Source organism: Mesorhizobium qingshengii (assembly GCF_027563465.1).
GTDB classification, from domain to species: Bacteria; Pseudomonadota; Alphaproteobacteria; order Rhizobiales; family Rhizobiaceae; genus Mesorhizobium; species Mesorhizobium qingshengii_A.
Genome location: NZ_JAPFQA010000001.1, coordinates 394,595 through 452,265 on the forward strand (window position 1 = coordinate 394,595; position 57,671 = coordinate 452,265).

Consider the following 57,671-nt stretch of genomic DNA (forward strand, 5'->3'; position numbering starts at 1 on the left):
ATGTTAAGCTGGCTTGCAACCTGATCCTGCCGCAGGCCATGCGCGTAATATAGCCACGCGGCCTTGTGAATCAGCTGTTCTGCTGGTCGGATCGCCATGCCATCTCCTCCGCTGACATTATTCACGGCCTTCGACAAAAGTCAAACCGAGCGGGAAAGTGCAAGCGTCTTTCTCTTGTTGATCGGGATCAAGGCGAAGCTGGCTGTGGTGTATGACAGGCTTGGCATACAAGGATGGTGACGTGGCTTGGAGCCTGTGATTAGAAGTCTCCAATCAGGAAGCTAAGGGGAGGCGGGATGGGCAAGCCTTATGAGCAGGATCTCGACAAGAACGCGGCCAATTACCAGCCGCTGACACCGCTCACCTACCTGGAGCGCGCGGCAAAGACCTATCCTGACCATATCGCCATCATCCATGGCCGCCAGCGCATGGACTATCGCACGTTCTGGCGCCGGTCGCTGAAACTTGCCTCGGCGCTTCGGAAGCGCGGCATCGGCAAGGGCGATACGGTCACCGTCATGTTGTCCAACACGCCGCCGATGCTGGAGGCGCATTTCGGCGTGCCGATGACCAAGGCGGTGCTCCATTCGCTCAACACCCGCCTCGACGCCGCGGTCATTGCCTTCCAGCTCGACCATGCCGAAACGAAGGTGCTGATCGTCGACCGCGAGTTCGCTGGTATCGTCGGACAAGCGCTGGAGTTGGCTAAGGTCAAGCCGCTGGTCATCGACTATGACGACCCCGAATACGCCACCGATGCGCCCTATCCGAAAGGCCAGCGCATCGGCACATCCGACTATGAGGCGTTTGTCGCTGAAGGCGACGAGGACTTTGCATGGTCGATGCCCGACGACGAATGGGACGCCATTTCGCTCAACTACACCTCCGGTACGACAGGCAATCCGAAGGGCGTCGTCTACCATCATCGCGGCGCTGCCCTGATGGCCTACACCAACACCATCCATGCCGGCATGGCCAAGCATGCGGTCTATCTGTGGACGCTGCCGATGTTCCACTGCAACGGCTGGTGCTTTCCATGGACGCTCGCCATTCAGGCCGGCACCCATGTCTGCCTGCGCTGGGTGCGGCCGAAGCCGATCTACGACGCCATCGCCGATCACGGCGTCACGCATCTGTGCGGTGCACCGGTCGTCATGTCGGTGCTGATCAATGCGAAGGACGAAGACAAGCGCGAGTTTCCGCAGACCGTCACCTTCAACACGGCCGCGGCACCGCCGCCGGAAGTCGTGCTGTCCGGCATGGCCGATGCCGGCTTTGCCGTCACCCATCTCTACGGGCTGACCGAGACCTATGGCCCGGCGGTGGTCAACGAATGGCATGACGCCTGGGACGATCTCGAAAAGGGAGAGCGCAGCGCCAAGAAAGCACGACAGGGCGTGCGCTACGCCGCTCTCGAAGGCCTGACGGTCATGGATCCCGAGACGATGCAGGTAACGCCGGCGGATGGCGAGACCATTGGCGAAGTCATGTTCCGCGGCAACATCGTCATGAAGGGCTACCTGAAGAACCGCAAGGCGAGCGACGAAGCCTTTGCCGGCGGCTGGTTCCACTCCGGCGATCTCGGCGTCATGCATCCCGATGGCTACATCCAGCTCAAGGACCGCTCCAAGGACATCATCATTTCCGGAGGCGAGAACATTTCGTCGATCGAGGTCGAGGATGCGCTCTACAAGCACCCTTCCGTTGCCTCTTGCGGCGTCGTCGCCAGGGCCGATGACAAATGGGGCGAGGTGCCCATAGCCTATGTCGAACTGAAGCCCGGCAAGACCGCGACCGAGGCAGAGATCATCGAGCACTGTCGTGCGCTGCTCGCCCGCTTCAAGGTGCCGAAGGCGGTGATCTTCGCCGAAATCCCGAAGACCTCGACCGGCAAGATCCAGAAGTTCCGGCTGCGCGAGATGGCCAAGGCCGCCTGACGGCTCCGACAGTTTCTTTCAAGAATATTTTCAGCGGCTCGCATCCTCGGGCCGCTTCGTGACGTCTGTTGGATGTCACCAGCTGTCACCAATCGTACAGGTACGGCGAAATCGCATTGACAGGGCGCCTGTTTCGATTTACGAGTGACGAAAATTAAAATTCGTCACTCGTAAATAAGCAGAAGGTCATGTCCGAAGCCGCCACCATAGTAGCCGACGCCGCCCGACAGGAAAATGTCACGCGCATACTCGACTGCGCCGAGCGTCTGTTCCGGCACTATGGCTATGGCAAGACCAATGTCGCCGACATCGCGCGCGAACTCGGCATGTCGCCGGCCAACATCTACCGTTTCTTCGCCTCCAAGGTCGAAATCCACCAGGCCGTCTGCGGCCGGATGCTCGGCGCCAGCTACAAGATGGCCTACGAGATTTCCCGCCTGCCGATCAGCGCCGAGGAGCGGCTGCGCCGCTACGTGCATGCGCAATACAAGATGACGCTGGAGGTCATGCTTGACGACCAGAAGGTTCATGAGATGGTCGTCGTCGCGCTCGAACGGGACTGGGGCGTCATCGACAAGCACGTCAACAGCATTCACGACCTGTTCGCGGAGGTTATCCGCGATGGCATCGAGGCCGGTGAGTTCAGGGAACAGGATCCGGTGATCGCGTCACGCTGCTTCGGCGCCGCCACCGTCATCCTGTGCCATCCGCAGATGGTTGCGCAGTGCCTTGCCAAGACCAACCGGGCGATGCCCGACGACCTCATCGATTACGCGATCAAGGCCTTGAAGAAATAGCCGCCGCACACGGGTGCCGGTGTCGACCGTTCATCTCCAGTCAGGAGTACCAAGATGTCTTTGCCCACTTCCATCCTTCGCAAGCTGCCAGTCGCCGGACTGATCGTCGCGGCGCTCGGGCTTGCCGGCTGCTCGCAGGAAAAAGCCGAAGTCAAGGACATCATCCGCCCGGTGAAGGTCGTCGAGATCGCCCAGGCGCATGACACCCGCACGCTCTCCTATTCCGGCTCGGTGCGGGCTCGCACCGAAAGCGCTCTGGCTTTCCGGGTCAACGGCAAGATCACCGAGCGTCTTGTCGACATCGGTCAGCATGTGGCGCCTGGCGATGTGCTCGCCCGCATCGATCCCGCCGACTATGATCTTTCGGTCAAGAGTGCGGAGGCTGCCCTCGATGCCGCCGAGCGGCAGGTCGAGACCGTCGAGCTTGCCCGCAAGCGCGCCGAGCAGCTTTTTGCCAAGAATTTTGCGCCGAAATCGCAGCTCGAACAGGCGACGCTGACCTACGACCAGGCCGTCGCCACCCGCGATTCCGCCCGCTCCTCGCTCGCCCAGGCAAAGAACCAGGTCGGCTATACCGATCTCAAGGCCGACAGGGACGGCATCGTCACTGCCGTCAACGCCGATGTCGGCCAGGTGGTTGGCTCCGGCACGCCGGTGGTCACCGTCGCCGTCGACGGCGAAAAGGAAGTGCTGATCGCGGTGCCGGAAATGGAGATCGCCGAATTCAAGCCGGGCAAGGTCGTCAAGGCCGGCTTCTGGTCTGATGACGCGCTGGCGCTTGATGGCAAGGTCCGTGAGGTCGCCGGCAGTGCCGACCCGCAGTCGCGCACCTTTGCAGTCCGCGTCAGCCTGCCCAACGACCCACGCGTGCTTCTCGGCATGACCGCCAACATTGAAGCCTCGGCGGCCAATGAGCGGCAACTCGTGTCGATCCCGCTGAGCGCGCTGGCCGAGCAAAACAGCCAGTCGATCGTCTGGACCGTCGATCGTGGCGCCGACACCGTTCATGCCCGCCCGGTCAAGGTCGCCAAGTTCGCCGCCGATGGGGTGCGTGTCGCCGAAGGTCTGAAACCTGGTGATGTCGTGGTCGCGGCCGGCACGCAGTTCATGACCGAGAACCTGAAAGTGAAACTCGCCGGCGATGCGGTGCTGCAGTCCGCCTCCGCGGCAGGCGATGGCGGCGACGTAAAGCAGTTGCGCTGACGACAGACAACCGGCTGCGCGTTCCCGCAGCCGCTGGTTTCCGGGCGGCAGGCGCCCGATCTGAGACGCTCGATTGATGTAACCCCCACATCGATTTTCGCGTCCCACCGCGATGAGCGTTTCTCCGCTCGGAGAGCCTTGCCGCCCGGAAGCCACTACCGAACCTCGATCTTGTTGCCAAACAGATGGACCACCATCATGACCAATTCCACGGACGAGAAGCGGCCCTTCAACCTGTCACGCTGGGCGATTGGCCATCCCGCCATTGCGCGGTTCCTGTTCGGCCTGATCATCATTTCCGGCGCGCTCGGCCTGATGCGCATGGGCCAGAAGGAAGATCCCGATTTCACCTTCCGGGTGATGGTCGTCCAGGCGATCTGGCCGGGCTCCTCGATCCAGGAGATGGAGGATCAGGTCGTCAACAAGATCGAACGCAAATTGCAGGAGACGCCGCATCTCGACTTCGTGCGCTCCTTCACCCGCGCCGGCAGCGCCATCATCACGGTTCAGATCAAGGGCGACACCAACGCCGAAGAGGTGAAGGATGCCTTCTACCAGGTGCGCAAGAAGGTCGGCGATATATCAGGCGATCTGCCACAAGGCCTGCTCGGCCCCTACTTCAACGACGAGTTCGGCGACACCTTCATCACCCTGCATTCCATCAGTGGTGACGGCTTCAGCTATCCCGAGTTGAAGAAATTCGCCATCCAGGCGCGCGACATGCTGCTGACGACGCCAGGCGTCGAGAAGGCAGTGATCATCGGCGACCAGCCGGAAAAGCTCTACATCGACGTTTCGTCCAAGGCGCTCGCCGAACGCGGCCTGACGCTTCCCGATCTGCAGAACGCGATCAAGGGACAGAACAATGTCGACCCGGCCGGGTCCGTCGATACCGGCATCAACTCGGTGCGCATCTCGGTCGAGGGCGATGTCAGCAAGGTCGAGGACATCCGCAATCTGCGCTTGCGCGCCGGCGGTCAGGTCACCCGGCTGGGCGACATCGCCACCGTGACTTCAGGGCTGGAAGATCCCTTCCAGCGCAAATACCGCTTCAACGGTCATGACAGCGTGCAGATCGGCGTCGTCATGGCCAAGGGCTTCAAGGTCACCGATGTCGGCAAGGACGTTGAGACGACCTACAAGCGCTTCGAGGAGGCGTTGCCCTATGGCGTTTCGGTCGACCAGATTTCCGACCAGCCGGGAGTTGTCACGGATGCGGTGGCCGAGTTCATGCATGCGCTCGGCGAGGCGCTGCTGATCGTGCTTGTCGTCTCGTTCCTGTCGATCGGCTGGCGCTCGGGCCTGGTCATCGCCATCGCCATTCCGCTGGTTCTGGCAGCCACGTTTGCCATCATGTACGAGCTCGGCATCGACCTGCAGCGTATCTCGCTCGGCGCATTGATCATCGCGCTCGGCCTGCTTGTCGACGACGCCATGATCGTCGTCGAGATGATGGAGCGCAAACTCGAGGAGGGGCTGGTCAAGATCGAGGCGGCAAGCTTTGCCTATTCCTCGACCGCCTTCCCGATGCTGACCGGCACGCTGATCACCACCGCCGGCTTCATCCCGGTCGGCTTCGCCGCTTCCACGGCCGGCGAATATGTGCGCACCCTGTTCTACGTCGTCGGCATCGCGCTGGTCGTGTCCTGGTTCGTCGCGGTCTATTTCACGCCATGGCTCGGCAACATGATCCTCAAGCAGCGCAAGCATGCCGGCAGCCATCATGACGCCTTCGACACGCGTTTCTACCGCCGGCTTCGCTCGACCGTCGGCTGGGCGGTGCGCCATCGCATCATCGTTCTGGTGATGACGCTGGTGACCTTCGGCACCAGCCTGTGGGCGTTCCAGTTCATTCCGCAGAACTTCTTCCCGCAATCGTCGCGGCCTGAAATCCTCGTCGATCTCTGGCTGCCGGAAGGCACCAGCATCAAGGAGGTCGAGGCGCAGGCCAAGGCGCTTGAGGCCAAGATGATGGACGACAAGGACAAGCGCTTCATCGCCACCTATATCGGCGAAGGCGCGCCGCGCTTCTTCCTGCCGCTCGATCAGCAGCTGCGCAATCCGAACTTTGCCCAGATGCTGGTCATGGCCAATGACGAGCCGGCGCGTGAAAGGCTGATCGTCAAGCTGCGCGCCGTGCTGGCCGAGGATTTCCCCTCCATCCGCGCCAAGGTCGACCGCCTGTTCCTCGGGCCGCCGACCGGCTGGCCGGTGCAGATGCGCGTCATGGGTCCGGATCGCCAGGAGGTACGCCGCATCGCCGATCAGGTGAAGGCGAAGTTCCGCGAGGATCCGCTGCTCGGCGCCGTGCATGACGACTGGCTGGAGCCGGTGCCGGCGATGAAGCTGGTTATCGACCAGGATCGCGCCCGTGCGCTCGGCGTCACCTCGCAGCGCATCCGCCAGATGCTGCAGACAGCAATGTCAGGCGCGCCGCTCGACGACTTCCGTGACGGCGAGGAGACGGTGTCCATCGTTGCCCGCGAGCCGGATGCCAGCCGCAGCCTGCTGTCCTCGGTCGACTCCGTCTACATCCCGACCGATTTCGGCGGCTTCGTGCCGCTGTCACAGGTGGCCAAGGTGGTACCGGTGCTGGAGCAAGGCATCGAATGGCGCCGTGACCGCTTGCCGACCATCAGCGTGCGGGCGACGCTGCCCGACGGCGTGCAGTCGAACGACGTCGTCACCAAGCTGTACAAGGACATGCAGGGCCTGCGCGATGGCCTGGCCCCCGGCTACAAGATCGAGATCCAGGGCGGCGCCGAGGATTCGGCGGAAAGCCAGGCGTCGATCGCAGCCAAGGCGCCGGTCATGCTCGCCATCATTGTGGTTCTGCTGATGATACAGCTGCAGAACTTCGGCAAGGCGATGCTGGTGCTGGCCACCGGTCCGCTCGGCATCATCGGTGCGGCCGCCGCATTGCTGATCAGCGGCGCGCCGTTCGGCTTCGTCGCCATCCTCGGCGTCATCGCGCTGCTCGGCATCATCATGCGCAATTCGATCATCCTGGTCGACCAGATCGACCAGGACATCGCGAGAGGCATGGAACGATCCGAAGCGATCATCGGCTCGGCCGTCCGCCGTTTCCGGCCGATCGTGCTGACGGCGATGACGGCGGTGCTGGCGCTGATCCCGATCTCGCGCGCTGTCTTTTGGGGTCCGCTCGCCTACGCCATGATGGGCGGCATCCTCGTTGCCACCGTGCTGACCATCCTGGTGCTGCCGGCCGGCTATGCCCTGTTCTTCGGCAGGGAGCCCAGGAAGGCGGCGGATACCGAAAACACGCCTGAACCAGAGTTGCCTGCCGAAAGGCCGCAACTGGCGCTGGCCGCCGAATAAATAGCGCGGGTCGGATGGTACTGTCCGGCCCGCAAATTTGCGGTCTCTCCACTGCTTCATAACCCGGCCTCTCACCGGTCGGACCGACCGGCGCCGGCCGGGAACGGTATTCGGCGTCAAAAAGCGCGAAGCGGGATTGCGCGTTGAATCGCCTTGTTGTACGAACGTTCAACAAGGCGATTTAACGGGTACCTGCCGTGGTACGAACCGAGTTCCCCTTTGCTGTCGAAACCGTCGATCCGCTCTGGATCACGCTGGCCGACGGCACCCGCATCGCCGCCACTTTGTGGCGCCCGCGCACCGACGCCAAGGTGCCTGTCGTCGTCGAAATGGTGCCCTATCGCCGCCGCGACGGCACCGTGGCGCGTGACATCGACATCCATCCCTGGCTCGCCGGGCACGGCATTGCCTGCGCCCGCATCGATATCAGGGGCTCGGGCGATTCCGATGGCGATCTGGCCGACGAGTACTTGCCCCGCGAGCAGCAAGACGCCTGCGAGATCATCGCCCATCTGGCCGCGCAATCCTGGTGCAATGGCAATGTCGGCATGACCGGCATTTCCTGGGGTGGCTTCAACGCGCTGCAGGTTGCGGCGCGCCGGCCGCCGGCCTTGAAGGCCATCATCACCAACTGTGCTACCGACGACCGCTACGCCGACGACATCCACTATATGGGCGGCGCGCTGCTCACCGAGCAGGAGATGTGGTCGAACTTCATGCTGGTGAAGAAGGCGATGGCCCCTGATCCGCAGATCGTCGGCGACGCCTGGCGCGCCATGTGGGTCAGCCGTCTTGAGGCGACAAGCTCGCTGTCGGAAATCTGGCTTTCGCACCAGCGCCGCGACGACTACTGGCGGCAGGGTTCTGTTTGCGAAGACCATGCGGCGATCGAATGCGCGGTCATGGCTGTCTGCGGCTGGGAGGACAGCTATTCGAACTTCGTGCCGCGCCTGCTCGAGCATCTGCCCGGACCCAAGCTTGGCATCGTTGGTCCGTGGTCGCATGCCTATCCCTGCCGCGGTGCCCCGGGGCCGCTGATCGGCTATCTGCAGGAGGCGCTGCGCTGGTGGCGCCATTGGCTGTGCGGCGAAGACACCGGCATCATGGATGAGCCGCTCTACCGCGTCTGGATCACCGGCGAGGAGAGGCCGCGGCCATTCTATCTCCCCGATCATGCCGGCCGCTGGGCCGCCGAGGACCAATGGCCGTCGCCGCGCATCGAGCGCCGCACTCTGCACCTGAACGCCGCCGGGCTGGGTGGCGAGCCGGCACCGGGCGCCACGCTTTCGGTATGCTCGCCGGCCAGCGCCGGACGCGACTGCGGCCGTTGGGGCGGCTATGGCGGCCCCTGTCCGGACATGGCCATCGACCAGCGCCGCGAGGACGGGCTGGCGCTGTGCTTCGACACTTTGCCGCTCGACAGCGACCTGACCCTGCTCGGCGCGCCGGAACTGGATCTGCTCGTTACCGTCGACCAATCCCATGTCAATCTTGCCGCCCGCCTCTGCGACGTCTATCCCGACGGCACTTCGGCGCTGATGACCTATGGCGTGCTCAACCTCAGCCACCGCGACAGTCACGAGCATCCGACGCCCTGTCCGGTCGGAACGCCATTCCGCGTCCGGCTGAAGCTCAACGATTTCGCCCGTACCGTGCCGAAGGGCCATCGTATCCGGCTGGCGCTGGCCAACCAGCACTGGCCGATCCTGTGGCCGCAGCCGAAACTGTCGACGCTGTCGGTTGCCAGCGGCGACAGCACGGTGATGCTTCCCGTGCGCCCACCGTCGCCGCGCGATCGCGACGTCCGCTTCGAGCCTGCCGAAACCGCGCCGCCGGTGCCGACAACGACCCTGGATGACGGTTTCGATCGCCGCATCGTCACCGACGATGTCGGCAGCGGCGTGCAGACCATCGCGCTGAGTTCCGACCATGGCCGCAGGCGCTACGACGATCGCGCCATCACCGTTTCCTCGGCCAACAGCGACACGATGAGCATCCGCGCCGACGATCCGCTGTCGGCCAGGCTCGTCACCGAATACCGCTGGGCCATTGCCAGCGGCGATGCCGACACCGAGGCCATGGCGGTAACCGAGCTGACATCCGATGAAACCCATTTCAACCTGAGTTGGCGGCTCGAGGCCCGAGAACGGGGCAAGCTCGTCCACAGCGCCTCGGCGACGCGGCGCATCAGGCGCGATTACGCCTGAGGAGAGGGAGACCATGCTTGCATATGCAGTGAAGCGCATCGGTCTCGGCCTCCTGATCCTCGTCCTCGTCATGGTCGCCATGTATGCGGCTGTCTTCCTCGTGCCCGGCGATCCGGCAACCGTGGCGCTCGGTCCGCGCGCCACGCCGGAGCTGAAGCGGCTGCTGATCGAGCGCATGGGTCTCGACCAGCCGGTCTGGTGGCAGATCGTCGAATTCTTCCGCAACGCGCTGACTGGCAATCTCGGCTACGATGTCTGGTCGAACCGGCCCGTCTCCGCTCTGGTCATGGAGGCGCTGCCGAACACGCTGATCCTCGGGCTGACCGCGCTCGCGGTCGCGCTTCTCATCGGCGTTCCGCTCGGCTGCCTGTCGGTGATGCGGCGCGGCACGCTTGCCGATGCCGTCATCGGCGTGCTCTCGGTCGGCGTCATCGCCGTGCCGTCCTTCGTCGTCGCCATTTATTCGCTGCTCGTCTTTGCCGTCACGCTGCGCTGGCTGCCGGCCATCGGCGCCGGCGAGGCCGGCGACATCGTCAGCCAGGCCAAGGCGCTGGTCATGCCGGCAGCCGCCATCGCGCTCGGCTGGATCGGCTACATCGCCCGCATGGTGCGCGCCTCGATGATGGAGGTGATGGGCGAACCGCACATCCGCACCGCGCGCTCCTTCGGGCTGCCGGAGTGGAAGATCGTTTCGAAATATGCGTTGCGCATCGCCATCATCCCGACCATCTCGCTGGTCGCCGTCGGTCTCGGCAGCATCCTGTCCAGCGCCGTCTTCGTCGAGGCGGTGTTCGCCCGGCCCGGCATCGGCAAGCTGATCACCGACGCCGTCAACACCCGCAACTATCCGGTCGTCATGGGCACGGTGCTGATCATGACCGCCATCTACGTCTCCATCACCATAGCCGCCGATCTCTTGATCGCGCGTCTCGATCCGAGGGTGCGCGATGTCTTCCGTGGCTGACGCCTCGCTGTCCGTTCCGGACCGACAACGGTTTTCGCTGCTGCGCGCGCTGCTTGCCGATCCGTTCACCGGCGTGGCGCTGATCCTCGTCGCCGGCTTCCTCATCACCGCCGTCTTCGCGCCATGGCTGGCGCCCTATTCGCCGGTCAAGATCGATGTCCTGCACAAGCTGCAGCCACCATCGGTCGGGCACTGGTTCGGTACCGATCATCTCGGCCGCGATCTCCTGTCACGCGTCATCTACGGCGCGCGCACGGCGTTGACGATCGCCATGGTCTCCGTCGCCATAGCCGGCGCGATCGGCCTGATGCTCGGGCTGATCGCCGGCTACGGCCCGCGCTGGCTCGACGCCATTCTGGTGCTGAGCTTCGACAGCCTGAATTCGCTGCCGATGATCATGTTCGCGCTCGCCATCATCACCGTGCTCGGGGCCGGCACCGGCACGCTGATCATCGTCATCGCCGCGACTTCCTTTCCGAGCTACGCCAGGCTGATCCGTGCGCAGACGCTGGCGCTGAAGAACAGCGACTACATCCTCGCCGAGCGCCTGCTCGACGCCAGCCCGGCGCGCATCATCTTCATCCATCTGCTGCCCAATGTCGTCGGCCCGCTGATCATCCTGCTGTCGATGGACATTCCCGTCGTCATCATGGTCGAGGCGGGCTTGAGCTTCCTCGGCCTTGGTGTCAGGCCGCCGACGCCATCCTGGGGCTCTATCCTCTATGACGGCTACACCAGCATCCGCTCCGCACCGTTCATGGTCATCTTCGGTGGGCTGCCGCTGGTGCTGGCAACGCTCGGCTTCACCTTCCTCGGCGAGGGCCTGCGCGACTATCTCGACCCGCGCCTGCAGCTGCGGAGGCCGGGATGAGCGGTTCGCTCGCCGCCAGCGATCTCAGCGTCCGCTACGAGACGCCGCATGGCGCGGTGCACGCGTTGCGCCATGTCGACATCGAAGCGCATCCCGGCGAGGTGATCGGCATTGTCGGCGAGAGCGGCTGCGGCAAGTCCACGCTGGTCACCGCCTTGGCAAACCTGTTGCCGGCCAATGCCAGGATCGAAGGCTCCATTTGCTACAATGGCGTCGACCTGGCGAAGCTCGACGCCGATCGCCAGCGCCTGCTGCGCGGCGACGAGATCGCGCTGGTCAGCCAGGATCCGATGACGGCGTTCAACCCGGTGCTGACCATCGGCGACCAGCTCGTCGACTTCCAGCACCACCGCAAGGATCTCGGTCGCGCGCAGAAGCGGTCCCGCATCGCCGCCATGCTTGACCGCGTCGGCATCGCGGATGCGGAACGGCGGATGGACTGCTATCCGCACGAGCTCTCCGGCGGCATGCGCCAGCGCGTTGCCATTGCCGCCGCCTTGCTGACCGATCCCGGCCTGCTCATTGCCGACGAGCCGACGACCGCGCTCGATGTCACCATGGAGGCGCAGATCATCCATCTGCTGCGCGAACTCCGGCGCGAATACAACGGCATCATCATCGTCGTCTCGCACCATCTTGGCGTCATCGCCGAGCTCTGCGACCGGGTCTATGTCATGTATGCCGGCGAGGTGGTCGAGGGCGGCGAGGTCGACGCGATCTTCCACGATGCAAGGCATCCCTACACGCAAGCGCTGCTCGCCTGCGATCCGGCCCGCTTTCACGAAAGGCTTGAGAGGCTGCCGACCATCCCCGGCACGCCGCCCAACCTCACCCTGCCGCCATCCGGGTGCGTCTACGCACCACGCTGCGATCGTGCTTTCGCGCCATGCGTCTCCGTCGCGCCGCCGCTGGTGAAGCTCTCCACCTCCCATGTCGCGCGCTGCCATGCGGTGACACCATGACCCCGCTGCTCGCTGTCGAGGACCTGTCGGTGACTTTCGCCCGCAACGGGTTGCTCAGCCGCCTGATCAACCCGTTCCCGTTGCCGAGCTTCAATGTCATCGACGGCGTGACGCTGTCGCTGATGCCCGGCGAGACGCTGGGCCTGGTCGGCGAGTCCGGGTCCGGCAAGACCACGCTTGCCCGCACCATCCTCGGGCTGGTGCGCGCGGCGGCCGGCCGCATCGTCTTCGAGGGCAGGGAGGTGCGGACGCCAGCCGATTTCCGCGCCATGCGCCGGCGCTCGGCGATGATGTTCCAGGATCCGGTGGCGTCGCTCAGTCCACGCCTGCGTATCGGCACACTGCTGACTGAGCCGCGGATCATTCAGGGCGTGCCGATGCCGGACCGCCGCGCCGCCGCCAGGGCGCTGCTGGCGCTGGTCGGTCTGCCGGCCTCCTTCGTCGACCGCTTTCCGCATGAGCTGTCCGGCGGGCAGGCGCGCCGTGTCGGCGTCGCCCGGGCGCTGGCGATGAAACCGCATCTGCTGCTCGCCGACGAACCGACCGCCGGCCTCGATGTCTCGGTACAGGGCGACGTGCTCAACCTGATCGGCGAGCTGCAGCGCGAGCTCGGTTTCGCCGCCATGATCGTCACCCACAATCTGGCAATGATCCGCCATGTCAGCGACCGGCTGGCCATCATGTATCTCGGCCGGCTGGTCGAGACCGGACCGACGCGGGACGTGTTCGCCGCGCCCATGCATCCCTACACCGCGACGCTGATCCAGTCCGAACCAGTGCCCGACCCGCGCCGGCGCAGCCGGAATCCTGCCGTCACCGGCGAAATCCCGAGTGTTTTCCGGCGACCCTCGGGCTGCGAGTTCCACACGCGCTGCCCGATCGCGCGCGATCGTTGCAAGACCGAGGCACCGGCCTGTCGACCGATGGGCGCCGACCGGATGGTGCGCTGCCATTTCCCGCTGGAGACCGGCGGGCAAGAACGGGAAGCCTTCTCACGCGCTTCCGCAAACCAAAGGGGAAACTGACATGACACGATGGAACATGGACAGACGTGCATTCCTGAAAGTGGCCGGCGCGCTCGGCGCCGGGCTGGCGATGAAGCCGGGTTTCGCCTGGTCGGCCGATGGCGACACGCTGCGCATCCGCATGGATGGCGATTTGCAGACGCTTGACCCCGCCTTCATGATCGGCGGCATCGAGGACGTCATCATGCGCGGCATCTATGTGTCGCTGAACCGTCTCGGTGATCTCCGGGAAGGTTCGCCATGGTCGCTGTGGGGGGCGCAGACGCTTGAGCTGAAGGATCCGAAGACGATTGCCTTCACGCTGATCGACGGGTTGAAATGGTCGAAGGGCCTTGGTCCCGTCACCGCCGAGGACGTGAAATTCTCCTACGAGCGCATCGCCGATCCGAAGCTGTCGTCGCCCTGGGCCTATCAGTTCGAAAAGCTTGACCGCGTCGAAGTCGTCGATGCCAGATCCGGCATCATCCATCTCAAGGACCCGTACCAGCCGATCTTCGTCACCAGCCTGCCCTACTATGGTGGTCACATCATCAGCCGCGCCGGCACCGAAAAGGCCGGCGGAAAGTTCACCACCGAGCCACCGGCAACCTGCGGCCCCTATCTCTTCTCCGACTGGCAGCAAAAGCAGAAGGTGACGCTTACCGCCAATCCTGACTGGCCGGGTCCGAAGCCGGATTTCGGCAAGGTCGAAATCTACATCGTCGCCGACGATCAGGCGGCGCAGCTTGCCTATGAGGCCGATGCCTTCGATTACACGAAGATCGCCATTTCGGCGACCAAGGCGGTCAAGGCCAGCCCACCGGCCAACACCAAGGTGATCGAGGCGCAGTCGACCCGTTATGTCTGGCTGACCATCAACATGCTGAGCCCGCGCCTCAAGGACCTCAAGGTGCGGCAGGCCGTGCAATACGGTGTCGATGTCGGGCAGATACTCACCGGTGTCTATGACGACCTCACCAAGCGCTCCACCGGCGTCGTGCAGCCTGGCACCAAATTCGCGCGCGCCAGCAACCTGATCGCGGCACCGGACTATGGAAAGTCCGCCGCGCTGCTTACCGAAGCCGGTGTCAGCGGTCTGTCGCTGACCCTGACGGTGATGAACGATTCCATCCGCACAGCGACGGCGCAGATCATCCAGGCCAGTCTCGAACAGGCCGGCATCAAGGTCGAGATCCAGCCTTACGACGAAGCCGCATTCTGGGGCGTCGGCGACAAGACGCAAGGCGATGGCTACAAGAACATCGATCTGGCGCTGATGGACTTCGCCGGTGGCGTCGACCCGTCCGAAAACCTGGTCTGGTTCCGCCCCGACCAGATCGGCGCCTACAACTGGTCCGGCTTCGACAGCGCTGAATTCGAGACCAGCTATCAGCAATTGGTGGCGGAGAGCGATCCGGCGAAGCGTGTCGCGCTGTCCAACCGGATGGAGGATCTGATGGAGCAGTCCGGCGGGTTCGTCTTCATCTGCCACCAGCCGCTGGTCGTCATCCACAAGACCGATTTCGAGCCGGTCATCTATCCCGACGGCCACCCCAATCCGGTGCTGTTCAAGAAGAAGGTGTGACCAGCGGCAAGTGGACAGTCTGGCCGCAATCGATTAGCTGGAGTCCATGACGGAAGCCCAACCAGCAACTGCCAAAAAGAAGCGCGGCGCCAAGAAGTCGCCGCCGCGCTTCAGCCGCGAACAGGCTGATGTGCGCCGCTCCATGCTGATCGAGGCGGCGACGCGATGCCTGTCGGTCGGCGGCATCGGCGCCTTCACTGTCGATCGCATCTGCAAGGAGGCTGGTGTTTCGCGGGGCCTCATCAACCACCATTTCGAAGGCCGCGACGGGCTGCTGGTCGAGGTCTACAAATCCTCGCTCTATGCCAGCGTCAACAACCAGATCGCCGAAGCCAAGCGCCGCCGCGCCGAGACTTCGGACTGGCCGCCGCAGGCAGCCCTCGCTGCCCTGGTGCACTCCAATTTCTCGCCCGATTATTTCAGCCGCGACAACCTGCTGATCTGGCTGTCGCTGTGGGGCGAAATTGCCGTCAACCCGCGTCTCAAGGCGGCGCATCGCGAACTCTACGACGCCTATCGGGCGGAACTCGCCGAGGATATCGCGGCGGTCGCAAGGCCGCGCGGCAGGGATGTCGATGCGCCGGCACTGGCGCGCAATTTCATCGCCCTGGTCGACGGGCTCTGGCTCGAATGGTGTCTCGACGAAAGCGTGGTGACGCCGCAGGCGGCGGAGGCTGCGGGGTTCGAGATGCTCGAAGCGCAGGTGGGGCCTTTGCGGGGCGCCTAGTTCAGCGGTGAGCCGCCCTCGCGCTTGCGGCGTTCCATATAGTCGCGCAACGCCTCGTCGATGCCGGGATCGATCGGCGGCTGTTCGTATTCGGCGACCATGCGCTTCCAGATGACGTTGGCGCGCTCGCGCGCCGTGACCTGGCCGCGCTCCATCCAGGTGTCGTAATTGTCCCAGTTGGACACCAGCGGCGAATAGAAGGCGCGTTCGTAGCGCTGCATCGTGTGCGCCGCGCCGAAGAAGTGTCCGGCCGGACCGACCTCGCGCACGGCTTCCAGTGCCAGCGTATCGATATCGACCACCGGCGGCTCGAAATAGGCCGACATCATCTGCAGCATCTCGGCATCGATGACCAGTTTCTCGAACGACGCCGTCAGCCCGCCGCCGAGCCAGCCGGCGGCGTGCAGCACCAGATTGGCGCCGCCCATCAGGCAACCCCACAGCGACATGGCGCTCTCATAGGCGGCCTGCGCGTCGACCGAATTGGCGGCGGTGACATTGCTCGATCGGAACGGCACGCCGATCAGCCGGCACAGCTGACCGGTGATCTGCGCGGCTTGCGTGTATTCGGGCGTGCCGAAGGCCGGCGCGCCGGTCTTCATGTCGACATTGGAGGTGAAGCCGCCATACATCACCGGCACGCCGGGTCGCACGATCTGGGTCAGCACGATGCCGGCCAGCGCCTCGGCATGCTGCTGCGACAGGGCGCCGGCCAGCGTCACCGGGCTCATCGCACCGGCCAGCGTGAACGGGGTGATGACATTGACCTGGCCATGCTCGGCCAGTGCGATCAGGCCCTCGGCCATCGGCTCGTCGAGCTGCAGCGGCGAATTGGTGTTGATGATGCCGGTGAACACCGGCATCTCTTTGGCCAGGTTTTCGCGCGTCGTGCCGAGCGAAATCGCCACCATTTCCAGCGCGTCGATGGCGCGTCCGCGGCCGAGCGTCTGCGGCTGCCAGTTCTTGTCGAGCAAGGTGATCTCGGCATAGTAGAGGTCGAGATGGCGCGTGTTCTGATGCAGGTCGAGCGGCTCGAACGGCCCGCCGCCTTCCTGGTGCAGCACGTTGAACGACTGGATGAGCTTCAGGTAGTCGCACATCTCGGCATAGGTGCCGGGGCGGCGGCCGCGATCATTGTCCATGACATAGGCCGGCCCGCCCACCGACGACAGGATGCAGTGCCGTCCGCCGACCTTGACGTTCTTCTGCGGATTGCGGGCGCGCAGTTCGAAGGATGACGGCGCCATGGCGACACGCTCCATCACCATGGCGCGGTCGAAGCGCACCCGCATCTCGCCTTCGTCGACATCACAGCCGGCCGCCCGATAGAACTGGCGCGCCTGCGGCTGCAGCACCCGCATGCCGATCTCTTCGAGGATGGTGAGGCCCATTTCGTGGATTGTTTGCACCTGGTCGGCCGACAGGATCTCGATTGGCGCATAGGGCCGTGTCAGCTGTTTCCATGGCCGCTGCTCGATGCCGCCGATCTCGCGCTGCGGGCGGCCGGGTCTGCGACGTGCGGCGGTGCGTTCCATGCGTCCTCCTATTCGGCTGCCGTGCGCATATCGAAATCCGCCACCGCGTCGACGATCGGCGTGTCGCGGCGGTAGGGCTGCCAGCGGACATTTGTTCCGATCTCGCGAGCGAGCTTGTGGCCGCTGTGCACCGCGTGCGCAATGGCGCCCGGGGCCAGCGCGTCGCCGATGCGATCGACGCTGCGGATGCCGGTGGCCGCAAGCTCGTCCGCCCGTTCGGTCAGCGCCTCAAAAAGCTCGCCGCGCGGCAGTCTCAGCCCGACGATCACCACCGAGCGGCAGGCCACACGGGTTTCCTCACTGGTGAACAGATGCACCAGTGTCGCCGTCTCGCCGTCAAAGGACTTTAGGATATGCAGCGTGGTCACCGCCACCTTGCGCCGCGCCAGCGCGCGATGCACCAATGGCAATTCGTTGGTCATGATCGTCCATGCTGAAGCCTGGCCCGCTGGTGTCACGTAGCTGACCGGGATGCCCTGCGCGGCCAGATGCTCGGTGAGAACGCCGCCCATGTAATAGTTGTCGAAATCGAAAACCAGGGTGGGCCCCTGAGGAAGCCGGCCGCCGGCAATGTCGTCCGGGGTCAGCACATCGGGACGGTCGAGCCGGCCAACCGGAATCTCCAGCGAGGAGTAGAGCATATCAGTCCAGCGCGCACCGGTCGCCAGCACCACGCGGTCCGGTGCCAGGGCGATGATCTCGTCGGCGCTCAAGCGACTCTCGGGATAGAGCGAGACGTTGCTCATCTCCTCGAGGCGCCCGAGCCGGTAGTCGACGACGCGGTTCCAGGCGGAGAGGCCGGGCAGCGTCTTCTCGAAGGTCAGCCGACCGCCGAAGGACCGGCTGCTGTCGGCGAGCATCACCTCATGGCCGCGACGGCCGAGCGTGAGCGCGCATTCGAGCCCGGCCGGCCCACCGCCGACAATCAGGATTCGCTCAGCCGCGTCGGCGCGCTCGACGCGTTCGGGGTGCCAGCCGCGCCGCCATTCTTCGCCGGCGGTCGGGTTCTGGGTGCAGCGCACCGGCACGCCATCATGCCAGCTCGAAATGCAGATGTTACAGCCAATGCATTCGCGAATCTCAGCCTCGCGGCCTTCACGGATCTTGGCCGGCAGGAAGGGGTCGGCGATCGAGGGGCGCGCGCCGCCGATGAAGTCGAGCACGCCGCGCCTGATCTGCGAGACCATGGTGTCGGGCGAGGTGAAGCGCCCGACACCGACCACCGGCTTCTTGGTCAGCGACTTGACGAAATCGATCACCGGCTCATGGCTGCCTTCGCCGGTGAAGCGCGACGCAGAACAGTCGGTCGGGCTGGAATCCATCTTGACGTCGAACAGGTCGGGCAGGTCGGCGATCAGCTCGATCAGCTCGTGCGCTTCCGAGGGTTGGTTGCGGCCGGGCCGACCGCGCAATTCCTCGAGGCTGACGCGCAGCGCGACGCCACAATCCTTGCCGACGGCATCCTTGGTGACCTCGATCATCTCGCGCACGAAGCGCACCCGGTTCTCGATCGGTCCGCCATATTCGTCGGTGCGATGGTTGTATTCCGGCAGCAGGAACTCGTAGCCGAGATAGCCCATGCCGGCATAGACATAGACGACGTCGAAACCGGCGGTGCGCGCCTTGCGCGCCGCTTCGGCCTGGCATCGCAGCACTTCCTTGATATCGGCCTTGTCCATCGTCTTCGGCCGCAGATTGCCCATGAAGCCGACATGCGTGGCCATCCAGGGAATTCCCGACGGCGACAGCGGCGGCAGGCGGCTTGTCCTGTTCATGACCGACGCGCCGCCGTGCCACAGTTCCACGCCGGCAAGCGCGCCGTGGCGGTGCACTGCCTCTGTCATCAGTGCATGCGCGCGAATATCGTTGTCGTCCCACATCGTGGCGAAAGGCAGGGGTGCGTCGTCCGAACTGGGGTCGATCGAACAGGCCCCGGTGCAGATCACGCCCCATCCGCCCTCGGCCTTGGCCTCGCGAAAGGCGGCGCGCACGCGCGGCAGCGCGTTGGTCATGCCGCTGGCGTGCGGCACTTGATAGAAGCGGTTCGGCGCGGTGACGGGCCCGATCCGCATCGGCTCGAACAGGATTTCGTAGCGGGGATTGCACGGCATCGAGGCTTCTCGAATATGCTTGTTGAACGATCGTACAACAAGCATATTCGCACGCCGGGCGCTGCGCAATGGGCAGGGAGGCAAACAACAAAAAATCCATCCTGGCTTTCGCCGGGATGGATTGGGATCACAGGGAGGATGCGGAACGGGCGCGGATCGGCGCCCGGTCAAAGGCCCTCGTCAGATGACGAAAAACCAGTTGGCGAGCAGCATCACCACGACACCGGCGACCAGCGTCAGATAGGGCAGCATTCCCGCCTTTTTGACCGAGAGGTCGGCTCCCGTCATGCCGAGGTCCGCCATCATATGGTCGGGGAACTTGCCGCCATCCTGGATGTAGTGCCGGAAGCAGAACACCGGGATGATCAGCGCAGCCGTGATCAGCCCGGCCCACAGCGCCATCGGGTTCCACACCTTGGCGCCGGCGCCCATGAAGATCGCATTGACATAGGCGAAGATGGCACCGACGCCGAGCAGCCAGCTCGGCGCCTTCCACGGCCGCGCGATATGGCCGTTGTCGATGCGATGGATCCAGCCGGCGTTGAGGTTGAGGAAGTTGAAGATGATGTAGCCGCAGTTCGACACCGCGAGGATGAAGAAGAAGCTCGTCGCATCGGCCGAGGCGATGGCCAGCACGATCAGGTTGAAAACGAGATCGGTCCACATGGCACGGGTCGGCGCGCCATGCTCGTTGACATGGCTGAGATAGCGCGGCAGCCAGCCGTCGACGGAGCCCTGGTAGAGCGTGCGCGAAGAACCCGCCATCGCGGTCATGATGCACAGCACCAGCGCCAGGATCATCAGCATCACCAGCAGGCTGTGGATCAGCGCGCCGCCACCGACCATGCCGGCCAGCGCGTCGGCAACGCCGGAGCCATCGACGATCGGGGTCGCCAGCATGCCGTTCAGCCCCAGCACGCCCTGGAAGGTGAAGGGCACCAGGATGAACAGCAGCATGCACAACAGGCCGGAATAGAAGATGGCCTTGAACGTGTCGGTGCCGGGGTTCTTGAACTCCGAGGTGTAGCAGACGGCGGTCTCGAAGCCGTAGGTCGACCATGCGGCGATGAACATGCCGCCAAGCACGAGGGTCCAGCCGGCGATATTCCAAGCGCCGGGCTCGGGCGCATAGGCGGCTGCCAGCGGCACCAGCGGCGAAAAATTCGCCCAGTTGATCTGGCCGGTGACGATCGGCACGACGCCGACGATCAGCATCGGGATGATGACCAGCAGCCCGATGTATTTCTGCACGTTGGCCGTGCCCAGGATGCCGCGATGCTGGATCGAGAAGATGATCAGCATCAGCACCGCGCCGATGAAGAAGGTCGCGTTGAGCGTAAAGGAAACCGGACCCAGCGTGTGGCTGTACAGCGTCCAGTTGCGGATTGCCGGCGTGGCGGCCGCGGTCACCGCCGTGACGGCGTCGGCTGCACTCGTTCCGGCATGCGCCGCGATATAGGCCACGACATCCGGCGAGGCATCGGTGAACAGCGGCACCGGCGCCAGCGCGTTGAGGATATAGGCGGCGGCGATCGAGCAGCCGAGCGACAGCACCGGTGACCAGGCGAACCAGTTGCACCACACCGATAGCGGCGCGATGAACTTCGAATAACGCAGCCAGGCGGTGGCGCCGTAGATCGAGGCACCGCCGGACTTGTTCGGGAACAGGCCGGCGATTTCGGCATAGGTGAAGGATTGCAGGAAGCCCATGATCATGGACGCCGTCCAGATCAGGAATGCCAATGTTCCGGTCGTGCCGGCAATGCCGCCGATCGAGAACAGGACGAGGGCGGGAACGCCGCTTGCCACCCAGAAAGCGCCGCGCCAGTCGATATGCCTCAGCAGCTTGCTTTCGGCAGGCTGCTCCAGGGCCGTGCTTATCGTGCTCATATGTGTGAATTCCCCTTTTTTTGCTGTTCCCCGCCGGCGATGCCTCGACTTCGCGAAGCTTGTTCCCCGGCATGTATCGCACGACTGCCGTGTTTCCACTCAGTCGCATTTTTTTCTTAAGAGTGAAGATTGATCCGGCACGCTTTCACGTCAAGCGTTTTGTGACGCCGTGCACATCACGCTTGCGAGCGTGCGGGTTCACGCGCCCGGCGACATCACCGACCGGCTGGTCTGGACGTCGCGAAAGCGGTCGTCAGGAGCGCGGTCTGGTCTTCTGCGGGTTGTAGTGCGCGAAAGCGACGACGCGGGCCGGCAGCCGTTTGCTGTGGCCGTCGAGTTTGCCGATCTCGACCTCGGTGCCAACAGCGGCATGGGTGACATCGAGCCTCGCCAGCGCGATGTTCTTGTTCAACAGGGGAGAGCGCATGCTGGAGGTGACCACGCCTATCTGCGCGCGGCCGACATGCACGCAGTCGCCATGGCCCACGGTGACGTTGGCGTCGATGTCGAGGCCGACCAGCTTTGCTTGCGGATTCTCCTTGCGCCGGATCAGCGCCTCGCGGCCGATGAAGTCATCGGTCTTGGTCTTCAGCGGCACGGTGAAGCCGATGCCGGCCTCGAAGGGATCGGTCTGGTCGGAAAACTCGTAACCGGCGAAGATCAGCCCGGCCTCGATGCGCACCATGTCGAGCGCCTGCAGCCCCATCGGCTTCAGCCCATGCGGCTGGCCAGCCTCCCAGATCGCGTCGAACACTTTCTCGGCGTCACGCGGATGGCACCAGATCTCATAGCCGAGCTCGCCGGTATAGCCGGTGCGCGAGACGACGACCGGAATGCCGTTGCCGCCGCCGATGCGCGCGACGGCGAAACGAAACCACTCGAGTTCGTCGATCGACGGCTGCAGCGGCGAGGTCCAGATCACCTGTCTGAGAATGTCGCGGCTCTTCGGCCCTTGCACGGCGACATTGTGCATCTGGTCGGTCGAGGAACGCACCAGCACGTTGAGGCCGAGCTTCGCCGCCGTCTCGCGCAGCCATTCGCCGGACAGATCGTCGCCGCCGACCCAGCGGAAATTGTCCTTGCCGAGGCGCAGCAGCGTGCCGTCGTCGATCATGCCGCCGTGCTCGTAGCACATCGCCGAGTAGACGACCTGGCCGACGCCGAGCTTCTTGACGTCGCGGGTCAGCGTGTATTGCAGCAAGGCTTCGGAATCCGGGCCGGTGACCTCGAACTTGCGCAGCGGCGACAGGTCCATGATCACCGCGTCCTGCCGGCAGGCCCAGTACTCGGCTATCGGCCCATCCTTGGCGAAGGAGTTGGCCAGCCAATAGCCCCTGTACTCGACGAAGTTGCGGGTGTGCCTGGCAAAGCTCGAATGAAATGATGTCTCGCGGGTCATTTTGGGTTCCGAATCGGGCGTCACGCGTCTGGCGATCGCTCGCGAGAATTTATGCTGGCCGGAATAGGTCCGCACATGGATGTCAGTCGGGTTCCAGCCATTGGCCGGCGTCGTGTCGTCGGGGCAGGCGGAGGAGACGCAGACGATGTCGGTCAAGGCGCGCAGCAGCACATAGTCGCCGGCGCGCGACCAGGGTTCGTCGGAGACCATGACGCCGTGCGCGTCGATCGCCGTGTTGAAGAAGAAGTTGATCGCCATCCAGCCGGCGCGGGGATTGACGCCCTTGCCAGCCAGCGCACGATTGAAGTTCTCCGAGCAGTTGGTGTGGCCGGGATAGCCGATGTCGTCGTAATATTTGGCCGCGCAGGCGAGCGCGAAGGCGTCATGCCGGCCACACGTGTCCTGCACCACCTCGACCAGCGGCTCCATGTCCTGGTCGTAGTATTTCGAATGCAGGCCGGGCATCGGATAGCTCGATCCCATCAGCGTGCGCGTCGTCGTCACGTCGAGCGGATGGTCAAGGCCCTTGTCCAGCTTGCGCGCCGAAAAGCACTGGAAGTCGGTGCACTGACGCCCGTCGACATCGATGATCTGCAGATAGTCCCCGGCTTTGACGAAATAGGATTCCGCCGTCGCCGAATGGACGCGCAAATCGAGCACCGGATCGGCGAGCGGGTCGGCCAGCTGCGATTTCGCCGCCGGACGGATGGTGGCCCGCCGGACGATAACGGTAAGTGGCGTCGCCGTGTCGTGGCCATCGACCATCATCGGCCCGCCAGGGGCGGCGATGACCATCGAGCCGTCGCGCAGGGCGATGAAACCCTGCTCGGTGCCGGCGGGTGTGGCGGCGCCAAACACACGCAGCGCCTTGGCCTGGTCGATCTGCACCTGACGGCGCGCGAGCCCGCGCCGAAGTGCGGCGAGACTGTCATCGCCCCCGGCGAGCAGCGCCTTGACGCCGGCGGCATTGCTGTTCGATGTCTCACCGAAAATGCCGGTATCGGTCGCGCCGGTCTTGTCCCAGGCCAGCAGTTCGCAGGCCTGGCCACCCTCGACATTGCGCACGGTGACTGTGTCGCCGGCTTCGACCTCGATGAGCACCGCGCCATTGCCCTGGATCGTATGACGCTCCATGCCCGGCGGCAGGGCGATCTGGCCGGGCCGCAGGATCAGGCTGGGCTTGGGCGGTCCGGCTGCGATTGCAGGGTAGGGCGACTGGCTCATCTCAGCCTTGCGGTTCGAGAAACAAGTTTGCCTGTACGTAAAATTATTTTAGCAGCAAGAATAGCAATGCGGTCGCGTTTGGCAAGGCGAAGGTGGCACAAGTGCTACGCCAACTCCTCGGAATGGCTGATCTCGACGCCGTATTCGGCAGCGGCATCAAGCATCGTGTGCCATAGGCTTTCGGCGAAGGTCGCAAACACCAGAAGGCTGAACACAGCCTGTCCGTCAGGCCGGTCGTCACCGCGCCAGAGCGTGACGCTGGTGTGATCCATCGAGGTCGCGGCAGCCGAGCCGATGGGGAATACTTCCGGGTGCAGGTCGATCGACGACAGCTTGGCCAGCATGATGCGCGCCTTCGATCCGGCAATGTTGATCAGAGCGCGGGCATGCGACTGGTCCGACAGCGAGGCGGGGCCGGACAATGCCGGCGCCAGCGTTTGCATTGTGTGCTTGCCGCCCTTCGACAGCACGAAAAACTGATCCGGCCCGGACCAGATCAGTATGGCGTCCGAGGTCTGCACCGCCTTTGGCGCATTCGGAGCCGCCACACCGAAACGGGCCTTTGCCGCCTTTGCCAGTTCAGCCGCTTGACCGCGCCGCGCCATCACCTGGATCAGATCGAAATCGCGGATCTCGGTCAGGGAGACGCCGGCCTCGGTGCCGCGTGCTCCATGCGCACCGGCGACCAGCGCGTGTTCGAGCGGACTGCGGGAACCCCAGGAAAAATCAGCCACGCTGGCGTCCTCCATCCGGATCGTAGAAGACGGGATTGCACAGTTCGACATCGTAGTCTTCGCCGCGCAGCGGATCATGCGCATGAACGATTTCACCGATGCGCTCGCGCCCGCGCTCGACGAGGCCGAGCCCGATCCACTGGTCTGATGTCGGCGAGAAACACACCGAGGTGACGTAGCCCTGGTCGTTGCCCGGGCCGGGTGTCTGGCCCTTCGGGATGATGTGCGCGCCGGACCGCAGCCGGCGTGCCTTGTCGGTCGGTTTGATGCCGACGACGACCTGCCGGTCCGGCGCGACCAGCGCCTCGCGCCCGGCCATGACGCGGCCGATATAGTCCTTCTTGGCCGACATCATCTTGCCCAGGCCAAGATCGGCCGCCGTTGTCGTTCCGCTCAGCTCTGGTCCGGCGACGTGACCCTTTTCGACCCGCATGACGCCAAGCGCCTCGGTGCCGTAAGGCGTCACGCCGAACGGCGCGCCCGCCAGCATCAGGTTGCGTGCCATGGCATCGCCGAGGCGTGCCGGCACGGAAATCTCGAACGCCATCTCACCTGAGAACGAGATGCGGAACAGCCGCGCCTTGATACCGCCGCGCAACGCCACTTCGCGGGCGCCCATGAACGGAAAGCCCTCGTTCGACAGGTCCTCGGCCGGATCGACGATTTCCTTCAGCAGCTCACGGGTCTTCGGTCCAGCGATCGAGAATTGCGCCCACTGGTCGGATACCGAGGTCAACTGCACGTCGAGTTCCGGAAACAGCACCTGCCGGCAGAACTCAAGATGCTGCATCACCAGTCCGGCCTTGGCCGTGGTGGTGGTCAGGAAATAGTGGTCCTCGGCCAGCCGCGAGGTCGTGCCGTCGTCATAGACGATGCCGTCCTCGCGCAGCATCAGCCCGTAGCGGGCCTTGCCCACGGCAAGATTGGAGAAGGTGTTGATGTAGACGCGATCGAGGAAGGCGCCGGCATCCGGGCCGTGCACGTCGATCTTGCCGAGCGTCGAGACATCGCAGAAGCCGACACCGCCGCGCACTGCCTTGACCTCGCGGGTCACCGATTCCAGCCAGTCCTTCTCGCCGGCGCGTGGATACCATTGCGCGCGCTTCCACAGGCCGGTGTCGACGAAGACAGCGCCTTGTTCCATGGCCCAGTGGTGCGACGGCGTCAGCCGCGTCGCATGGAAAGTCTCGTCGCGATGATGGCCGGCGAAGGCGCCAATGGCGACCGGCACATAGGGCGGCCGGTAGATCGTCGTGCCGGTCTCGGGGATGGACCGGCCGCTCACCGCCGCCATGATCGCAAGGCCGGCGACGTTCGAGGTCTTGCCCTGGTCGGTGGCCATGCCGAGCGTCGTATAGCGCTTCAGGTGCTCGACCGATTCAAAGCCTTCGCGCTGCGCCAGTTCGATGTCGGACGCGGTGACGTCGTGCTGGTAGTCGACAAAGGCCTTGCCCTTGCCGGTGACATGCCAGAGCGGGGTGAGCGAGAACGCTTCGTCGTCGGCGACCGGCGCGGTACCCGCCTTGCCGCTGTGTCCTGCGTCACGCGCCGCTGCTACACCCGCGGCAAACCCCTGGCTGAGGCACGCGCCGAGTCCGAAATCGCCGTTGGCAGCACCCGCTGCCACCATGCCGGGAGGTGCGCCATCCGGCACGAAGGCAGCGATGTCGTCGCGCCATTTCGGCCGGCCGCGATGATAGGAGGTCAGCCCGACTGCAGGGTTCCAGCCGCCGGAGACGGCAAGGCCGTCGGCCTCGACTTCGGCGCGTGCGCCGCCGGCGAGCGAGACGGCAATTTTCCTGACGCCATCCTTGCCGCCGTCGACGCCGCTGACGGAGCCGTGCAGCACAGGGAAGCCGCCCTTGGAGGCCAGCGAGCGATACGCTGCCGATACATCAGGCCGCGCGTCGATCACCGCCGCGATCTGCAGTCCAGCACCGAGCGCTGTCTCGACCGTGCGCCAGCCATCCTCATTGTTGGTGAACAGCGCGATGCGTTTTGCAGGCGCGGCGGCGTATCGCGCGACATAGGTCCGCATCGCCGAAGCCATCATCACGCCGGGCGTGTCATTGCCGGCAAAGACGATCGGTCGCTCAAGCGCGCCAGCGGCGACCACGCAGCGTTTGGCCACGATCCGCCACAGGCGCTGGCGCACCTGGTGCTCGGGCGGTGATGGCAAATGGTCGTTGACCCGTTCGATCGCGCCATAGGTGCCGCCATCATAGACGCCGAACAGCGTCGTGCGGGTCATGATGCGGACGTCGGGCATCGCCGCGAGTTCGGTCAGCGTCCGCGACAGCCACTCGGCTGCCGGAACGCCGTCGATCGTGCCGCCGTCCGAGAGCAGGCGGCCGCCGAGCGCAAAGTCCTCTTCGCACAGGATGACGCGGGCGCCGCTGCGTCCGGCGGCGAGTGCCGCCACCAGACCGGCCGGGCCGGAGCCGGCGATCAGCACATCGCAATGAGCCCAGGCCTTGTCGTAGTGGTCGGGATCGGCAACGCCGGCGGCGCGGCCAAGGCCGGCGGCGCGGCGGATCGCCGGCTCGTAGATCGCCTCCCAGAATTTCGCCGGCCACATGAAGGTCTTGTAGTAGAAGCCGGCGACGAAGATCGGCGCGAACAGCTGGTTGACCGACATCACGTCGTGGCGCAGCGACGGCCAGCGGTTCTGGCTTGCGGCCTCGAGCCCCTCATAGAGTTCGGCGGTCGTTGCCTTGGTGTTCGGCTCGCGCCTGGCGCCCGTGCGCAATTCGACCAGCGCGTTGGGCTCTTCCGAGCCTGCGGTCAGGATACCGCGCGGGCGATGGTATTTGAACGAACGGCCGACCAGCTTGACGCCATTGGCGATCAGTGCGGAGGCGAGCGTGTCGCCCTGGAATCCGGAAAATGTCCTGCCGTCGAAGCGGAAGTTCAGCGACGCCGAGCGGTCGATGAGACCACCGGAAGCGAGACGATGGGACTGGCTGGATGTCACGATTGCCGGCCTCTCATCGATTCGATGTCATGCATGAGCGTCGCGCTGCCCCTTACCCTCCCCCTTGTGGGGAGGGTCGCTGCGAAGCAGCGGGGTGGGGGGGCGGCGCCGACCCCCACCCGGACCTGCGGTCCTAGCTCCCCACAAGGGGGAGGGAGGGGGCTGGCGCTCTTCACGACGGCGCTGACTTGGACAGGAAGATTCATTTCACTGCCTGCCTCGCCCCGGCGCCCGCTGCCGGCTCGACAGCGGAAATCTCGTGCGTCAGCGTGTTGCGGGCGACCTTCAGCCAGGCCCGGCAGCCGCCGCCGTGGTACCAGTGTTCGCTCGTTTCACCGGCGACATTGTCGCGCAGATAGACATAATCGAACACCTCGTCTTCCGAAGCGCCGGCCACTGGCCGCACCGGCTTGGCGTCGCCGAGATAGGTGAACTCGCCGAGTTCGCGTTCGCCGCAGAAGGGACAGACAATGCGCATGACTTCTTGACCGTCCTCAGTGCAGGTTCGGTTGGGCACCCTGGCCCTTTTCATCGATCATCGCACCGCGCCGGAAGCGGTCGAGGCGGAACCTTGCGGCCTCCTCGTGCGGCGTGTCGCGGGCCAGAAGATGGGCAAACACAAAGCCTGAGCCCGGCGTCGCCTTGAAGCCGCCATAGCACCAGCCGGCATTGAGGTAGAGGCCGTCCACCGGGCTCTTGTCGATGATCGGCGAGCCGTCCATCGACATGTCCATGATGCCGCCCCACTGGCGCAGCAGCCGCACGCGGCCGATCATCGGCATCAGCGCCATGCCGCCTTCGCAGACGTCCTCCATCACAGGCATGTTGCCGCGCTGGGCGTAGGAATTGTAGCCATCGATGTCGCCGCCGAAGACCAGCCCGCCCTTGTCCGACTGGCTGACGTAGAAATGGCCGGCGCCGAAGGTCATGACGTTGGGCAGCAGCGGCTTGATGGCCTCGGAGACGAAGGCCTGCAGCACGTGGCTTTCGATCGGCAGGCGCAGGCCCGCCATCGCCGCGACGCGCGAGGAACTGCCGGCAACCGCCATGCCGACCTTGCCGGCGCCGATCTTGCCGCGCGAGGTCTCGACGCCGGTCACCTTGCCGTTGGCGTCGCGCACGAAGCCGGTGACCTCGCAGTTCTGGATGATGTCGACGCCGAGCGTGCTCGCAGCGTGCGCATAGCCCCAGACCACGGCGTCGTGCCGTGCCGTGCCGCCGCGCCGCTGCAGCAATCCACCTTGCACGGGAAAACGCGCATTGTCGAAATTCAGGAACGGCATCATCTTCTTGACCGCGGCGAGGTCGAGCAGTTCGGCGTCGATGCCGTTGATGCGCATCGTGTTGCCCCGCCGCGCATAGGCGTCGCGCTGCGCGTCCGAGTGATAGAGGTTGACGACGCCGCGCTGGCTGACCATCGCGTTGTAGTTGAGGTCCTGCTCCATCCGCTCCCACAGCTTCATCGACAATTCGTAGAAGCCGGTGTTGCCGGGCAGGCCGTAATTGGAGCGGATGATGGTGGTGTTGCGGCCGGCATTGCCGGAACCAATCCAGCCTTTTTCCAGCACGGCGACGTTTCTGATGCCGTATTCGCTGGCCAGGAACCAGGCGGTGGCCAAGCCATGGCCGCCACCGCCAATGATCACCACGTCGTAGCGGTCCTTCGGCGTGGCATCGCGCCAGGTGCGCTGCCAGTTCTTGTGGCCGGAAAGGGCGGCGCGTGCGAGCGAGAAGATCGAGTATTTCATGCGTTCATTCCGAGGTCGCTCGCACCGGCAGGACGGTTATATATCCAGCGTGTGGTCGCGCTCCCATTGCGTGAAGTGCGAAGCATAGGAATTCCATTCCTGGTGCTTCAGCTTTAGATAGGCCGACGAGAATTCCTCACCCAGCGCCGCCTTGAGCGATTTGTCCTTGTCGAACTCGCGCAAGGCGTCGAGCAGGTTGAGCGGCAGCTTCGGCGCGCCCTTCACCGTGTGACCGTGCTGGTACATGTCGATGTCGTAACGCTTGCCGGGGTCGGCCTTCGAGCGGATGCCGTCGAGGCCGGCGGCGATGATGACCGCCTGCAAGAGATAGGGATTGGCCGCGCCGTCGGGCAGGCGCAGTTCGAAACGGCCGGGGCCGGGCACGCGCACCATATGGGTGCGGTTGTTGCCAGTCCAGGTCACCGTGTTCGGCGCCCAGGTCGCGCCCGAAATCGTGCGCGGCGCGTTGATGCGCTTGTAGGAGTTGACCGTCGGGTTGGTGATCGCGGCCAAGGCCGAGGCATGCTTCATGATGCCGCCGAGGAAGTTCTTGCCCTTGGCGGAAAGGCCGAGTTCCATCGCATTGTCGGCGAAGACATTGGTCTTGCCGGCCTTGTCCCACACCGAGATATGGGCATGGCAGCCATTGCCGGTCAGGCCCTGGAAGGGTTTTGGCATGAAGGTCGCGCGCAGGCCATGCTTCTCCGCGATCGACTTGACCATGAACTTGAAGAAGGAGTGCTTGTCGGCGGTGGCGAGCGCATCGTCGAAGGCCCAGTTCATCTCGAACTGGCCGTTGGCATCCTCGTGGTCGTTCTGGTAGGCGCCCCAGCCGAGCGCCAGCATGTGGTCGCAGATTTCGGCGATGACGTCGTAACGGCGCATCACCGCTTGCTGGTCGTAGCAAGGCTTCGACGCGGTGTCGTATTCGTCGGAGATCGTCTTGCCGTCGGGCGAGATCAGGAAGAATTCGGCCTCGACGCCGGTCTTCACATGCATGCCGTCGCTGGCGGCTTCCGCAATCAGCCGTTTCAGCGTGTTGCGCGGCGCCTGGTCGACCTCCTTGTCGTCCATGATGCAGTTGGCGGCGACCCAGGCGACATCGGGCTTCCATGGCAGCTGGATGACCGAAGCCGGGTCCGGCACCGCCAGCATGTCAGGATGCGCCGGCGTGAGATCCAGCCAGGTGGCGAACCCGGCGAAGCCGGCGCCGTCCTTCTGCATGTCGGCGATCGCCTGCGCCGGCACCAGCTTGGCACGCTGGCCACCGAACAGGTCGGTGTAGGAAATCATGAAATACTTGACGCCGTTCTCTTTGGCGAATGCGGCGAGATCGTTCCCCATTATAGTTCCTCGCTTATGGTATTTTTGGTGGTCTGATGTCTTAGAAGCCGTTCTTCCCCGGTATCCAGTTGGTGCCGGCCAGTGGCACGCCGGCCATGGCGGCGGCCTCGATCGTCAGGGCGACGAGGTCCTCGGGTTCGAGATTGTGCAGGCTGTTCTTGCCGCAGGCGCGCGCGATGGTCTGCGCCTCGAGCGTCATCACCTTGAGGTAGTTCGCCAGCCGGCGTCCGGCGGCCACCGGGTCGACCCGCTTCATCAGTTCGGGGTCCTGCGTGGTGATACCCGCGGGGTCGCGTCCCTCGTGCCAGTCGTCATAGGCGCCGGCCGTGGTGCCGAGCTCGTTGTACTCCGCCTCCCAGCGCGGATCGTTATCACCAAGCGCGACAAGGGCGGCTGTGCCGATCGACACGGCGTCGACGCCCAGCGCCAGCGCCTTGGCGACATCGGCGCCGTTGCGGATGCCGCCGGAGACGATCAGCTGCACCTTGCGGTGCATGCCGAGATCCTGCAGCGCCTGCACCGCCGGCCTGATACAGGCGAGCGTCGGCTGGCCGACATTCTCGATGAACACTTCCTGCGTGGCGGCCGTGCCGCCCTGCATGCCGTCGACGACGACGACATCGGCGCCGGCCTTCACCGCAAGGGCTGTATCGTAATAGGGGCGCGCGCCGCCGACCTTGACGTAGATTGGCTTTTCCCAGTCGGTAATTTCGCGCAGTTCGAGGATCTTGATCTCGAGATCGTCGGGGCCGGTCCAGTCCGGATGGCGTGAGGCCGAGCGCTGGTCGATGCCTTTCGGCAGCGTGCGCATTTCGGCGACGCGGTCGGAGATCTTCTGGCCGAGCAGCATGCCGCCGCCACCGGGCTTGGCGCCCTGGCCGACAACGACCTCGATGGCATCGGCCCGGCGCAGGTCGCGCGGGTTCATGCCATAGCGGGATGGCAGGTATTGATAGACCAGCGTCTTGGAATGGCCGCGCTCTTCCTCGGTCATGCCGCCATCGCCCGTGGTGGTCGAGGTGCCGGCCAGCGTCGCGCCGCGGCCGAGGGCTTCTTTCGCCGGGCCGGACAACGAGCCGAAGCTCATCCCGGCGATGGTGATCGGGATCTTCAGTTCGATCGGCTTCTTGGCATGACGGGAGCCCAGCACGACACTGGTGTCGCAGCGCTCGCGATAGCCTTCGAGCGGATAGCGCGAGATCGAGGCGCCGAGGAACAAAAGGTCGTCGAAATGCGGCAGCTTGCGTTTGGCGCCACCGCCACGGATGTCATAGATGCCGGTTGCCGCGGCGCGGCGGATTTCGGAAAGCGTGTAGTCGTCGAAGGTCGCGGATTTACGCGGCGTCGTCGGCGGATTCTTGTAGGTCATGCTGCCTCAATACGCGTCGGCGTTGTCGATATTGAAATTGTAGAGCGTGCGCGCCGAGCCGTAACGCTTGAATTCCGTCGGCTTGACGCCGGTGATGCCGGCGCGGTCGAGCAGGCCCTGCAGCAATTCCAGATGTTCGGGCCGCATCTCCTTGGCGATGCAGTCGGCGCCGAGGCTGCCGACCTTGCCGCGCACGAAAAGCCGCGCCTCGTAGATGGAATCGCCCAGCGCATCGCCGGCGTCGCCCAGCACCACCAGATTGCCGGACTGCGCCATGAAGGCCGACATATGGCCGATATTGCCGCGCACGACGATGTCGATGCCTTTCATCGAGATGCCGCAGCGCGACGACGCGTTGCCTTCGATGACCAGCAGTCCACCCCGGCCGGTGGCGCCGGCATACTGGCTCGCGTCGCCCTTGATGATGATCGAGCCCGACATCATGTTCTCGCCGACGCCGGGTCCCGCCGAGCCATGAACGGTGATAGTGCTGCCGGAATTCATGCCGCCACAATAATAGCCGACGCTGCCGCGCACATCGATGGTGACCGGCTGATCGACGCCGACGGCGACCGAATGATTGCCCTTCGGGTTCAGCACTTCCCATGCCGTTTCATTCGAGCCGGGCGTCAGGTTGTGCAGCGCCTGGTTGAGTTCGCGCAGCGACATGACGTCGAGGTCGAAGACGCGCGCGTGGCTTTGGTCGCGCGTTGCCTTGGAGGTTGCCGGCATGAACTCAATGCTCCCAGAAATAGACGGTTGCGGGCTCCGGTTCCCAGACCCTCGCATTGTCTATGCCGGGCAGTTTGGTCAGCGCGCGATACTCCGAGCCGAAGGCGACATACTGGTCGGTCTCGGCCATGACGGCGGGCTTGCAGGCGATCGGATCGCGCACGACGCCAAAACCGTTCTTGGTGCCGACGACGAAGGTGAAGAAGCCGTCGAGGTCGGAGAGCGTGCCTTTCAGCGCTTCGCCCAGGTTCTTGCCATGCGCCATCTGCGAGGAGAGATAGGCGGCGGCGACTTCGGTGTCGTTCTCGGTCTCGAATTTCATGCCTTCGCGCACCAGCTCGCGGCGGACATTGTTGTGGTTCGACAGCGAGCCATTGTGCACCAGGCACTGGTCGGCGCCGGTCGAGAACGGATGCGCGCCCATCGTCGTCACCGCTGATTCCGTCGCCATGCGGGTATGGCCGATGCCATGCGTGCCAGTCATGCTGCGGACATCGAAGCGATTGACCACCGCTTCCGGCATGCCGACCTCCTTGTAGATTTCGACGACATCGCCGGCGCCCATGACGCGGATGTCGGGGCGCAGTGCCTGGATGGCCTCTCGCGCTTCGTCGATCTTGGCGGGCGTGGTCCTGACCACGGCATGGGTCGATTTCACCACGATGCTCACCGGCGTTCCGATGGCCTTGGCGAGTTCGGTGTCGAGGCCGCGGAAATCGCGCTCCGGCCTGGCCGACTGGATGGTGATCTTGGCCTCATTCTTGGAAGGCGCACCGTAGATGGCGATGCCGGCGCTATCCGGGCCGCGATCGCTGAGCGAGATCAGCATTTCGGACAGCATCGAGCCGAGCTGGGGCTCAAGCGACTTGTCCTTCAAAAACAGTCCGACGATTCCACACATGTCAGCCTCCCGGCGTTTGTAGCTAGAAGATGATGTATCGAATGAGTCCCACAAATTCAATCATATGAAAAAAATATTCCTCTAGTTACGTATGCGGCTCAATGCCGCCATGCGCACTATCGCTGCCCTGCCGGGCATTGTGAACCCATTGGGCATGGCGGATGCGGGCCAACTTGTAGGCATCGAGGACCGACAAGGCATAGATCAGGAAGCCACCCGCATGGCGGCCGACGAAGCTGGCATCAGGCGGGGCGATCTTGGCTGTCACCCATGCCAGGATCACCATGAAGAAAAGAAACTGCAAGCCTCGCACCGGCACGCCGAGAATGACGTGTCCGCTAGCCGGCAAGACAATCGCGGCGCCGAGAACGGCATACGGATTTGCCGGGGCGGGCGGGGCGGTGGAGCTGGTCATACGGCTTGCCGTTCGTTTCTGTTGATGGCGTCACGAAGCGTCGACGCTGATTCCAGCAGTTCCTCGATCAGCGCCGGGTCCAGCGTGGCGTCGCCAAATTCGGCCTGCCGGAAGACGCCGTAGCGTGCGCGTTCGGCCTCCGCCAGCAGCCAGACGATGCGCACTCCGTTCGGAGTGATCAGCAGTTCCTTGGCGCGCCCTTCGCCAAAAATCCCCAGGTGATCGGCGATGATCTCCTGCGGGAAGCGAACGCCTTTGCGATCCGTCCGCACCACGGCCTCGGCCGGCAATGCCGAACTCTTCGGCAGCGTGTGATCGAGATGATCGAAATTGGAGAAGGTCGTTGGCGAACCCGGCCGCATCATCATGTCGAACGTAGCTGGCACCGCCACCTTTTCGGTGATCGAGACGCTCAGCCAGCGCGCCGGAAGTTTTCTCGTCGCCAGCGTGTCGATGATGGTGCGTACCTGGACGCGCCGTCCATTCCATGATCCTTCCCAGGTGATGACACCGGCGGTGCCGTCCGAAACATCGGCTGCGTCGGCAATGACGGTGCGGATGTTGGCTTGCTCGGCGGCGAGCGCCGCTGCCGCCTTGTTGCGGCTGGCACGCGCCAGCCAGGCAAGGTGAAGGACGAGAGCCAGGACAATTGCCCCGGCAAGCAGTGCTGACGTCACCTCGGACACCTTGTCATGCCATGCCCGCCCGGATTCTGGACGGGCCTTCTCCCATCAATAGCCCTGCGGCCTCGGCCACGGCATGGTGAACTGGTCGCCGCGCCGCACGAATTTGTAGCGGTAGAAATGGAACCACAGCGAGATCAGGAAATAGAAGGCGACCATGGCGATCAGCTGCGAACCGAAGCCGAGGAAGATGGCGAAGTAGGTGACTACGCACAGGCAGAACAGCACGATCGCCGGCAGCGGATGGAAGGGGTGCGTGTAGCCGCGGCGGATCGAGGCGAGCGGCCACTTCTTCCTGAACATGACGATGTTGATGCTCATGAAGGTGTATTGCAGCACGCCCGACAGGATCGAGAAGGTGATCGCCTGGTTGAGGTCGGCGATGAAGGCGAAGGCAAGCGCGATCGGCAAAAGGAAGAGGATCGAGCGATAGGGGGTGCGATATCTCGGGTGCACCGCCGAGAACCAGCTCGGCAGATAACGGTCGCGGCCGAGCGAGAACCAGGCGCGCGCCGCGTCGTTGATGCAGCCATTGGCCGACGCGAGCGCCGCCAGCAGCGTGGCGACGAACAAGAGGTTCTCGAGCAGCGGGCTGCCGGTCAGCTTGCCGGCGTCCCACAGCGGATAATAGGTGATGCCGAGATATTCCCACGGCATCAGCGAGGCGCAGACATACCATGTCATGGCGGCGGCGATCAAAAGCGTGATCATGCCGGCCATGGTGCCGTAGGGCAGGGAGCGGGCCGGCGAGCGCACTTCCTCGGCCGCCTGCGTTGTGCCTTCGATGCCGAGATAAAACCAGATGCCGAACTGGAAGGCGGCGATGACGCCGATCCAGCCATAGGGCAGGGCGTTTTCGGGAGTGACCAGCTCGTTGAGTTTCAGCACGGCGCCTTGCGTCCATGGGCTGACCGAGAAGAACAGGATGACGATCGAGATATAGGCGATCGCGGTGATGACGAAGTTGACGTTGAGCGTCATCAGGACGCCGCGATAGTTGAGCCACGCCAGCACGACGATGGTCGCGGCGATGAAGGCATTGTGGTTGAGCCCTTCGACGCCGGCCTTGGCGACGATGGTGTCGCCGAGCAGGATGGCATCGGACACTTCCAGCATGGTGTAGGCGAAGACCAGGAACAGCGCGACGTTGAACGCCATCAGCGGTCCGACGATGTGCTTGGCCTGCGCGTATTGGCCTCCGGCGGCGGCGACGGTCGATGTCACCTCGGAATCGATCATGGCGACCGAGGTGTAGAGCAGCCCGACGATCCAGCACACGATCAGCGCCGCCAGCGCGCCGCCCTTGTCGGCGGCAAAATTCCAGCCGGTGAACTCGCCGACCAGCACGATGCCGACGCCGAGCGCCCAGACATGGGCTGGGCCAAGCACGCGCAGCAGTGAAACCCTGTCTCCGTGGATTACCGGTTCAAGCGTGATCGTCATTGTTCAATCCCCACTCAGATCCGGTGTTTTTCGGAAACGGCTTCAAGCTCGCCTTCGCGTGAGGAAGTCAGGACATCCTCGGTGTAGGTGGTATCCACCTTGAACCAGTCGTAGAGCATCCACAGCGCGAGCACGATCGATATGCCCCAAGATGCGTAAGAGAGTGCCACCCACATGATGCGTCCCCCGGATTACTTGTCGTCGAACTTTTCGTTGATGACGTCGCGATATTCGCGGTCGGATGCGCGGAACAGGAACACGAAATAGCCGATCAGCACCGCTGCCATGATGATCAGCGTCGGCCAGTCGATCACATAATGGAAACGGTTCTGGATGATGTCGTGCGCCGTCTCCGGCGTGTAGCCGAGCCTTTCCCAGATCGAGGCCATCGTCGGGTTCTGGCCAAGCGCTTCCCAGGTCTTTGCGTCGAGTACATCGATGGACTTCGCCGCTCCGGCGAGCCCCAGCTTCAGCGGCAACCACAGCGCCACGAATATGGCGACGACCACGACGACGATATCGAAGATCTGCCCGGCCTTGCTCTGCTCCGGCGGCGTGTAGCGGGACATGCTTTCTACCCCTCAGGACTTGCGGTTGCGGAATGCGTCGGCGTTCTTGATGTCGAGCCCGTAGATGAAGTCCTTGTCTTCCTTGTAGTGCTTGACCATCGCCAGGATGGCGGCCGTGTTGAAGATCAGCACCGCGGCGGCGGCGATCGCCACCACGAGCTTGATCCCGGCGTCGGGTATGTGTGGCCAGGTCATCAGCAGGACGAAGAGGATCGTCGCCCACAGGCAGATGATCAGCAGCGCGGATCCGCGCAGGTCGGAACGGTACAGCGCTTCGACGCGCTGCTGCAGGTCTGACATCGGTTTTCCCCTTTTTGCCGACGCCCGGTTCCGAATCCACCGCCCGCCGCTCTCTTTCAAGAGAGTGAAATTTTTTTCATAAGTTCAGGCCGAATTCTCCAATTGTCAAGATGAATTTACGTTGAGTTAACCGTTCGGTTCGGCGGTCGATTTTGCCTGACAATGAAATTATTTGCTTGCAGGGGATTGCAGGCCTCCTGCGTTTACGATCAATATTCGACCAAAGCTCCGGCCTGTGCGCAAAGGAGCAGGGAACAGCAGGATTTTCGGACGGAGGACGAGCGGATGACGGCATCCTGGAGATTTTCGACCCTGGCGGATCGCCATCGCGCGCTGGGCTCGAAGCTCGAAGACTGGAGCGGCATGGGCACCGCCTGGACCTACGACAAGGATGCCGACGAGGAGTACATCGCCATCCGCACCAAGGCCGGGTTGATGGATGTGTCGGGCCTGAAGAAGGTCCACATCACCGGGCCGCACGCCTCGCATCTGATCGACCTTGCCACCACGCGCGACGTGGAGAAGATCTATCCTGGCAAGTCGGCCTATGCCTGCATGCTGAACGAGGCGGGAAAATTCACCGACGACTGCATCCTCTACCGCACCGGCCCGAACGCGTGGATGGTCGTGCATGGCTCGGGCACCGGCCATGAGGAATTGCAGCGTGCTTCCGTGGGACGTGACGTCTCATTGCGCTTCGACGACAATCTGCACGACCTGTCGCTGCAGGGGCCGACATCAGTCGACTATCTGGCCAGGCATGTACCGGGCATCCGCGACCTCAACTATTTCCATCACATGCAGACGCAACTGTTCGGCTTGCCCGTGATGATCTCGCGCACCGGCTACACCGGCGAACGCGGCTACGAGATATTCTGCCGTGGCCAGGATGCCGGCACCATCTGGGACCGGATTCTCGACGAGGGCAAGAGCGCCGGCATCATTCCGTGCCGCTTCACCACGCTCGATATGCTGCGCGTCGAAAGCTACCTCTTGTTCTACCCCTACGACAATTCGCAGAAGTACCCGTTCGCCAATGAAGGCCCCGGCGACACGCTGTGGGAACTCGGCCTCGACTTCACCGTCAGCCCGGGCAAGACCGGCTTCCGCGGCGCCGAGGAGCACTATCGCCTCAAAGGCAAGGAGCGCTTCAAGATCTACGGCGTCCTGCTCGACGGCAAGCAACCGGCCGACGAGGGCGCGCCGGTCTATCGCGACGGCAGACAAGTCGGCGTGGTGACCTGCGCCATGTATTCGCCGCTGGTCAAGAAATCGATGGGCATCGCCCGCCTCGACGTCGACTGCGCGGTCAAGGACACCAGCCTGGAAATCCGCAACAAGAGCGGCGCCGTCAAGGCGACGGCGCAGCCGCTTCCCTTCGATGATCCCAAGAAGACCAAGCGCACGGCGAAAGGTTGAGGCATAGTCGACAGCGAGGGGTTCGAGGCACGAAGACTTAAATGGCAGCCAAAAGCATCATCAGCCGGCCCGTTTACGGAACCTTGTCTCCGCAACCCGGCAAGCACCATCTTTTCATCGCCGATGCCGAGGGTGCGCTCGCCATATCGGATATGGCCGGGAGAGCCCCCGCCGGATTTTTCGACGGCGCCGAAATCGACTTCATTCCAGGGCCTGGCGGCAAGCACATCGCCGCCCTCGAAGCGCTGAAGCCGGCACAGTTTCATCAGGCGCCGTCCTTCGCCAGCCTGTTGCCCCGGTTGAAGCAGACGCTGGCCAACGCGCACATGGGGTTGCGTCTCTACCTTGCCGGCACCGAAGGCCTGATCGGCCAGGCCATGCAGGTGGCACTCGAGGCCGGCATCGACCACACCTCGATCCAGACCGAGCATCGCGGCTCGCTGGCGCGCCGCATGCAGTGCGTCCACTGCAAGGGCATCACCGAGAATGTGACGACACAGCCGGCGACCTGCGCGCATTGCGGCCTGCTGCTTCTGGTGCGCGATCACTATTCCAGGCGCGTCGCCGCCTTCCAGGGTGTGTGCATCAACGCCGAGGATCGCAGCGAAATCCCTCCGATGGAGGAGATATTCCGATGAGCACCGGCACCACCAAGCTCGATGTCGTGGTCAGCGACGTCGTCCCGGTCAACGAGTTGGTCACCCGCTTTCATTTCCGCCGGCGCGACGGGCAACTGTTGCCGACTTTTTCCGGCGGCGCCCATGTCGTGGTCGAGATGCGCGACGGCGGGCGCACCCGGCTCAATCCCTATTCGCTGATGGGCTCGCCGCTCGACACGCGCGAATACACGATCAGCGTGCGCCGCGACGATGTCGGCCGCGGCGGTTCGCTGTTCATGCACAGGAGCGTCAGACCCGGGCTGGAGATGGTCATCAGCTATCCGGTCAACCTGTTCTCGCTCGACCTGCGCGCCAGGAAGCACCTGATGCTGGCGGGCGGCATCGGCATCACACCGTTCATGGCGCAGACCGCGCAACTGGCAGCGGAAGGCGGCAATTTCGAACTGCACTACACTTGCCGCACCGCTTCGCTCGGCACCTATGCCGATGTGCTGCGGGAGCGCTACGACCGCCGCATCAGGCTCTATCACGATGACCTCGATGAACGCATCGAACTCGACCGGCTGCTGTCGACGCAACCGCTCGGCACGCATCTTTACGTCTGCGGCCCGGCCGGCATGATCAACTGGGTGCGCGACCGGGCAGCCGCGCTGGGCTGGCCGGCGGAGACCGTGCATTTCGAGCATTTCGCGGCACCCCAGCCCGGGCTGCCCTTCGACGTGACGCTTGCCGTCAGCGGCAAGACGACCAGGGTCGATGAACAGCAGAGCCTCCTGGAAGCGATCGAGGCGGCCGGCGTCGATCCGCCCTATCTCTGCCGTGGCGGCGTCTGCGGCCAGTGCGAAACCAATGTCATCTCGTATGACGGCAAGTTCATCCACAACGACCACTGGCTGAGCGAGGAAGACCACCGGTCGGGCTGCAAGATCATGCCGTGCGTGTCGCGCTTCGAGGGCCGGTCGCTGGTGCTGGAAAGATAGGAGGCGAGCTTGGGCATTACCTTTCGCAAGGAAACGTTCCGCGACGACTTCACCTTCAAGAACAGCCCGGAGCACATAAGGCGGTTTCCGTTCCCCTTCCACGAAGACGCCTACATGTATGCGGTCAACATCGAGCCGCATGTCGTTGGCCCGAAGGGCAGCGTGCTGGAGAACCTGATCGACGTCGACGAGCACTATGTCGCCGAGATGCAGGACCGTGCCTTGGTGCTGGCCGAGGACCCGTTGCGCTGCCAGTCGCTGCCGCACATGACGCTGGCCGGCTGGGACCTGCTGGAGCTTCTGATGGAGCAGCAGGCGCTGGGCTATCCCGAGCATTTCACGCTGACCCGCGACGGCGACCGCTGGCGCTGGATCAACCGGCCGCTCGGTATCGATGATACCTTCACCTTCGGCGACACCTCGACGCTGCCCTATGGACCGATGGAATATATCACCCGGCAAAGCCAGGGCGACTTCTGCATCCTCGACCAGCGCGACGGCAATCTGTGGATGGATGCCGGCATGGTCACGACGCAGGCCGACTGGTCGCTCGATTTCGACATCGGCATGAACTTCTTCGAGTGGCACGCGCCGGTGCCGCTGGCGCACGAAAAGGGGATCTTCACCCGGGCGCTGAAATTCCTCACCAACATCCAGCAAGGCAAGCCGGCGCGGCGCCTGAACTGGACGATGACCGTCAATCCTCGCCTCGATACAAGCCCGGAAAACTATCACAAATGGGGACCGGACCGGGCGACGGTGACGCCGGAGAATGTCGGCGACAAGGTGCATCTGCGCGTCGAGTTGCAGAGCTTCTGGCGGCTGCCGCGCTCGAACGGCATCGTCTTTCCGATCCGCTGCTATCTGATCAAGATGGATGAACTGGTGACGCAGCCGAAATGGGCAAGGCGCCTGCACCGCGTCATCCGCGACCTGCCCGACGAGCTTGCCAACTACAAGGGCCTGACCCGCTACCGGCCGACGCTGGTCGAGTGGCTGTCGAAGCTCGACGATGGCAGCCCGACGTCGCCGGGGTTCGGGCCGGACTGATCAAGACTTGGGTTCCTCGCCCCCGCAAAGGGGGGAGAGGTGGCCTCGAAGCGGCCGGAGAGGGGGCCTTCGTAGAGCGCGGTTCCCCCTCTCCGTCTCGGCTTCGCCGAGACACCTCCCCCCCATTTTCGTGGGGGCGAGGAACCCAAGCAACTCAACCAGCGCTGTTCTGCGGATAGCAGATGATCGAGAGGTAGCGCATCGGCAAAACGGTCAGCACTTCCGGTCCGTGCGGGGCGTCCGCATCGAAGAACAGGCTGTCACCGGGCTTCATCGGGTAGAGGTTGCTGCCGTGGCGGTAAACGACCTCGCCTTCGAGCATGTAGAGGAACTCCATGCCCTCGTGCTGGAAGGTCGGGAACACATCGGAATCCTCGGTCAGCGTGATCAGATACGGCTCGACGACGACGCCGCTGGTGTTGGAGCCGATATGGCCGAGCAAGTTGTACTGGTGGCCGGCGCGCGTGCCGCGGCGCTCGACATCGAGGCCTTCGCCGGCCTTGACGAAAACGGCGCTGCGCTCCTCCTCGAAGCGGCGGAAGAAGGCGGTGACGGGAACGCCAAGCGCCCTCGACAGCGCCTGCAAGGTGGTCAGCGACGGCGAGGTGATGCCGTTCTCGATCTTCGACAGCATGCCGAGCGAAATGTCGGTAGCAACCGCCAGGTCGGCAACGGTGATGCCGAGCTTCTTGCGGAACGCTCGCACCTCGCGACCGATCGCCACCTCCAGCACTTTCTCGCGGGTGTCGCGGATGGCGTGCGGGTTCTGGGTCAGCGGCGCCCGGATGGTTTTGCCCTCCACCGAGACCTTTGGCAGCGGCTTTGCCTTTGCACCGGCAGGGTTGGCGCCAGCCTTGGGATCAGAAGTTTTTTTCGCCATGTCGCCACCCCGGGCTCTGAAGATTTATTTCACCAGAGGTGAACATATTCGGTGCCGATACAGGAGCGCAACTGCGACGGCAAGCCGCTTGGGAGCGCATGCTCGCGATCCAGCGTTTGGCCGCGTTCGATTTCCGCGGGAAATCCGCCTTGGCGGAACGCTGTTTCAGCACGGAGGCTGTTGACAGCACGCAAGGGCCAATTACTGTCCTGTGAGTGAAATTTGTTTCGTTAGGGAAATCAGACCGGGAGGCCTGCAATGAAAAGTCGCGTTGCCGTCATCGGAGCCGGACCGTCCGGCCTGGCCCAGCTTCGAGCCTTCAAGTCGGCGGCGGACAAGGGTGCCGAGATTCCCGAGATCGTCTGCTTCGAAAAGCAGTCCGACTGGGGCGGGCTGTGGAACTACACCTGGCGCACCGGCCTCGACGAGCATGGCGACCCGGTGCACGGCTCGATGTACCGCTACCTGTGGTCGAACGGGCCGAAGGAATGCCTGGAATTCGCCGACTACACTTTCGAGGAGCATTTCGGCAGGCCGATCGGTTCCTATCCGCCGCGCGCCGTGCTTTGGGATTACATCAAGGGCCGCGTCGAAAAGTCCGGCGTGCGCAAATGGGTTCGCTTCAACAGCCCGGTGCGCATGGTGACGTTTTCGGGCGAGACGAAGAAATTCACCGTCACCGCGCATGACCGCACCAACGACGTCACCTATTCGGAAGAGTTCGACAATGTCGTCGTCGCTTCCGGGCATTTCTCGGTGCCCAACGTTCCCTATTTCGAAGGGTTTTCCACCTTCAACGGCCGCATCCTGCACAGCCATGATTTTCGCGATGCGATGGAGTTCAAGGGCAAGGACATATTGATCATCGGCCGCTCCTATTCGGCCGAGGACATCGGTTCGCAATGCTACAAATACGGCGCCAAGTCGATCACCTCCAGCTACCGCTCGAAGCCGATGGGCTTCAAATGGCCGGAGAATTGGAAGGAAGTGCCGCTGCTGCAGAAGGTCGTCGGCAAGACGGCCCACTTCAAGGACGGTACCACCAAGGATGTCGACGCCATCATCCTGTGCACCGGCTACCTGCATTCCTTCCCCTTCCTCACCGACGATCTGAAACTCAAGACCGCCAACCGCATGTGGCCGCTGGACCTCTATGAGGGCGTCGTCTGGGAGAAGAATCCGAAGCTGTTCTATATCGGCATGCAGGACCAGTTCTACACCTTCAACATGTTCGACGCGCAGGCCTGGTTCGCGCGCGATGTCATCATGGGCCGCATCAAGCTGCCCTCCGCCAAGGCGATGGCCGAGCACGGCGCCAAGTGGCGCGCGCGCGAGGAAACGCTGGAGGACGCCGAACAGATGATCTGGTTCCAGGGCGACTACACCAAGGAACTGATGGACCAGACCGACTACCCTGGTTTCGATGTCGAAGCGGTCAACCGGACCTTCATGGAGTGGGAGCACCACAAGGCGGAAAACATCATGGGCTTCCGCGACAATGCTTACCGCTCGCTGATGACCGGCACCATGGCGCCGCTGCACCATACGCCGTGGCTGCAGGCGCTGGACGATTCGATGGAGAGCTATCTCGAGGTCAAAGGGGTGGCGGCGGAATAGCCGTCGCGCCTCGGACTACCCCAATCTTGCCCGTGCTTTCGCCGTCCAGGCGTTGAACAGCCGGTCGGCGACGATGCCGATGAAGGCGATGGCGAGGCCCGCGACGATGCCACGGCCGGAATCGGCCTTGGACAGCGCGATGAACACCTCCTGGCCGAGATCGCGCGTGCCAACCATGGCGCAGATGATGATCATCGCCAGCGCCATCAGGATCGTCTGGTTGACGCCCAGCATGATCTCCGGCAGCGCCAGCGGCAATTGCACCCGGAAGAAGGTTTGACGCGGCGTGCAGCCCGAAACCTTGGCCGCCTCGATCAGCGCCGGCGGCACCTGCCTGATGCCGTGATTGGTATAGCGGATGGCCGGCACCACGGCGAAGGCGACGGTGGCGATCATCGCGGTGACGTCGCCGACGCGGAACAGCATCACCACCGGAATGATGAAGCAGAACGACGGCAGCACCTGCAGCGTGTCGATAACAGGGGTGACGATCTTCTCGAAGCGGTCGCTGCGCGAGGCCATCAGCCCGATCGGAATGCCGATCAGGCACGCGATGAAGGCCGAGATGCCGCAGAGATAGACCGTCGCCATGGTCTTTTCCCACAGACCGGTCACCGCGCAGAAGGCGGTCAGGACGGCGACCAGGGCGGCAAGGCGCAGGCCGCTGAGCTGATAACCGGCAAGGCCGAGCAGGAACACCGCGCCCAGCCATGGGAACCCTTCGCAGAAGGCACGCACCGGATTGAGCACATTGAGAATCAGCGCCACGCGGAAGGCCTCGATCATGTCGAAGAAATTGATCGTCACCCAGTTCACCGCCGCTTTCCACAGCGGCGCGGTGGTGAAGGTGATCGCCTTCGGCACCGCCGCGAAGGCTGGCAAGAACAAGCCGAGCAGTGTCGTCACGACAAGGATCGCGATAGCCAGAGCCAGATTGGGGTAACGCCGCCAGAACACCGGGTTGGTTTCTTGATGGACATGGCCCTTGGCGTTGTTGTGTGCGATGGCCTGGCTCAGCCGGTCGAGCGCGATGGCCAGCGCCACAATGGCGAGCCCGGCTTCCATCGCCTCGCCGACCTTCAGCGCCCGCAGCGCCAGAAGCACATCGTAGCCAAGGCCGCCGGCGCCGATCATCGAGGCGATGATCACCATGTTTAGCGCCAGCATGATCACCTGGTTGACGCCGACCATCAGCGTCGGCCGCGCCGAGGGCAAAAGCACCCGCCACAGTTTCTGCCGCGCCGTGCAGCCGGCCATCTCGCTGAAGTCGTCGATTTCGGAAGGGACGCGCGACAGGCCCAACATCGTCGCCCGCACCATCGGCGGCGTGGCGAAGATGGCGGTCGCGATCATCGCCGAGACCGGACTGTTACCGAACAGCAGCAGCATCGGGATGAGGTAGGCGAAGGTCGGGATCGTCTGCATCAGGTCAAGCGCTGGGGAGACGATGAGCCTTTCCGCCCATGGCTTGCGCCAGGCCCAGATACCGGCGAACAGCCCGGTGACGATGCAGAACGGCACGGCGATGGAAATCAGCGCCAGCGTCAGCATGGCGCTGGTCCACTGGCCGAACAGGGCGATGTAGAGGAAGCAGCCGCCGACCAGTATGCCGAGCTTCCGGCCGCCAACGGCATGCCCGGCCAGGTATGCGGCCGCGCAGACGCCGACCCAGGACAGGCGTGGCAGGATGACGGTATCGGCGCCATGGCCGAACTTGAAATTCTTGGCCAGGAGATTGAGCGCGAAGTCGAGTGGCACGCCGAGCACCGCGGTGATCGAGCGCGTCAGCCAGGACAGGTTCGACTTGATCCAGCCCATCAGCGCGCTGACCCAGTCGGCGACCGGCACGACGGCGCTGCTGGGATAATTGACGGCCCAGGGGAGACTGTCCTGCAGCAGGAACGTGACTAGTACGATGGCAAGCGCCGAGGCCCAGACCAGAAGCCAGACCTGAACCGGACGCGTCCTTGCCTCGCTGGCGCTTGCCGTCACCGTCATGCGCTGGTTCCCGAACGGTCGATGCCGGCCAGCAGATCGATCACCGCTTGCGGCGTCACCTCGCCGATCGGCTTGCCGGTGCCGTTGACCACCGCGAACGGCTTGCCGGCGGCAACGATGCTGGCCGAAAAACTTGATATCTTGGCGTCAGACGCCACCGTGCCGCCATGCTCGCTGCCGTCGCAGGCGCGCATCAGGCCGCGCGCCGAGATCACCTTGGCGCGGTCGACGTCGCGGGTGAATTCGGCGACATAGTCGGTCGCCGGATTGACCACCAACTCCTCGGGCGTGCCGATCTGGATGACCTCGCCATCCTTCATGATGGCGATGCGGTCGGCCAGCCGGATCGCCTCGTCGAAATCATGGGTGATGAAGACGATGGTCTTGTGCAGCATCGTCTGCAACCGCATCAGTTCGTCCTGCATCTCGCGGCGGATCAGCGGATCGAGCGCCGAGAACGGTTCGTCGAGGAACCATATTTCCGGCTTGGTGGCGAGGCTGCGGGCGATGCCGACACGTTGTTGCTGGCCGCCGGAAAGCTCGCGCGGATAGAACTGCTCGCGGCCGCGCAGGCCGACGAGCTCGATGACCTCGCGCGCCCGCGCCTCGCGTGTCGGCCTGTCCTGCCCCTGGATGCTCAGCGGGAAGGCGATGTTCTCCAGCACGTTGAGATGCGGCAGCAGGGCAAAATTCTGGAACACCATGCCCATGCGATGGCGCCGCAATTCGATGAGGGCCGCGTCGGAAATCTTGAGCAGGTCCTTGCCTTCGAACTCGACCTTGCCATGGGTCGGCTCGACCAGCCTGGACATGCAGCGCACCAGTGTCGACTTGCCGGAGCCGGACAGGCCCATGATGATAAAGATCTCGCCCTGGCGGATTTCGAGATCGACGGCACGCACCGCACCGACCAGTCCGGCGGCGGCGATCTCAGCCATGCTGGCCTTGCCGTCGCGCTCGCGGATGAAATTGGCCGCGTTCGATCCGAACAGCTTCCAGACATTGCGGCAGGCGAGCTTTACCGGGCGGTCGTCCTTGCCCGATTGCGATGGTACCTGTTCAGTCCTATCCGTCATCCAATCGTCCTTCTGGAGCATCAACAATCGAGACCCGGCTGATCGGCAGCCGGGTCTCATTTTCCAGTCGGGTCGATTACTGCGCCCAGGCTTTCCAGTCGGCTTCGTGAGCGGCGATCCATGCGGCGGCGACATCTTCCGGTGTCTTGCCGTCGAGATCGATTTCGCCGCTCATTTTGTTGAGCTCGTCGGTGTCGATTGTGAAGGCTTTTGCCACCTTGTAGGCGACCGGCCATTTTTCCTTCATGCCGGACCAGGAGTATTTCCAGATCTCGCCATGCGGCTTGCCGCAGTCATATTTGGCGTCCGGGTTCGTGCCCCATTTCGGGTCGTTGTAGCACTCGGGCGTGTATTCGGGGAATTGCACCCATTCGCCCTTGTACTTGGCCGGCGCCCAGTGCGGCGAATAGATCCACAGCATGATCGGCGCCTTGCGCTGATAGGCGGAATCCAGTTCGGCGAACATCGCCGCGTCGGTGCCGGCATGGATGACGGTGAACGGCAGTTTGAGCGCAGCGACGCGCTCGTCGTCGAAGCCTTCCCATGTCACCGGGCCGCCGAGATAGCGCCCCTTCGGCGCGGTCTCCGCCGTCGAGAACGACGCCGCGCAGGTGGCGTCGAGAAGCGCATGCCAGTCCGGCAAGGTCGGGCACTTTTCCTTCATGTATTCGGGAAACCACCACTCTTCCTTGGCCTTCGGGCCGAGCTTGCCGAGCCGTTCGGTCTGGCCGGTGGCGTCGGACGCCTTCATGGCTTCGCCGGCGGTCGTGTCCCAAAATTCCAGCCCGACATCGAGGTCGCCATTGGTGAGGCCCGTGGTCAGGCTGGAGAGGTAGTCGGCGGTCGGATATTCCACCGTGTAGCCGAGCTTTTCGAGGATGCCGCCGAGGATCTTGGCGTTCAGGTTGACGCTGGTCCAGTCGAACAGCGCGATCTTGATCGGGTCGTTGGATTCGGGTGCGGCGGCTTGGGCCGATGGCGTCAGCAGGCTTACCCCCGCGAGCGCGAAAGCGCCCATCGACAGTTTCGAAAATTGACTGCGAAATGACATGCTTGTTCTCCTTCAAGCTGTGACAGTTATCGTTCGTTCCCTTCTTGCGTCTTTTTCTGATTGTGTTGGAAATATCTGTCGTTGCGCAAGGCCGTTGTCGCCTTGTCGCGGCCAGGGCCGGCGCAGGCGAGATAATGCTCAATTTCAGTGATGACGGATGGTGCCGAGAGGGTCAGCGTCATGGCTGCCAGCGGACCGCTGCGGGAGCGATCACCTGCGGATCAATTGCCGGTCTTGCGGCGCCCTGCAAGGTGCAAGCCATCAAGGTCCCATGATCTAGGCTGTTGGCCTGGTAAGCCCCGTCTCGCCAAGCCGTTTCATAGGATGAAATTATATATACCAACGTTCATCTCGCGCAACGACTAACGCCTCGCGGGATGCACAATTTCAGACTGCAGGCGAAGTCTCGCCCGGCTGGGCGTTCCGTCCTACCAGCAGACGTAGCCGCCATCGACGATCAGGTCGAGGCCGGTGACGAAGCTCGATGCGCGGCTGGCCAGGAACACCGTCGGCCCAACCATCTCCTCCGGCGCCGCCATGCGCCCCATTGGCGTGTCGCGCTTGAATATCTTCACCTCTTCCGCCACCTCCGGCCGCTTGTTCATAGGCGTCAGCGTGTAGCCAGGGCTGACGACATTGACGCGCAGCCCGCGGTCCGCCCACTCCATGGCGAGGCTCTTCGACATGTGGATGACGGCGGCTTTCGAGGAGTTGTAGTGCGCCTGCGTCAGCCCGCGATTGACGATGGTTCCCGACATCGAGGCGATGTTGATGATCGAGCCCTTGCGTCGCGCCAGCATCTTGCGGGCTTCGGCCTGGCAGGACAGGAACACGCCGGCGACATTGACCTCGTGCACCTTCTGCCATTTCTCCAGCGACAGCGTCTCGGCGGGTTCCGAACCGGCAATGCCGGCATTGTTGACGGCGACGGTCAGCGCGCCGAGCTCGGTCTCGACGCGCTCGATCGCCGCCGCGAGATCGCTCTGCGACGTCACCGTGCCGGTCAGCACCAGCGCCTTGCGGCCGAGTGCTGTGATCCGGTGAGCGGTTTCGTCCAGCCCACCCTTCGACGCATGGCCGAAGCAAGCGACGTCAGCGCCGGCCTCTGCCAGTCCGATCGCGATTGCCTGGCCGATGCCGCTGCCGGCGCCGGTGACCAGCGCGATATCGCGGTCCAGCTTGAAAAGATCCATCGATAGCCCTCCCTGGCTCAGGCAGGGTATGCGCTGAACTGTGCTTGGATCAAGCGCGCTCCGCGCAAGCGGACAGACAGGCCGTTGATGCTCGGAAATAGCCTTCGATAGCGATCCTCGCTATGCCGGTTCGGTCACGACCGCCTTCTGCAGCCTCGCCAGCTCCCCATAGGGGATGTGGCAGCGGATCGAATGGCCAGGCTGCGCCTCGCTGAGCGGCGGCTCCTGCTGCTCGCAGATCGCGCCGATCTTTCGCGGGCAGCGTGTGTGGAACACGCAGCCGGACGGCGGATTGGTGGCGCTCGGGATTTCACCGTCGAGACGAATGCGCGCCGTCTCGGTCTGATCGAGCTTGGGCACGGCCGACAGCAGCGCTTCCGTATAGGGATGGTGCGGACCAGCAAAGACGTCTTCCGATGGCCCGAGCTCCATGATGCGGCCGAGATAGAGCACGGCGATCTTGTCCGAGAGGTAACGGACCACGGCAAGATCGTGCGAGATGAAGATGTAGCTCACATCTTCCTTCGACTGCAGGTCGGCGAGCAGATTGAGGATCGCCGCCTGCACCGACACGTCGAGCGCCGACGTCGGTTCATCGCAGACGACGATGCGCGGGTCGCCGGCGAATGCGCGCGCGATGGCGACGCGTTGCTTCAATCCGCCCGAAAGCTGGCGTGGCTTGACGGCGAGATGCCGGTCGGTCAGCCGGACCGAGCGGACGAGGTCGTTGAGGCGAGCCTCCAGCGCCTTGCCGCTCAAGCCCGCCAGCCGCTTCAGCGCGCGGCTGATCAGGTGCCGGATCGAGTGCGAGCGGTTCAGCGCCGAGTCCGGATTCTGGAAGACGATCTGCATCGCCTTGATCTGGTCGTCGCTGCGGTTTGCCAGCCGCGGCGCCAGCGCCTTGCCTTCCAGCTCGATGGTGCCGCCTTCGTCCGGCGGCACCAGGCCGAGCAGAAGCCTGGCGAAGGTCGTCTTGCCGCTGCCGGATTCGCCGACCAGCCCGAGCGTTTCGCCAGGCCTCAGATCGAGTGACACGTCCTTGACGGCGCGCAGTGCGTGGCCATGGCTTGCATAGGTCTTGTTCAACCCCGCGACGCGCAGCACGGGCGCCGCTGCTGCCTTTGGTGCAGGCGCGACATTGCTCGGTGTCGCGCGCGGCAGCGCCTGCGCCTTCTCGTGATAGTGACAGCGCGACAGCCTGCCGCCGAGATCGTAGAGCGGCGGCAGTTCGGTGCGGCAGCGGTCATCGGCGAGCGCGCAGCGGTCGGCAAAAGCGCAGCCCGTGATGGCGGCGCCGATGCCGGGCAGAAAGCCCGGGATGGTGTCGAGGCGGCCCTGGTCCTTGCGCTGTCCGCCGCGCGGCAGGCAACGCAGCAGCGCCACCGTGTAAGGGTGGCGCGGATCGTTGAACACGACCTCCGTCGGCCCTTCCTCCACCAGCATGCCGGCATAGAGAACGCCGACGCGGTCGCACATGTTCGACACGACCGCGAGGTTGTGGCTGATGAACAGGATCGAGGCCGACAGTTCCTGCCTGAGCTGCGCGATCAGGTCGAGCACCTCGGCCTCGACCGTCGCATCGAGGCCGGTGGTCGGCTCGTCGAGGATCAGCATCGACGGATCGTTGGCGAGCGCCATCGCAATCGCCACGCGCTGCTGCATGCCGCCGGAAAGCTGGTGCGGGTAGCGTTGCATGACGCTTGTGGGGTCGGAGATGCGCACGCGGTTCAGCATGGCGATCGCGCGGTCCTGCGCCGCCTGTCCCGTAATGCCACCGAGCTCGAAGATCTCGGTCAGTTGGCGCCCGACGCGGATCGACGGGTTCAGCGCCTTGCCCGGATCCTGGTAGACCATGGAGACGCTTTCGGCCCGCGCCCGCCTCAGCGCCTCGGCGTCCAGCTTCATGACGTCCTGGCCGTCGAGCGAGATCGCGCCGCCTGTGATCAAGCCGTTCCTCGGCAGATAGCGCACCACGGTGAGCGCCACGGTGGATTTGCCGCAGCCGGATTCGCCGACCAGCCCGTAGGCCTCGCCTTGGCCGATGTTGAGGCTGAGATTGCGCAGCACCGCGCGGTTGCGCCCGGCGACACGGTAGGCAACCGACAGATCGGTGAGTTCGAGCGCGTTTTCGGCCTTGGCGGGTCTAGTCATTGAGCGCTCCGTGAACGCCGTCGGCCGCCAGATTGACACCGATCACCAGCGAGGCGATGGCCAGCGCGTCGAACAGCACCGTCCACCAGAAGCCGCCGCCGATCATGCCGTAATTGCTGGAAATGCTCAGCCCCCAGTCGGGCGAGGGCGGCTGGATGCCGAAGCCCATGAAGGACAGCGTGGCGACCGCGAAAATGGCATAGCCGAGCCGCACGGTGGTTTCGACCAGGATCGGCGGGATGACGTTGGGCAGGATCTCGACGAACATCGTATGCAGGGCACTCTCATGCCTGAGCTGTGCGGCGGCAACATAGTCGAGTTCGCGCTCGGCGAGCACGGCAGAGCGCACGGTGCGGGCAATGATCGGCGCGAAGCTCAGACCGATCACGACGATGACGGTCGTCTTGGAGGTGCCGAGCGCGACGATGGCGAGCAGCGCGACGATAACGACGGGAATCGCCATGAAGGCCTCGAGGATGCGGCTGACGACATCGTCGACGATGCCGCGAAAATAGCCGGTGATGAGGCCGAGCGCCGTGCCGGCCACTGTCGCCAGCAAGGTCGCCAGCGGCGCGACGGTCAGGATATCGCGCGAGCCGACGATGACGCGCGAGAAGACGTCGCGGCCGATCTGGTCGGTGCCGAACCAGTGTTCGGCCGAAGGCGGCGCCAGCGCGTTGATGATGTCGTCGGCAAGCGGGTCATAGGGCGCGAAATGTTCGCCGAAAATCGCGCAGCCAACCCAGAACAGCACGATGACGAGACCGGTGAGGAACGTGCCGGAGCGCAGCAGCGAAAACAGCACCTCCGCCAACGGGCCGCGCTGGCGCGTATCGTCGGGTGTCGGGGAGCTGGTTTGGACGGCGCTCATTGATCTGACCCCAGCCGGATGCGCGGATTGAGCACGGAATAGAGAAAGTCGGCGGCAAGCGTCGCCACGGCATAGACGATGCCGATGGTGAGAATTCCCGATTCCAGCATCGGGAAATCCTTGCCGCGCGCCGCGGTGAAGATCAGCGAGCCGATGCCCTGGTAACGGAACAGCGTTTCGATGACCACGAGGCCACCAATGAGATAGCCGGTCTGCGTCGCGATGACGGTGATGGTCGGCAACAGCGCATTGCGCAGCACATGCCGCCAGATCACCGTGCGCCACGGCAGTCCCTTGAGCACGGCGGTCCGCGTGTAGTCGGAATCGAGCGCCTCGATCATGCCGGAGCGTGCCATGCGGGCGATGTAGCCGAACAGCACCAGGAACAGCGGCAGCGAAGGCAGGATCAGATAATAGAGCTGGGTGAAGAAGCCGGCATCACGTGGCCATGCGGCTGATATCGGCAGCCAGCGTAGCCAGACGCCGAAAATCAGGATCAGGATGATGCCGGTGACGAACTCCGGCAGCACCGTCACCGACAGGCCGCCGAGGCTGATGATGCGGTCGAGCGGCCGGTTGAGATTGAGCGCGGCAACGACGCCACCGAGGATGCCGATCGGCACCACCAGCACGAAGGCGACCGCCGCCAGCTTCATCGAATTGCCCAGCGCATCGATGACGAAGGGCGCCACCGGCGAGCGGAAGATATAGGACGTGCCCATGTCGCCCCGGACGAAGTTCCAGATCCAGGTCGCATATTGGGTGAGCAGCGGTCGATCGACACCGAGCGTATGATTGAGCGCGTCGACCGCGCGCTGGTCGGCGAACGGCCCCAATATGGCGCGACCGACATTGCCGGGCAGCACCTGGCCGCCCAGGAACACCATGATGCTGAGCAGGAACAGCGTGACGAGCGATAGAGAGACACGCCGGACAAAGAAGGAGAGAATGGCGAATACTCCTTGTGAAGCCAGCCCCCATGAGGGAGCTGGCTGTTAGAGGATTGGCTTTCCCTTCTGGCTCAGGCCTTCGATGCCTTGTCGAGGAACAGCTGCGACATCGCGGTTGGCTGCACGCCGGTGACACCTTTCGCCGTCGCTGTCAGATAGTCGTAGAAATAGCCGAAGATGACGGGCGTTTCCTCGAGCAGCAGGTTCTGGATCTTGCCTGCCGTCGCCTTCTGCGCCTCGAGGTCGAGCGCCGCGATGTAGCTGGTCGCGAGCGTGTCGTAGTCCTTGTTCTTGAAGTGCGCCGCGTTCCAGGTGCCGTCGCTTTTCAGCGGCGCGGCAAGGAACACGTTCGGCACACCGCGGTGACCATAGTCGGTGATGCCCATCACCGAATCCAGCCAATTCGATTTGCCGAACACCGCGTCTCCGTAGTAGGCGCCCTGGTCGAGGATGTTGAGCTCGAGCTCGATGCCGATCTCCTTGACCCAGTTCTGGATGAGCTGGGCGTATTCGGGGATTTCGAGGTAGCGCTCGGTGGTCAGCGTCACCTTGAAGCCCTTGCCGGCGCCGGCCGCCTCCATCAGCTGCTTGGCCTGCGCGATATCCTGCTTGCGCTGCGGTACGCTCGCATCGGTCGAGGGATAGGCAGGTGCGAACGGGCTGTCATTGCCCGGTGAAGCCCGGCCTTTCATCAGGCCGGCAACCAGCTTGTCGCGGTCAAGGCTGAGCGCGATGGCGCGGCGCACGCGCGGGTCCTTGAAGGGATCGGAATCGCAGCGCAAATGCAGTTGCTGGTGGGCGACCGACTTCAGGCTGATGATGTCGACGCTCGGATCGTTGAGCAGGGCAACGCCGGCCAGAACCGGCATCTGGTTGATGATGTCGACCTGCCCGCCCTGCAATGCCAGGATCATTGGCTGCGTGTCGGCGAAGAAGGTGAACTCGGTGCGCTCGGGCAGTGCCTTCGGCCCCCAGTAGTCTTCGTTGCGGACGAAGGACGCGCCGACCTTTGCCGTGTACTTCTCGATCTTGAACGGCCCGGTGCCGTCGAAGCTCTTTTCGTAGTCGCCCTTGTAGCTCGCCGGGATGATGACGGCGTTGTAGTTGTCGGACGACACCATGTAGGGGAAGTTGCCGTTCGGGGCGTCGAGATGGAACTCCACCGTGTAGTCGTCGACCTTCTTGGTGGCGCCCTTCTGCAGGATGCCGGTGAACACCGACAGCGCGTTGGACGAGTTTGCCGGATCGGCGAGGCGGTCGATGCTGGCCACGACATCGTCGGCCTTCATCTCGCCGCCGCTGTGGAATTTCACGCCCTTGCGCAGCTTGAAGGTCCACACCGTGCCGTTGTCGTTCGGCTTCCAGCTTTCGGCCAGCGCCGGCTGCAGCACGAGGTCGGGGCCGTCGATGCAGAGGAACTCGGCAACCTGTTGCATGACCAGCAGGCCGCCGGCATCGGCGATGGTGACCGGGTCGATCGTTGCCGCCGGCACGCTGCTGGCGACGCGGATGGTGGCGCCGGGTGCGCCCGCGGCGCGCGCCAGCGACGGCATGCCGCCGAGGCCGGCAGCCATGCCGATACGGCCCAGCAGCGGCAGCGACAGGCCGAGCAGGCTGCCGTGACGGATGAAGTCGCGGCGGCTGACACGACCGTCGACGAGGCCATCGATGAGGTGATTTTCAAGCGGCGAACGGTTGCGCCGGATGAGATCGAGAATGCGATAGTTCTTGCTCATGGGTTTTACCCTTTCCCCTGTTTCTTATGGTTGACGAATTTCGTGGATTGCTCCGTTTCCCGCCGCCAGAGGCCTGTCGACCGGGACTGTAGCATGCGGTTTTGTCCGTTCCATCCAGTCCTTGGCGTGGATGCGCCGGATTCGTGTCTGCACTGCTCCACCTGTATGTGGCCGGCCTTCCCGACCGAAGTCGCGGTGGTTGGCTTCTTGTTGTCTTGGCCGTCTTTCGTCATCTAGTTCAACGGTAAACGGCGATAGGTTCCAGGCTTTGCCGGGTCATGATATTTGTTGCATGGTCCGTTTTCGGCAAAGTCGCGATGGCAGGCGGCGAGGTGTTCTCGCGACAATGTGATGCCGAGACCAGGGCCCTCCGGCACGCGCACGACGTTGTTCTTTGGCGAAAACGGCCCTTCCTCGGTGACGTCCATCGGCAGCATTCGAAACAGCGACTGGTTCGGCTCCCTGATCCAGCCGAGCGCCGCGCACAGATGCAAATAGGCGGCACTGCCGACGCCGCTGTCGCCGCTGTAGCACCAGAAATCGATGCCGGCGTGCTCGCAGGCGCCGACGAAACGCAGCAGGCGGCCGATGCCGCCATGAGTCGTCGGGTTGCCGACGAAAGCGTCTGGCACTTTCATCTCCATGGCGCGCGCGATGTCGATGTTGTGGGTCGAGAACGGGATCGAGCAATGGCGCCGCAACTCGCGCATCTCTTCGATCGTCGCCACCGGGTCCTCCCAGTTGCGCACGCCGAGCTCCTCCAGCGGCCGGGCCAGCCGCCGCGCCGTCGCCAGCGAATAGGCCTGGTTGGAATCGATGCGGATCATCGCATCGTCGCCGAGCTTTTCGCGGATCAACTCGACCATCCTAAGCGAGATTTTCGGGTCCTGCGTCGAGAACTTGCCTTCGAAGAAGGTCGTTCCATGCGTCTCGTGCAGCTCGACGCAATAGTCGGCGACTTCTTCCGGCGTCGTCTCGCCCTTCACCTTTGGCCCGTCGCCGCGCAGCGAAAAATAGTCGGTGAACGGGATGTCCTTGCGCACGGCGCCGCCGAGCAACTGGTAGAGCGGCTGGTTCCACGCCTTGCCCCGCAGATCCCACAACGCCATCTCGACGGCGCCGAAGGCCATGATGCGGGTGCGGTCGTTGATCGACTGCACACCGGTCCAGTAGGGCAGGCAGACGTGCTCGGCGCCAGCGATGTCGAAGGCGTCACGGCCGACGAGCCGTTGGGCAAGAATATCATTGATGATGGCGGCCGCCGCCGGTGTCGGGGCCTCACCGAGGCCGATCAGGCCATCGTCTGTCTCGACCTCGACGATGGTCGGCGAAAACCCGTCGAGTTCGCCGAACACCCAGGCATAGGGCGCCTCGAGGCGCAGGTTGATCGGCGTTGCCGTGATGCGCCGGATCTTCATGTCAGCGGCCGACCTCGAAGAATGGCGCGCCGAGCAGGTCGGGAACGACGTCGATGCCAAGGCCCGGTCCGTCCGGAATGCCCATGCGGCTGCCGGTGACCGGTGGCATGTTCGACGCGGTGCGCACCGTCACCCATTCGTGGAAGGCGATCGCGTGCAGCCGGCGCTCCTCCGGCGTCGACAGCGACAGATGCGCCATGGCCGCGGTATCGATCTCGGCACCGCCAGTGTCCTCGACGGTGATCATGAAGCCGAGGTCGACGGCGAGGTCGCGAATCTGGCGGGTCTTGCTGACGCCGCCCAGCCGCGAGATCTTCAGCGTCAGCCCGTCGGCCACACCCTTGCGGTGGATGTCGAGCATGTCGTCGAGCGAGGCGACGGACTCGTCGAGCACCATCGGCTTGTCGAGCGAGCGGCGCACCGACATGCATTCGTCGATCGTCGTGCAGGGCTGTTCGAACGTGTAGTCGATGGCGCGCGTCGCATCAGCGAACTGGCGCGCCTGGTAAGGCGTCCAGCCGGCATTGGCATCGCAGAAGATCACCGTGCCTTTCGGCACCGAAGCGGCGACCGCGGTGACGCGTTCGATGTCGTCATGGACATTGCCGCCGACCTTGACCTGGAGCCGGTGGAAGCCGTCCTTGACAATGCGCTTGGCCAGCGCCGCCATCGCGTCAACGCTGCCATGGGTGACGACCTTGTAGAGCTCCGCCGTTTTGCTCTCCTGTCCCCCCAGCAGCGTGACCAGCGGCACATCGGCGGCGCGTGCCGCGAGATCCCAGCAGGCCATGTCGAGCGCCGACTTGATGTAGGGGTGCCCCTTGAACACCGTGTCCATCAACCGGCCGATGCTGGCCAGCCCGCGCGGATCGTGGCCGATGAGATGCGGCGCGATCTCCACCACGCCTGCGCGAACGCCAGCCGCGAAGGCGGGCGAGTAGAAATTGCCGAGCGGCGCCATCTCGCCCCAGCCTGTCAAACCGCTATCCGAGGTAATGGACACGATCACCGCGTCGAAGGCGTCGGCAACGCGCCCCTTCGACATGCGATAAGGCCCGTCCACGAAGGGCTGCACGACATGGTAGGCTTTTATGGTTTCGATCTGCACGTGTCTGTCCGTTGGCTAAGATGTCTGGGAATTGGTCAGGCGCGTTTCGGCGGGCGCTGTTCGAGGCCGCGCGCGTAAGAGAGAAGCTCTTCGAAATCGAGGTCGATGTGTTCGCGGGCATGGCGCTGGGCAGCGCGCATGTCGGTGCCCTTGAGCAGCGACACATAGATATCGTGAACGTCTTCGGCAGGCACCGCTTCCTTGCGTGCCTGCTGGTGCAGCGCGAAATACATCTGCAACCGGCTGGTCAATCGCTGCCAGGTTTCCAGCAGCACCGAATTGTCGGCCCATTCGTAGATCAGGCCATGCAGCTGCAGCGCCGTTTCGATCTGGCGGGTGGTATCGCGGTTGCGGGTCGCCTGCTTCACCGCCTCGTGGCGCCGGTCGAGCTCATCGAAAAACCGCTGGTCGCGCAGTGGCCATGTCCGCTCGATGGCGAACTCGTCGAGCACCTTGTTGAGCGAATAGGCATCGTCGATGTCCTTGGCGGTGACATCGATGACGAAGGTGCCGGCATAGGGAATGCTGGTCAGGATGCCTTCCTGGACCAGCTCGCGCATCGCTTCGCGGAGCGGCGCGCGGCTGA

Annotated in this window: 48 protein-coding genes (2 of these 48 running past the window's edge); 16 read left to right on the forward strand and 32 right to left on the reverse strand. The window is 64.0% G+C overall.

Going from position 1 to position 57,671, the window contains the following annotated elements; genetic code table 11:
• On the reverse strand, positions 1–98 hold the 5' portion of the coding sequence (locus OOJ09_RS01820) for a sugar-binding transcriptional regulator (protein WP_269903551.1). Its footprint begins 871 nt before the window's first position; the window shows 98 of its 969 coding nt (coding positions 1–98); its start codon is at positions 96–98; the stop codon falls past the left edge of the window.
• A gap of 198 nt (positions 99–296) precedes the next feature.
• On the opposite strand from OOJ09_RS01820, the gene OOJ09_RS01825 reads away from it, so the two are divergent.
• The 11 genes from OOJ09_RS01825 to OOJ09_RS01875 all read left to right on the forward strand — a co-directional run bounded on the left by OOJ09_RS01825 (position 297) and on the right by OOJ09_RS01875 (position 15,596).
• Positions 297–1,937 carry an acyl-CoA synthetase gene (locus OOJ09_RS01825; protein ID WP_269903552.1) on the forward strand — a complete coding sequence of 547 codons (1,641 nt, stop codon included), beginning with the start codon at positions 297–299 and terminating at the stop codon, positions 1,935–1,937.
• Positions 1,938–2,125: 188 nt separating this feature from the next.
• Positions 2,126–2,734, forward strand: coding sequence for a TetR family transcriptional regulator (locus OOJ09_RS01830; RefSeq protein WP_091576562.1), 609 nt, complete (start codon positions 2,126–2,128; stop codon positions 2,732–2,734).
• Between the two features lie 54 nt (positions 2,735–2,788).
• Positions 2,789–3,937, forward strand: coding sequence for an efflux RND transporter periplasmic adaptor subunit (locus OOJ09_RS01835; protein WP_269903553.1), 1,149 nt, complete (start codon positions 2,789–2,791; stop codon positions 3,935–3,937).
• Between the two features lie 198 nt (positions 3,938–4,135).
• On the forward strand, positions 4,136–7,276 hold the full coding sequence (locus OOJ09_RS01840) for an efflux RND transporter permease subunit (protein ID WP_269903554.1): 3,141 nt from the start codon (positions 4,136–4,138) through the stop codon (positions 7,274–7,276).
• 197 nt (positions 7,277–7,473) lie between these two features.
• On the forward strand, positions 7,474–9,483 hold the full coding sequence (locus tag OOJ09_RS01845; protein ID WP_269903555.1) for a CocE/NonD family hydrolase: 2,010 nt from the start codon (positions 7,474–7,476) through the stop codon (positions 9,481–9,483).
• A 13-nt stretch (positions 9,484–9,496) separates the two neighbouring features.
• Entirely contained in the window at positions 9,497–10,447 is a 951-nt protein-coding gene (locus tag OOJ09_RS01850) for an ABC transporter permease (protein WP_269903556.1), read from the forward strand.
• Complete coding sequence (locus OOJ09_RS01855) at positions 10,431–11,318, forward strand: ABC transporter permease (RefSeq protein WP_269903557.1); 888 nt, start codon at positions 10,431–10,433, stop codon at positions 11,316–11,318. The genes OOJ09_RS01850 and OOJ09_RS01855 overlap by 17 nt, the downstream gene beginning before the upstream one ends.
• The gene (locus OOJ09_RS01860) at positions 11,315–12,280 is read left to right on the forward strand and encodes an ABC transporter ATP-binding protein (RefSeq protein WP_269903558.1); all 966 of its coding nucleotides are present in this window, start codon (positions 11,315–11,317) and stop codon (positions 12,278–12,280) included. Before OOJ09_RS01855 ends, OOJ09_RS01860 begins: the two co-directional genes overlap by 4 nt.
• The gene (locus tag OOJ09_RS01865; RefSeq protein WP_269903559.1) at positions 12,277–13,305 is read left to right on the forward strand and encodes an oligopeptide/dipeptide ABC transporter ATP-binding protein; all 1,029 of its coding nucleotides are present in this window, start codon (positions 12,277–12,279) and stop codon (positions 13,303–13,305) included. Before OOJ09_RS01860 ends, OOJ09_RS01865 begins: the two co-directional genes overlap by 4 nt.
• 1 nt (position 13,306) lies before the next feature.
• Entirely contained in the window at positions 13,307–14,869 is a 1,563-nt protein-coding gene (locus tag OOJ09_RS01870; protein WP_269903560.1) for an ABC transporter substrate-binding protein, read from the forward strand.
• 46 nt (positions 14,870–14,915) lie between these two features.
• Positions 14,916–15,596 (forward strand): TetR/AcrR family transcriptional regulator, encoded by a 681-nt coding sequence (locus OOJ09_RS01875; RefSeq protein WP_269903561.1) that lies wholly within the window; start codon positions 14,916–14,918, stop codon positions 15,594–15,596.
• On the opposite strand, the gene OOJ09_RS01880 is transcribed toward OOJ09_RS01875, so the two are convergent.
• The 18 genes from OOJ09_RS01880 to OOJ09_RS01965 all read right to left on the reverse strand — a co-directional run bounded on the left by OOJ09_RS01880 (position 15,593) and on the right by OOJ09_RS01965 (position 36,967).
• On the reverse strand, positions 15,593–17,131 hold the full coding sequence (locus OOJ09_RS01880; RefSeq protein ID WP_269903562.1) for a trimethylamine methyltransferase family protein: 1,539 nt from the start codon (positions 17,129–17,131) through the stop codon (positions 15,593–15,595). The genes OOJ09_RS01875 and OOJ09_RS01880 overlap by 4 nt on opposite strands.
• Before the next feature lie 8 nt (positions 17,132–17,139).
• Complete coding sequence (locus OOJ09_RS01885; protein WP_269903563.1) at positions 17,140–19,242, reverse strand: FAD-dependent oxidoreductase; 2,103 nt, start codon at positions 19,240–19,242, stop codon at positions 17,140–17,142.
• A 180-nt stretch (positions 19,243–19,422) separates the two neighbouring features.
• A complete protein-coding gene (locus tag OOJ09_RS01890) occupies positions 19,423–21,132 on the reverse strand; it encodes an APC family permease (protein WP_269903564.1) in 1,710 nt (569 codons plus the stop codon).
• Between the two features lie 253 nt (positions 21,133–21,385).
• Complete coding sequence (locus OOJ09_RS01895) at positions 21,386–23,755, reverse strand: DUF1989 domain-containing protein (RefSeq protein ID WP_269903565.1); 2,370 nt, start codon at positions 23,753–23,755, stop codon at positions 21,386–21,388.
• Between the two features lie 104 nt (positions 23,756–23,859).
• Positions 23,860–24,489: a sarcosine oxidase subunit gamma gene (locus tag OOJ09_RS01900; RefSeq protein WP_269903566.1), complete on the reverse strand. Its 630-nt coding sequence runs from the start codon at positions 24,487–24,489 to the stop codon at positions 23,860–23,862.
• The gene (locus OOJ09_RS01905) at positions 24,482–27,463 is read right to left on the reverse strand and encodes a sarcosine oxidase subunit alpha (protein ID WP_269903567.1); all 2,982 of its coding nucleotides are present in this window, start codon (positions 27,461–27,463) and stop codon (positions 24,482–24,484) included. Before OOJ09_RS01905 ends, OOJ09_RS01900 begins: the two co-directional genes overlap by 8 nt.
• Positions 27,464–27,665: 202 nt before the next feature.
• The gene (locus OOJ09_RS01910; protein WP_269903568.1) at positions 27,666–27,941 is read right to left on the reverse strand and encodes a sarcosine oxidase subunit delta; all 276 of its coding nucleotides are present in this window, start codon (positions 27,939–27,941) and stop codon (positions 27,666–27,668) included.
• Between the two features lie 16 nt (positions 27,942–27,957).
• On the reverse strand, positions 27,958–29,211 hold the full coding sequence (locus OOJ09_RS01915) for a sarcosine oxidase subunit beta family protein (protein WP_269903569.1): 1,254 nt from the start codon (positions 29,209–29,211) through the stop codon (positions 27,958–27,960).
• A gap of 36 nt (positions 29,212–29,247) precedes the next feature.
• Complete coding sequence (gene glnT, locus OOJ09_RS01920) at positions 29,248–30,555, reverse strand: type III glutamate--ammonia ligase (protein ID WP_269903570.1); 1,308 nt, start codon at positions 30,553–30,555, stop codon at positions 29,248–29,250.
• 40 nt (positions 30,556–30,595) lie between these two features.
• Positions 30,596–31,924, reverse strand: coding sequence for an FMN-binding glutamate synthase family protein (locus OOJ09_RS01925; RefSeq protein ID WP_172351489.1), 1,329 nt, complete (start codon positions 31,922–31,924; stop codon positions 30,596–30,598).
• A 6-nt stretch (positions 31,925–31,930) separates the two neighbouring features.
• Positions 31,931–32,656 carry a GXGXG domain-containing protein gene (locus OOJ09_RS01930; protein WP_269903571.1) on the reverse strand — a complete coding sequence of 242 codons (726 nt, stop codon included), beginning with the start codon at positions 32,654–32,656 and terminating at the stop codon, positions 31,931–31,933.
• Positions 32,657–32,660: 4 nt separating this feature from the next.
• Positions 32,661–33,557 carry a class II glutamine amidotransferase gene (locus OOJ09_RS01935; protein ID WP_269903572.1) on the reverse strand — a complete coding sequence of 299 codons (897 nt, stop codon included), beginning with the start codon at positions 33,555–33,557 and terminating at the stop codon, positions 32,661–32,663.
• Positions 33,558–33,642: 85 nt separating this feature from the next.
• On the reverse strand, positions 33,643–33,972 hold the full coding sequence (locus tag OOJ09_RS01940) for a hypothetical protein (protein ID WP_269903573.1): 330 nt from the start codon (positions 33,970–33,972) through the stop codon (positions 33,643–33,645).
• The gene (locus OOJ09_RS01945) at positions 33,969–34,658 is read right to left on the reverse strand and encodes a hypothetical protein (RefSeq protein WP_269903574.1); all 690 of its coding nucleotides are present in this window, start codon (positions 34,656–34,658) and stop codon (positions 33,969–33,971) included. The genes OOJ09_RS01940 and OOJ09_RS01945 overlap by 4 nt, the downstream gene beginning before the upstream one ends.
• Before the next feature lie 45 nt (positions 34,659–34,703).
• Positions 34,704–36,098 carry an APC family permease gene (locus OOJ09_RS01950; RefSeq protein ID WP_269903575.1) on the reverse strand — a complete coding sequence of 465 codons (1,395 nt, stop codon included), beginning with the start codon at positions 36,096–36,098 and terminating at the stop codon, positions 34,704–34,706.
• A gap of 14 nt (positions 36,099–36,112) precedes the next feature.
• Positions 36,113–36,274 carry a hypothetical protein gene (locus tag OOJ09_RS01955; protein WP_172351483.1) on the reverse strand — a complete coding sequence of 54 codons (162 nt, stop codon included), beginning with the start codon at positions 36,272–36,274 and terminating at the stop codon, positions 36,113–36,115.
• A gap of 15 nt (positions 36,275–36,289) precedes the next feature.
• Entirely contained in the window at positions 36,290–36,667 is a 378-nt protein-coding gene (locus OOJ09_RS01960) for a hypothetical protein (RefSeq protein ID WP_256749873.1), read from the reverse strand.
• A 12-nt stretch (positions 36,668–36,679) separates the two neighbouring features.
• Complete coding sequence (locus OOJ09_RS01965; RefSeq protein WP_269903576.1) at positions 36,680–36,967, reverse strand: hypothetical protein; 288 nt, start codon at positions 36,965–36,967, stop codon at positions 36,680–36,682.
• A gap of 285 nt (positions 36,968–37,252) precedes the next feature.
• On the opposite strand from OOJ09_RS01965, the gene OOJ09_RS01970 reads away from it, so the two are divergent.
• The 4 genes from OOJ09_RS01970 to OOJ09_RS01985 are packed head-to-tail and all read left to right on the forward strand — an operon-like array spanning position 37,253 to position 41,036.
• Complete coding sequence (locus tag OOJ09_RS01970; protein ID WP_269903577.1) at positions 37,253–38,386, forward strand: aminomethyltransferase family protein; 1,134 nt, start codon at positions 37,253–37,255, stop codon at positions 38,384–38,386.
• Positions 38,387–38,427: 41 nt separating this feature from the next.
• The gene (locus OOJ09_RS01975) at positions 38,428–39,024 is read left to right on the forward strand and encodes a dimethylamine monooxygenase subunit DmmA family protein (protein WP_269903578.1); all 597 of its coding nucleotides are present in this window, start codon (positions 38,428–38,430) and stop codon (positions 39,022–39,024) included.
• Complete coding sequence (locus OOJ09_RS01980; protein ID WP_269903579.1) at positions 39,021–39,986, forward strand: PDR/VanB family oxidoreductase; 966 nt, start codon at positions 39,021–39,023, stop codon at positions 39,984–39,986. The genes OOJ09_RS01975 and OOJ09_RS01980 overlap by 4 nt, the downstream gene beginning before the upstream one ends.
• 9 nt (positions 39,987–39,995) lie before the next feature.
• Positions 39,996–41,036: a heme-dependent oxidative N-demethylase family protein gene (locus OOJ09_RS01985; RefSeq protein ID WP_269903580.1), complete on the forward strand. Its 1,041-nt coding sequence runs from the start codon at positions 39,996–39,998 to the stop codon at positions 41,034–41,036.
• 154 nt (positions 41,037–41,190) lie between these two features.
• Here the strand turns inward: OOJ09_RS01985 and OOJ09_RS01990 are convergent, their stop codons facing one another.
• A complete protein-coding gene (locus OOJ09_RS01990; RefSeq protein WP_269903581.1) occupies positions 41,191–41,916 on the reverse strand; it encodes a helix-turn-helix domain-containing protein in 726 nt (241 codons plus the stop codon).
• 258 nt (positions 41,917–42,174) lie between these two features.
• Between OOJ09_RS01990 and OOJ09_RS01995 the strand changes: the two genes are divergently transcribed.
• Positions 42,175–43,533, forward strand: a complete 1,359-nt coding sequence (locus OOJ09_RS01995) for an NAD(P)-binding domain-containing protein (protein ID WP_269903582.1) — start codon at positions 42,175–42,177, stop codon at positions 43,531–43,533.
• Between the two features lie 15 nt (positions 43,534–43,548).
• Here OOJ09_RS01995 and OOJ09_RS02000 read toward each other — a convergent pair whose 3' ends face one another.
• The 12 genes from OOJ09_RS02000 to OOJ09_RS02055 form a co-directional block, all read right to left on the reverse strand.
• Positions 43,549–45,531: an ABC transporter permease gene (locus tag OOJ09_RS02000; protein WP_269903583.1), complete on the reverse strand. Its 1,983-nt coding sequence runs from the start codon at positions 45,529–45,531 to the stop codon at positions 43,549–43,551.
• Positions 45,528–46,607, reverse strand: coding sequence for a quaternary amine ABC transporter ATP-binding protein (locus OOJ09_RS02005; RefSeq protein ID WP_269903584.1), 1,080 nt, complete (start codon positions 46,605–46,607; stop codon positions 45,528–45,530). Before OOJ09_RS02005 ends, OOJ09_RS02000 begins: the two co-directional genes overlap by 4 nt.
• Before the next feature lie 76 nt (positions 46,608–46,683).
• Positions 46,684–47,658: an ABC transporter substrate-binding protein gene (locus OOJ09_RS02010; protein WP_269903585.1), complete on the reverse strand. Its 975-nt coding sequence runs from the start codon at positions 47,656–47,658 to the stop codon at positions 46,684–46,686.
• Positions 47,659–47,684: 26 nt separating this feature from the next.
• Positions 47,685–47,840 (reverse strand): hypothetical protein, encoded by a 156-nt coding sequence (locus tag OOJ09_RS02015; protein WP_269903586.1) that lies wholly within the window; start codon positions 47,838–47,840, stop codon positions 47,685–47,687.
• A gap of 246 nt (positions 47,841–48,086) precedes the next feature.
• Complete coding sequence (locus tag OOJ09_RS02020) at positions 48,087–48,851, reverse strand: SDR family oxidoreductase (RefSeq protein WP_269903587.1); 765 nt, start codon at positions 48,849–48,851, stop codon at positions 48,087–48,089.
• A gap of 120 nt (positions 48,852–48,971) precedes the next feature.
• A complete protein-coding gene (locus OOJ09_RS02025; protein ID WP_269903588.1) occupies positions 48,972–51,002 on the reverse strand; it encodes an ABC transporter ATP-binding protein in 2,031 nt (676 codons plus the stop codon).
• Entirely contained in the window at positions 50,995–51,873 is an 879-nt protein-coding gene (locus OOJ09_RS02030; protein ID WP_269903589.1) for an ABC transporter permease, read from the reverse strand. Before OOJ09_RS02030 ends, OOJ09_RS02025 begins: the two co-directional genes overlap by 8 nt.
• Complete coding sequence (locus tag OOJ09_RS02035; protein ID WP_091576893.1) at positions 51,870–52,823, reverse strand: ABC transporter permease; 954 nt, start codon at positions 52,821–52,823, stop codon at positions 51,870–51,872. The genes OOJ09_RS02030 and OOJ09_RS02035 overlap by 4 nt, the downstream gene beginning before the upstream one ends.
• Before the next feature lie 71 nt (positions 52,824–52,894).
• Positions 52,895–54,559 (reverse strand): ABC transporter substrate-binding protein, encoded by a 1,665-nt coding sequence (locus OOJ09_RS02040; protein ID WP_269903590.1) that lies wholly within the window; start codon positions 54,557–54,559, stop codon positions 52,895–52,897.
• 233 nt (positions 54,560–54,792) lie between these two features.
• Complete coding sequence (locus OOJ09_RS02045) at positions 54,793–55,977, reverse strand: mandelate racemase/muconate lactonizing enzyme family protein (protein ID WP_269903591.1); 1,185 nt, start codon at positions 55,975–55,977, stop codon at positions 54,793–54,795.
• A 1-nt stretch (position 55,978) separates the two neighbouring features.
• Complete coding sequence (locus OOJ09_RS02050) at positions 55,979–57,085, reverse strand: mandelate racemase/muconate lactonizing enzyme family protein (RefSeq protein ID WP_269903592.1); 1,107 nt, start codon at positions 57,083–57,085, stop codon at positions 55,979–55,981.
• Between the two features lie 35 nt (positions 57,086–57,120).
• A protein-coding gene (locus tag OOJ09_RS02055; RefSeq protein WP_269903593.1) for a GntR family transcriptional regulator crosses the window boundary here: on the reverse strand, positions 57,121–57,671 show its 3' portion. Its footprint extends 142 nt past the window's final position; 551 of the gene's 693 nt are visible here — the last part of the coding sequence; its start codon lies off the right edge, out of view; its stop codon occupies positions 57,121–57,123.

Excerpts from the sequence above, each read along its gene's own strand:
- OOJ09_RS01825 (WP_269903552.1), top strand. The coding sequence starts at position 297 with ATGGGCAAGCCTTATGAGCAGGATCTCGACAAGAACGCGGCCAATTAC.
- OOJ09_RS01830 (WP_091576562.1), top strand. The coding sequence starts at position 2,126 with ATGTCCGAAGCCGCCACCATAGTAGCCGACGCCGCCCGACAGGAAAAT.
- OOJ09_RS01835 (WP_269903553.1), top strand. The coding sequence starts at position 2,789 with ATGTCTTTGCCCACTTCCATCCTTCGCAAGCTGCCAGTCGCCGGACTG.
- OOJ09_RS01840 (WP_269903554.1), top strand. The coding sequence starts at position 4,136 with ATGACCAATTCCACGGACGAGAAGCGGCCCTTCAACCTGTCACGCTGG.
- OOJ09_RS01850 (WP_269903556.1), top strand. The coding sequence starts at position 9,497 with ATGCTTGCATATGCAGTGAAGCGCATCGGTCTCGGCCTCCTGATCCTC.
- OOJ09_RS01855 (WP_269903557.1), top strand. The coding sequence starts at position 10,431 with ATGTCTTCCGTGGCTGACGCCTCGCTGTCCGTTCCGGACCGACAACGG.
- OOJ09_RS01860 (WP_269903558.1), top strand. The coding sequence starts at position 11,315 with ATGAGCGGTTCGCTCGCCGCCAGCGATCTCAGCGTCCGCTACGAGACG.
- OOJ09_RS01865 (WP_269903559.1), top strand. The coding sequence starts at position 12,277 with ATGACCCCGCTGCTCGCTGTCGAGGACCTGTCGGTGACTTTCGCCCGC.
- OOJ09_RS01870 (WP_269903560.1), top strand. The coding sequence starts at position 13,307 with ATGACACGATGGAACATGGACAGACGTGCATTCCTGAAAGTGGCCGGC.
- OOJ09_RS01875 (WP_269903561.1), top strand. The coding sequence starts at position 14,916 with ATGACGGAAGCCCAACCAGCAACTGCCAAAAAGAAGCGCGGCGCCAAG.
- OOJ09_RS01880 (WP_269903562.1), bottom strand. The coding sequence starts at position 17,131 with ATGGAACGCACCGCCGCACGTCGCAGACCCGGCCGCCCGCAGCGCGAG.
- OOJ09_RS01885 (WP_269903563.1), bottom strand. The coding sequence starts at position 19,242 with ATGCCGTGCAATCCCCGCTACGAAATCCTGTTCGAGCCGATGCGGATC.
- OOJ09_RS01890 (WP_269903564.1), bottom strand. The coding sequence starts at position 21,132 with ATGAGCACGATAAGCACGGCCCTGGAGCAGCCTGCCGAAAGCAAGCTG.
- OOJ09_RS01895 (WP_269903565.1), bottom strand. The coding sequence starts at position 23,755 with ATGAGCCAGTCGCCCTACCCTGCAATCGCAGCCGGACCGCCCAAGCCC.
- OOJ09_RS01910 (WP_269903568.1), bottom strand. The coding sequence starts at position 27,941 with ATGCGCATTGTCTGTCCCTTCTGCGGCGAACGCGAACTCGGCGAGTTC.
- OOJ09_RS01915 (WP_269903569.1), bottom strand. The coding sequence starts at position 29,211 with ATGAAATACTCGATCTTCTCGCTCGCACGCGCCGCCCTTTCCGGCCAC.
- glnT (WP_269903570.1), bottom strand. The coding sequence starts at position 30,555 with ATGGGGAACGATCTCGCCGCATTCGCCAAAGAGAACGGCGTCAAGTAT.
- OOJ09_RS01925 (WP_172351489.1), bottom strand. The coding sequence starts at position 31,924 with ATGACCTACAAGAATCCGCCGACGACGCCGCGTAAATCCGCGACCTTC.
- OOJ09_RS01930 (WP_269903571.1), bottom strand. The coding sequence starts at position 32,656 with ATGCCGGCAACCTCCAAGGCAACGCGCGACCAAAGCCACGCGCGCGTC.
- OOJ09_RS01935 (WP_269903572.1), bottom strand. The coding sequence starts at position 33,557 with ATGTGTGGAATCGTCGGACTGTTTTTGAAGGACAAGTCGCTTGAGCCC.
- OOJ09_RS01940 (WP_269903573.1), bottom strand. The coding sequence starts at position 33,972 with ATGACCAGCTCCACCGCCCCGCCCGCCCCGGCAAATCCGTATGCCGTT.
- OOJ09_RS01950 (WP_269903575.1), bottom strand. The coding sequence starts at position 36,098 with ATGACGATCACGCTTGAACCGGTAATCCACGGAGACAGGGTTTCACTG.
- OOJ09_RS01955 (WP_172351483.1), bottom strand. The coding sequence starts at position 36,274 with ATGTGGGTGGCACTCTCTTACGCATCTTGGGGCATATCGATCGTGCTC.
- OOJ09_RS01960 (WP_256749873.1), bottom strand. The coding sequence starts at position 36,667 with ATGTCCCGCTACACGCCGCCGGAGCAGAGCAAGGCCGGGCAGATCTTC.
- OOJ09_RS01965 (WP_269903576.1), bottom strand. The coding sequence starts at position 36,967 with ATGTCAGACCTGCAGCAGCGCGTCGAAGCGCTGTACCGTTCCGACCTG.
- OOJ09_RS01970 (WP_269903577.1), top strand. The coding sequence starts at position 37,253 with ATGACGGCATCCTGGAGATTTTCGACCCTGGCGGATCGCCATCGCGCG.
- OOJ09_RS01975 (WP_269903578.1), top strand. The coding sequence starts at position 38,428 with ATGGCAGCCAAAAGCATCATCAGCCGGCCCGTTTACGGAACCTTGTCT.
- OOJ09_RS01980 (WP_269903579.1), top strand. The coding sequence starts at position 39,021 with ATGAGCACCGGCACCACCAAGCTCGATGTCGTGGTCAGCGACGTCGTC.
- OOJ09_RS01990 (WP_269903581.1), bottom strand. The coding sequence starts at position 41,916 with ATGGCGAAAAAAACTTCTGATCCCAAGGCTGGCGCCAACCCTGCCGGT.
- OOJ09_RS01995 (WP_269903582.1), top strand. The coding sequence starts at position 42,175 with ATGAAAAGTCGCGTTGCCGTCATCGGAGCCGGACCGTCCGGCCTGGCC.
- OOJ09_RS02000 (WP_269903583.1), bottom strand. The coding sequence starts at position 45,531 with ATGACGGTGACGGCAAGCGCCAGCGAGGCAAGGACGCGTCCGGTTCAG.
- OOJ09_RS02005 (WP_269903584.1), bottom strand. The coding sequence starts at position 46,607 with ATGACGGATAGGACTGAACAGGTACCATCGCAATCGGGCAAGGACGAC.
- OOJ09_RS02010 (WP_269903585.1), bottom strand. The coding sequence starts at position 47,658 with ATGTCATTTCGCAGTCAATTTTCGAAACTGTCGATGGGCGCTTTCGCG.
- OOJ09_RS02015 (WP_269903586.1), bottom strand. The coding sequence starts at position 47,840 with ATGACGCTGACCCTCTCGGCACCATCCGTCATCACTGAAATTGAGCAT.
- OOJ09_RS02020 (WP_269903587.1), bottom strand. The coding sequence starts at position 48,851 with ATGGATCTTTTCAAGCTGGACCGCGATATCGCGCTGGTCACCGGCGCC.
- OOJ09_RS02025 (WP_269903588.1), bottom strand. The coding sequence starts at position 51,002 with ATGACTAGACCCGCCAAGGCCGAAAACGCGCTCGAACTCACCGATCTG.
- OOJ09_RS02030 (WP_269903589.1), bottom strand. The coding sequence starts at position 51,873 with ATGAGCGCCGTCCAAACCAGCTCCCCGACACCCGACGATACGCGCCAG.
- OOJ09_RS02040 (WP_269903590.1), bottom strand. The coding sequence starts at position 54,559 with ATGAGCAAGAACTATCGCATTCTCGATCTCATCCGGCGCAACCGTTCG.
- OOJ09_RS02045 (WP_269903591.1), bottom strand. The coding sequence starts at position 55,977 with ATGAAGATCCGGCGCATCACGGCAACGCCGATCAACCTGCGCCTCGAG.